This is a genomic window from Tsukamurella sp. 8F (assembly GCF_029167375.1).
GTDB lineage: Bacteria > Actinomycetota > Actinomycetes > Mycobacteriales > Mycobacteriaceae > Tsukamurella.
The window spans coordinates 56,804-97,337 of the sequence record NZ_JARFTP010000017.1; the positions used below are offsets into that span (position 1 = coordinate 56,804).

General features: G+C 68.5%; 41 protein-coding genes (1 of these 41 only partly in view). 12 read left to right on the forward strand and 29 right to left on the reverse strand.

The window, feature by feature from the left end; translation table 11 throughout:
- The 4 genes in view from P0W64_RS14240 to P0W64_RS14255 are tightly spaced (at most 23 nt apart) and all read right to left on the reverse strand, a layout consistent with a single transcriptional unit that may run on beyond the window.
- On the reverse strand, positions 1-845 hold the 5' portion of the coding sequence (locus P0W64_RS14240; protein WP_275480800.1) for an AMP-binding protein. The gene continues 721 nt to the left of window position 1, outside the view; the window shows 845 of its 1,566 coding nt (coding positions 1-845); it begins with the start codon at positions 843-845; its stop codon lies beyond the left edge, outside the window.
- Entirely contained in the window at positions 821-2,476 is a 1,656-nt protein-coding gene (locus P0W64_RS14245) for a GMC family oxidoreductase N-terminal domain-containing protein (RefSeq protein ID WP_275480801.1), read from the reverse strand. Before P0W64_RS14245 ends, P0W64_RS14240 begins: the two co-directional genes overlap by 25 nt.
- Before the next feature lie 23 nt (positions 2,477-2,499).
- A complete protein-coding gene (locus P0W64_RS14250; RefSeq protein ID WP_275480802.1) occupies positions 2,500-3,591 on the reverse strand; it encodes an acyl-CoA dehydrogenase family protein in 1,092 nt (363 codons plus the stop codon).
- A 10-nt stretch (positions 3,592-3,601) separates the two neighbouring features.
- On the reverse strand, positions 3,602-4,792 hold the full coding sequence (locus tag P0W64_RS14255) for an acyl-CoA dehydrogenase family protein (protein WP_275480803.1): 1,191 nt from the start codon (positions 4,790-4,792) through the stop codon (positions 3,602-3,604).
- A gap of 124 nt (positions 4,793-4,916) precedes the next feature.
- Between P0W64_RS14255 and P0W64_RS14260 the strand changes: the two genes are divergently transcribed.
- Complete coding sequence (locus tag P0W64_RS14260; RefSeq protein WP_275480804.1) at positions 4,917-5,786, forward strand: 3-oxoacyl-ACP reductase; 870 nt, start codon at positions 4,917-4,919, stop codon at positions 5,784-5,786.
- Positions 5,787-5,838: 52 nt separating this feature from the next.
- Here P0W64_RS14260 and P0W64_RS14265 read toward each other — a convergent pair whose 3' ends face one another.
- The 14 genes from P0W64_RS14265 to P0W64_RS14330 form a co-directional block, all read right to left on the reverse strand.
- Positions 5,839-6,024 carry a ferredoxin gene (locus tag P0W64_RS14265; RefSeq protein WP_275480805.1) on the reverse strand — a complete coding sequence of 62 codons (186 nt, stop codon included), beginning with the start codon at positions 6,022-6,024 and terminating at the stop codon, positions 5,839-5,841.
- A 49-nt stretch (positions 6,025-6,073) separates the two neighbouring features.
- Positions 6,074-8,158, reverse strand: coding sequence for an acyl-CoA dehydrogenase (locus tag P0W64_RS14270; RefSeq protein ID WP_275480806.1), 2,085 nt, complete (start codon positions 8,156-8,158; stop codon positions 6,074-6,076).
- Positions 8,159-8,172: 14 nt separating this feature from the next.
- Positions 8,173-9,213, reverse strand: coding sequence for an MlaD family protein (locus P0W64_RS14275; RefSeq protein WP_275480807.1), 1,041 nt, complete (start codon positions 9,211-9,213; stop codon positions 8,173-8,175).
- Positions 9,210-10,208 carry an MlaD family protein gene (locus P0W64_RS14280; protein WP_275480808.1) on the reverse strand — a complete coding sequence of 333 codons (999 nt, stop codon included), beginning with the start codon at positions 10,206-10,208 and terminating at the stop codon, positions 9,210-9,212. Before P0W64_RS14280 ends, P0W64_RS14275 begins: the two co-directional genes overlap by 4 nt.
- A complete protein-coding gene (locus P0W64_RS14285) occupies positions 10,205-11,290 on the reverse strand; it encodes an MlaD family protein (RefSeq protein WP_275480809.1) in 1,086 nt (361 codons plus the stop codon). Before P0W64_RS14285 ends, P0W64_RS14280 begins: the two co-directional genes overlap by 4 nt.
- Positions 11,290-12,276 carry an MlaD family protein gene (locus tag P0W64_RS14290; protein WP_275480840.1) on the reverse strand — a complete coding sequence of 329 codons (987 nt, stop codon included), beginning with the start codon at positions 12,274-12,276 and terminating at the stop codon, positions 11,290-11,292. Before P0W64_RS14290 ends, P0W64_RS14285 begins: the two co-directional genes overlap by 1 nt.
- On the reverse strand, positions 12,273-13,271 hold the full coding sequence (locus tag P0W64_RS14295) for an MlaD family protein (protein WP_275480810.1): 999 nt from the start codon (positions 13,269-13,271) through the stop codon (positions 12,273-12,275). Before P0W64_RS14295 ends, P0W64_RS14290 begins: the two co-directional genes overlap by 4 nt.
- Before the next feature lie 4 nt (positions 13,272-13,275).
- Entirely contained in the window at positions 13,276-14,304 is a 1,029-nt protein-coding gene (locus P0W64_RS14300; protein WP_275480811.1) for an MlaD family protein, read from the reverse strand.
- A gap of 6 nt (positions 14,305-14,310) precedes the next feature.
- A complete protein-coding gene (locus P0W64_RS14305) occupies positions 14,311-15,111 on the reverse strand; it encodes an ABC transporter permease (RefSeq protein WP_275480812.1) in 801 nt (266 codons plus the stop codon).
- A gap of 53 nt (positions 15,112-15,164) precedes the next feature.
- On the reverse strand, positions 15,165-15,965 hold the full coding sequence (locus tag P0W64_RS14310) for an ABC transporter permease (protein WP_275480841.1): 801 nt from the start codon (positions 15,963-15,965) through the stop codon (positions 15,165-15,167).
- Positions 15,966-16,088: 123 nt separating this feature from the next.
- A complete protein-coding gene (kstR, locus tag P0W64_RS14315; protein WP_275480813.1) occupies positions 16,089-16,700 on the reverse strand; it encodes a cholesterol catabolism transcriptional regulator KstR in 612 nt (203 codons plus the stop codon).
- Positions 16,701-16,818: 118 nt separating this feature from the next.
- Positions 16,819-18,492, reverse strand: coding sequence for an acyl-CoA dehydrogenase family protein (locus P0W64_RS14320; protein WP_275480814.1), 1,674 nt, complete (start codon positions 18,490-18,492; stop codon positions 16,819-16,821).
- Positions 18,489-19,136, reverse strand: coding sequence for a TetR/AcrR family transcriptional regulator C-terminal domain-containing protein (locus P0W64_RS14325; protein ID WP_275480815.1), 648 nt, complete (start codon positions 19,134-19,136; stop codon positions 18,489-18,491). Before P0W64_RS14325 ends, P0W64_RS14320 begins: the two co-directional genes overlap by 4 nt.
- Before the next feature lie 135 nt (positions 19,137-19,271).
- Positions 19,272-20,123 carry a hypothetical protein gene (locus tag P0W64_RS14330; RefSeq protein ID WP_275480816.1) on the reverse strand — a complete coding sequence of 284 codons (852 nt, stop codon included), beginning with the start codon at positions 20,121-20,123 and terminating at the stop codon, positions 19,272-19,274.
- 183 nt (positions 20,124-20,306) lie between these two features.
- On the opposite strand from P0W64_RS14330, the gene P0W64_RS14335 reads away from it, so the two are divergent.
- Positions 20,307-20,900, forward strand: a complete 594-nt coding sequence (locus P0W64_RS14335) for a flavin reductase family protein (protein WP_275480817.1) — start codon at positions 20,307-20,309, stop codon at positions 20,898-20,900.
- A gap of 36 nt (positions 20,901-20,936) precedes the next feature.
- Positions 20,937-21,545 carry an MBL fold metallo-hydrolase gene (locus P0W64_RS14340; protein ID WP_275480818.1) on the forward strand — a complete coding sequence of 203 codons (609 nt, stop codon included), beginning with the start codon at positions 20,937-20,939 and terminating at the stop codon, positions 21,543-21,545.
- 27 nt (positions 21,546-21,572) lie between these two features.
- On the opposite strand, the gene P0W64_RS14345 is transcribed toward P0W64_RS14340, so the two are convergent.
- Entirely contained in the window at positions 21,573-22,367 is a 795-nt protein-coding gene (locus P0W64_RS14345; protein ID WP_275480819.1) for an ABC transporter permease, read from the reverse strand.
- Positions 22,364-23,278 (reverse strand): ABC transporter ATP-binding protein, encoded by a 915-nt coding sequence (locus P0W64_RS14350; RefSeq protein ID WP_275480820.1) that lies wholly within the window; start codon positions 23,276-23,278, stop codon positions 22,364-22,366. Before P0W64_RS14350 ends, P0W64_RS14345 begins: the two co-directional genes overlap by 4 nt.
- 133 nt (positions 23,279-23,411) lie before the next feature.
- Between P0W64_RS14350 and P0W64_RS14355 the strand changes: the two genes are divergently transcribed.
- Together P0W64_RS14355 and P0W64_RS14360 are read left to right on the forward strand one after the other, a co-directional pair.
- Positions 23,412-24,566 (forward strand): histidine kinase, encoded by a 1,155-nt coding sequence (locus P0W64_RS14355; protein WP_275480842.1) that lies wholly within the window; start codon positions 23,412-23,414, stop codon positions 24,564-24,566.
- The gene (locus tag P0W64_RS14360; protein WP_275480821.1) at positions 24,563-25,231 is read left to right on the forward strand and encodes a response regulator transcription factor; all 669 of its coding nucleotides are present in this window, start codon (positions 24,563-24,565) and stop codon (positions 25,229-25,231) included. Before P0W64_RS14355 ends, P0W64_RS14360 begins: the two co-directional genes overlap by 4 nt.
- Positions 25,232-25,252: 21 nt before the next feature.
- Here the strand turns inward: P0W64_RS14360 and P0W64_RS14365 are convergent, their stop codons facing one another.
- Both P0W64_RS14365 and P0W64_RS14370 read right to left on the reverse strand, forming a co-directional pair.
- Complete coding sequence (locus P0W64_RS14365; protein ID WP_275480822.1) at positions 25,253-26,506, reverse strand: glycosyltransferase; 1,254 nt, start codon at positions 26,504-26,506, stop codon at positions 25,253-25,255.
- A 2-nt stretch (positions 26,507-26,508) separates the two neighbouring features.
- A complete protein-coding gene (locus tag P0W64_RS14370) occupies positions 26,509-27,123 on the reverse strand; it encodes a TetR/AcrR family transcriptional regulator (protein ID WP_275480823.1) in 615 nt (204 codons plus the stop codon).
- 122 nt (positions 27,124-27,245) lie between these two features.
- On the opposite strand from P0W64_RS14370, the gene P0W64_RS14375 reads away from it, so the two are divergent.
- Positions 27,246-27,833: a lysozyme gene (locus P0W64_RS14375; RefSeq protein WP_275480824.1), complete on the forward strand. Its 588-nt coding sequence runs from the start codon at positions 27,246-27,248 to the stop codon at positions 27,831-27,833.
- A 10-nt stretch (positions 27,834-27,843) separates the two neighbouring features.
- On the opposite strand, the gene P0W64_RS14380 is transcribed toward P0W64_RS14375, so the two are convergent.
- Positions 27,844-28,581: a sulfite exporter TauE/SafE family protein gene (locus P0W64_RS14380; RefSeq protein WP_275480825.1), complete on the reverse strand. Its 738-nt coding sequence runs from the start codon at positions 28,579-28,581 to the stop codon at positions 27,844-27,846.
- An 89-nt stretch (positions 28,582-28,670) separates the two neighbouring features.
- Between P0W64_RS14380 and P0W64_RS14385 the strand changes: the two genes are divergently transcribed.
- Positions 28,671-30,158, forward strand: coding sequence for a M20/M25/M40 family metallo-hydrolase (locus P0W64_RS14385; protein ID WP_275480826.1), 1,488 nt, complete (start codon positions 28,671-28,673; stop codon positions 30,156-30,158).
- A 15-nt stretch (positions 30,159-30,173) separates the two neighbouring features.
- On the opposite strand, the gene P0W64_RS14390 is transcribed toward P0W64_RS14385, so the two are convergent.
- Both P0W64_RS14390 and P0W64_RS14395 read right to left on the reverse strand, forming a co-directional pair.
- Positions 30,174-30,770 carry a DUF305 domain-containing protein gene (locus P0W64_RS14390; RefSeq protein ID WP_275480827.1) on the reverse strand — a complete coding sequence of 199 codons (597 nt, stop codon included), beginning with the start codon at positions 30,768-30,770 and terminating at the stop codon, positions 30,174-30,176.
- 75 nt (positions 30,771-30,845) lie between these two features.
- Positions 30,846-31,229 (reverse strand): DUF6153 family protein, encoded by a 384-nt coding sequence (locus tag P0W64_RS14395; RefSeq protein ID WP_275480828.1) that lies wholly within the window; start codon positions 31,227-31,229, stop codon positions 30,846-30,848.
- 88 nt (positions 31,230-31,317) lie between these two features.
- Here P0W64_RS14395 and P0W64_RS14400 point away from each other — a divergent pair, with 88 nt between their 5' ends.
- Positions 31,318-32,316: a cation diffusion facilitator family transporter gene (locus P0W64_RS14400; RefSeq protein ID WP_275480829.1), complete on the forward strand. Its 999-nt coding sequence runs from the start codon at positions 31,318-31,320 to the stop codon at positions 32,314-32,316.
- 264 nt (positions 32,317-32,580) lie between these two features.
- Here the strand turns inward: P0W64_RS14400 and P0W64_RS14405 are convergent, their stop codons facing one another.
- Complete coding sequence (locus tag P0W64_RS14405; RefSeq protein WP_275480830.1) at positions 32,581-32,778, reverse strand: sigma factor-like helix-turn-helix DNA-binding protein; 198 nt, start codon at positions 32,776-32,778, stop codon at positions 32,581-32,583.
- Positions 32,779-32,912: 134 nt separating this feature from the next.
- The gene (locus tag P0W64_RS14410; RefSeq protein ID WP_275480831.1) at positions 32,913-34,127 is read right to left on the reverse strand and encodes a histidine kinase; all 1,215 of its coding nucleotides are present in this window, start codon (positions 34,125-34,127) and stop codon (positions 32,913-32,915) included.
- Between the two features lie 168 nt (positions 34,128-34,295).
- Here P0W64_RS14410 and P0W64_RS14415 point away from each other — a divergent pair, with 168 nt between their 5' ends.
- Both P0W64_RS14415 and P0W64_RS14420 read left to right on the forward strand, forming a co-directional pair.
- On the forward strand, positions 34,296-34,961 hold the full coding sequence (locus tag P0W64_RS14415; protein ID WP_275480832.1) for a response regulator transcription factor: 666 nt from the start codon (positions 34,296-34,298) through the stop codon (positions 34,959-34,961).
- An 82-nt stretch (positions 34,962-35,043) separates the two neighbouring features.
- Positions 35,044-36,228 (forward strand): lipase family protein, encoded by a 1,185-nt coding sequence (locus tag P0W64_RS14420; RefSeq protein ID WP_275480833.1) that lies wholly within the window; start codon positions 35,044-35,046, stop codon positions 36,226-36,228.
- Here the strand turns inward: P0W64_RS14420 and P0W64_RS14425 are convergent.
- Positions 36,218-36,709 (reverse strand): CGNR zinc finger domain-containing protein, encoded by a 492-nt coding sequence (locus P0W64_RS14425; protein ID WP_275480834.1) that lies wholly within the window; start codon positions 36,707-36,709, stop codon positions 36,218-36,220. The two genes, P0W64_RS14420 and P0W64_RS14425, sit on opposite strands and share 11 nt — an antisense overlap.
- A 58-nt stretch (positions 36,710-36,767) precedes the next feature.
- On the opposite strand from P0W64_RS14425, the gene P0W64_RS14430 reads away from it, so the two are divergent.
- Positions 36,768-38,165 carry an MFS transporter gene (locus P0W64_RS14430; protein ID WP_275480835.1) on the forward strand — a complete coding sequence of 466 codons (1,398 nt, stop codon included), beginning with the start codon at positions 36,768-36,770 and terminating at the stop codon, positions 38,163-38,165.
- Between the two features lie 53 nt (positions 38,166-38,218).
- On the opposite strand, the gene P0W64_RS14435 is transcribed toward P0W64_RS14430, so the two are convergent.
- Complete coding sequence (locus P0W64_RS14435; RefSeq protein ID WP_275480836.1) at positions 38,219-39,625, reverse strand: DHA2 family efflux MFS transporter permease subunit; 1,407 nt, start codon at positions 39,623-39,625, stop codon at positions 38,219-38,221.
- 75 nt (positions 39,626-39,700) lie between these two features.
- Between P0W64_RS14435 and P0W64_RS14440 the strand changes: the two genes are divergently transcribed.
- Positions 39,701-40,162: a MarR family transcriptional regulator gene (locus tag P0W64_RS14440; RefSeq protein ID WP_275480837.1), complete on the forward strand. Its 462-nt coding sequence runs from the start codon at positions 39,701-39,703 to the stop codon at positions 40,160-40,162.
- Positions 40,163-40,534: the final 372 nt, after the last annotated feature.

Genomic DNA, 40,534 nt, shown 5'->3' on the forward strand with positions numbered 1-40,534 from the left:
CCCTCGTTGCCGTACACGATCCGCAGCGGGTTGTCTGCGTCGCCGGGACGCTCCTCGGTTGCCAGGATATATGCGAGGGGAGCGCCGACGTAGTTCGCGTAGGTGGCTCCGAAACGCCGGACGTCAGGAAGGAACCCACGCGCGGAGAACCGGCGCCGCAGTGCCAGCGCCGCACCTGCGGCGAGCGCGACACCCCAACCGGTGATGAGCGCGTTCGTGTGGAACAGGGGCATCGACACGTAGGCGACGTCGTCGGGAGTCAGCCCGCAGCGGTCCACCATGTAGCGCGCCGCGCCGGCGACCGCGGAGTGTGTGAGCCGCACCGCCTTGGGGTCGCCACTGGTTCCGGACGTGAACACCAGCATCAACAGGTCGCCGGGCGCCGCCTTTCTGTCGGGCACAGAAGCTCCGTGGAGGCGGCCGCGCCAGTCCTCGCCGTCGAGCTGTATGACCGGCACACCGATGTCGCGGACCTGCTCGAGGTGGGCTTGGTCGGCCAGGACGACCGCACAATCCGTATGTGCGACGTCACGCGCAAGCGCCCGACCGCTGCGTGTGTCGTTGAGCGCCACCAGGACCACGCCGGAGAGTGCGGCACCACCGATTGCGTCCGAGAACTCGGGGATGTTGTCCGCGAGGATGCCCACGTGCGGCACGGCAGCACCGGCTACCAGTTCCGCCAGCGCATCTGCGCACCTCGCCGCTGCGACGACGCATTCGGCCCAAGTCCGTGCGGTGTCCTCGAATTTCAGGCCGGCACCGTCGTCCGCCGCTCGTTCCCGCAACAGCGCGTCGACCGTGAGGACCATGGCCTCGGCGTTCACGCGCCCAGGAACTTCGCGCACATCTCGCCGATCATGTACGACGGCGCGTTGGTGTTCCCTCCGGTCACGGACGGCATGATCGACGCGTCCGCCACTCGTAGCCCGTCGATGCCGCGCACCCGCAGCTGCGGGTCGACGACTGCGCGCTCGTCGACGCCCATGCGGCATGTACCCACTGGGTGGTAGACCGAGTGTGCACGGTTAGGTAGCTCACGGCGCATCGCGTTCGGGTCCCGATACGCGTCACCGGGCGCGAACTCGCCCTCGACGTCGCGCGCGATGTCCTTGTGCGTCATGATCTCCCGGATCGTCGATATGCCCTCTAGCAGGAACTCGGTGTCCAGCGGGTCGGACAGGTACGCCGGGTCGATGAGTGGCTGCGCCAACGGGTCCGCGGAGGCGAGTCGCAGCTCGCCGCGGCTGTGTGGGTAGATCAGCGTCGGGAAGATGGTGAGTGCCGGACGCCGGTCCACCATGTGCAGCTTGTCCTCGTCCTGGTTCGGAACGGGGTAGCTCCAGGGCAGCGTGTGGATCTGCATGTCCGGGATGTCCTCAGCGAACGAGCTGCGCACGAACCCGCACGCCTCGAACACGGTGCGGCCGAACCACGAGCTGCCCGGACGTCGCCGCTCCTGCAGCAAGCCACTCGCGAAGTGCGCGGGCGTGCCCCTGTGAATCGCGCTCTTCATCAGGTAGGTCATGGGAACGAACAGGTGATCGTGCAGGTTCTGACCGACAGGCAGGTTGGCCGCCACGTCGATGCCGTGCTCGCGCAACTGCTCCGCAGGGCCGATACCGGAGAGCAGCAGCAGGTGCGCCGAGCCCATCGTCCCGCCGGAGACGACGACCTCTTGTTCCGCCCTGATCGTCTGCCGCCCTGTGCCCGTGAGGATCTCGACACCAGTCGCCCTACCGCTCTCGATCACGACACGGGCGACGTGCGCGCCGGCCACGACTGTGAGCCCCGCGCGTCGCTCGCGCAGGTACCCCTGGGCGGAGCTGTACCGGATGCCGCCCGCGACGCTCTGCTGGAAGATGCTGATGCCCTCCTGCGATGCCCCGTTGTAGTCGTCGATGACCGGAGCGCCCAGTGTGGCGGCGGCCGCCGCCATGAAACTCCGTGCGGCGCCGGTCAGGTCGCGCTGCCGGGTCACCCGGATCGGCCCCTCCTCGCCGCGCAGCTCGGTCGCACCTTCCTGCCAGCTCTCGAGGCGCTTGAATGCGGGAAGCACGCCGTCGTAGTCCCACCCCTCGCAGCCCTCGGCGGCCCAGCCGTCGTAGTTCGCGCGGTTGCCACGGACGAACAGCATCCCGTTGATCGAGCTGGACCCGCCTAACACCTTGCCGCGTGTCATGGGGATCCGCCGTTCGTTCGCGAACTTCTGCGGCGTCGAGTACTGCTTCCAGGCGACACGAGACTTCAACTGGGGCACCGTATGCACCATCGTGATCATGCCGGGTATGCGGGTCAGCCGCGTGTCATCGTTCCGTCCGGCTTCGAGCAGCACCACACGTGCACCCGTGTCTGCCAGACGCGAGGCGACGATCGCTCCCGCGCTGCCTGAGCCGACGACGACGTAGTCGGCCGACGCGGGCAGGGCGTTCGTGTCTGTGACGATCGTCTTCTTCGTGGTACGCCGGGGCTGGGTCACGATGTCTCCTGGGATCGGTGTTCTCATGCATCGGCGAGTCGACGGCCGATGCGGCGAAGCGCTGTGGTGGCGCCGCCGAGCGCGAACTCGGCCCGCTTGGCGGCCACGAACGACCGGTGAGTGGGATGGTCTGTGTCGATCCCGACGCCGCCGTGGATGTGGACCACCGTATGTGCCACGCGGTGTCCCGCCTCCGCAGCCCAGAACGCCGCCGTCGCGACGGCTTCGGTCGAGTCGAAGCCTTCATCCTCGCGCCACACCGCCTCGGCCAGCGCAAGCCGCACGGCGTCCACGTCGATGTAGGCGTCGGCGAGGCGCTGGCGCACCGCCTGGAACGATCCGATCGGTTTGCCGAACTGCTCGCGCGTACGCGCATAGTCGGCACCGGCAGCGAGCGCACGGTCCAGAACACCGAGTTGCCGCGCGCACCAGGCGATGTCCTGCCTCCGGTGCACCCACGCAGCGGCATCCGGCCCATCCAGCACCGCGTCAGCCGGGATACCGACGCCCTCGAACTCGAGCAGGGCCGCGTCGTCACCATCGACGAGTTCCTCACGGGAGACTCTGAGCCCCTTGCTTTCCCGGTCGACCAGTGCGAGCACCGCACCGTTCTCGAAGAGCGCCTCGACCAGGAATGCGTCTGCGTCTGCGGCCGCGGTCACGGCGGGGCACGTACCGTCGAACGCCAGGCCCTCAGGGCCGCGCCGCGCGATCACGACATCGGGCCCCGCTGCGCCCAGTGCGGTCGCGAGTGTGGCGGTGCCGGACACGACAGGAACCACCCACCGCTCGATCTGCGCGGGCGTCCCGAACTCCGCTATCGCAGTCGCTCCGACGGCTATGGACGCCAGATACGGTACCGCGGCGTCGAACCGCCCGCATGCGGTGAGGATCGCGCACTGCTCCTCGAGCCCGAATCCGCCACCGCCCACCGATCGCGGCAGCGCCGCATCGAGCACACCCGCGGACTCCAGCCGCGCCCACAGCTCGGCGTCGAACCCCTCTCGCACGCCGGATACGTTGTGCGGCACCGGGTGTGCCTCGTTCCATGTTTCGAACACGCGACTAGTGAGGGCGGCGAGATCGCGCGTCGCCTCGGATGCAGCGAAGTCCATCGGGTGCTCCTTACCGCGTAACGGGAAGCCGGAGCGCGGTCCCCGCGATGATGTCGCGCTGGATCTCATTGGTGCCGCCGCCGAAAGTGAGGATCAGCGACGAACGGTGCAGACGCTCGATACGCCCGGCCAGCACGGCGCCGGGGGAGCCGGTGCGGACCGTCGCGGCTGCGCCCAACACCTCCATGAGCAGTCGGTACCCCTCCGTGGCGTACTCGGTGCCGAACACCTTCGTCGCCGATGCCGCCGCTGCGCTGTAGGCGTCGGCGCCGTCCGCGTCGGCCGCCCACGCGATGCGCCAGTTGCGCAGCTTGAGGTACTCGGCGTGCACATGGACGCGGGCGAGATGGATCTGCACCCATTCGGCATCGATGACGCGCGCACCGCCGGGCACGCGCGTCTCCCTCGCCCACTCGGTGACCTGACGGAGCGAATCCCGTAGCGGCGCCGACGACGTGAGCGCGACGCGCTCGTGATTGAGCTGATCGGTCATGAGCTTCCAGCCCGCATGCAGCTCACCGACCACCGCGTCCGCCGGCACTCGGACGCCGTCGTAGTACGTCGCGCTCGTCCCCGGGCCCGCGACCGTGTGCACCTTGGTCCAAGAGAAGCCCTCGGCATCTGTGGGGACTACCAGGATCGAGAGGCCACGGTGCCGGGCGGCCTCTGGATCGGTACGGGCAGCGAGCCAGATGTAGTCCGCATATTCGATGAGGCTGGTCCACATCTTCTGGCCGGTGATCACGTATTCGTCGCCGTCGCGCACGGCGCGGGTACGCAGCGATGCCAGATCGGTGCCCGCCTCGGGTTCGGAGTAGCCGATCGAGAAGTGGGTCTCGCCTGCTGCGATGCCGGGCAGGAATCGGGCCTTCTGCTCTGCTGTGCCGCCGGCCATGATCGCGGGCGCCACCGTGTTCACCGTCAGGAACGGCACGGGCACACCGGCGATCGCGGCCTCGTCGGTGAAGATCAGCTGGTCGAGGACGGGACGGTGCTGCCCACCGAACTCCTCCGGCCAACCGATGGCCAGCCAACCGTCCTTGCCGAGGGTTCGGGTGATCTCCTTGTACACCTCGCCCTCGCCGTACTCGCCCTGTCCCGTTCGCAGCGCCTCGCGACGCTCGACCGTCATCAGGTGGGCGAAGTAGTCCCGTAGCTCGGCTCGCAGCCGCTCCTGCTCCTCGGTGAACGCGATCCGCATGACGTCACTGTAGAACACGTTCTAAGATTGCACTGCGGTTCCGCCCTGGAAGATCGCTACGACTAGGTCGAAATGTATACGGCGGTCCGGCATAGAACTGGTTACACGATGGAGGCGGTGCGCAGTGGTCGAGAACAGGGTCGCGGTCGTGACAGGCGCGGGCGCCGGACTCGGGCGGGCGGAAGCGCTCGCGCTCGCTGCGCGGGGCGCCGCCGTCGTGGTCTCGGACGTCTCCGCGTCCGCGCATGACGTCGCCGACGAGATCGCCGCCTCGGGGGGTACGGCAAGCGCCGTCGTCGCAGACGTGGCCGAGCGCGCCGGCGCCGACGCCATGCTCGCGGCCGCGCGGAAGCTCGGAGGACTCCACATCGTGGTCAACAACGCCGGCTTCTGTCGCGATCGCATGCTGTTCTCGATGACCGACGACGACTGGGACGACGTGATCCGCGTGCACCTGCGCGGGCACTTCCTGCTCTCGCAGGCCGCGACAGCGCATTGGCGCACCGAGTCCAAGCTGGCGGGCGAGCCCGTATACGGGCGCCTCATCAATACCGCGTCAGAAGCCTTCCTGTTCGGCTCCGTCGGGCAACCCAATTACGCCGCGGCCAAGGCCGGGATCGCCGCGCTCACCGTCGCCGCGGCGCGTGGGTGCGGGCGCTACGGGGTGACGGCCAACGCCATATGCCCGCGCGCCCGCACCGCGATGACGGAGGCCGTCTTCGGCCAGTTCGACGGTGGGGGTATCGATCCGCTGTCACCCGAGCACGTCGCGCGCTTCGTCGCGTTCCTCGCTTCGCCCGCGGCGGCGGACATCAACGGCCAGGTCTTCGTGGTGCACGGTTCGATGGTCGCACTGATGGCCCCGCCCACCGTGGAGCAGCGCTTCGACGCGGACGGCACCTGGACCGACGACTCACTCGCCACCTCCGTCGGCGCGTACTTCGCGGGCCGCGACCCCGCCCGCATGTTCGCGGCCCGAGAGATCCGCACGTAGCTGCGTACGAGATCGCATAGCGGTCGTCGGAGGCCGGCACGTGGGGGCGGCCTCAGTCGGTCAGGCCCAAAGCCTGCGTGGGACAACCGGCGACCGCAGCCTCGACGTCGTCTCGATCGACCTCTGTCGGCTCCGCGATCACGTGAGCGTATCCATCGTCGCCCACCTCGAAGATGTCGGGGCGGATCGACTCGCACACCCCGTGGCCTGTACACATGTCCCCGATCGTGACCTTCACTGCAAACTCTCCTTCGAACTCCGCTGGGCTGAGCGATCTTCCGGTGGATTCAGGAACGCGGCAGCCCGAGGAGCTGCTCGGCCGCAACATTCTTCAATATCTGCGATGTGCCGCCCGCGATAGACAGGCAACGTGTCAGCAGGAACTCGTACTGGGCGGGGCGCGTCGCGGGATCGGCCCCGGCGCCGTCGGGGCCGCACGCGATCAGCGACGCCTCTGCGACGGCCTGCCTGTGCCGAACCCCGACGAGTTTGCGTACCGACGACGACGCCCCCGGGCCGTGCCCGTCGAGCCGGGCGAGCGCCGACCGCGCGTCCAGCGCGGCGCAGGCGGCGGCCTCGGCGACAAGACGTCCGACGGTGTCCGTGTCCGCATCCGTGATCAGCAGCGCCTCGAGCGGTCCGCCCAGAGAAGATCCGCCACTCATCGCGACCCGCTCGTTGGAGAGGGTTGTCCGGGCGAGCCGCCAGCCTCCGTTCACGTCACCCACGACGCAGTCGTCCGGCACCTCGACTCCGTCCAGGAAGACCTCGTTGAAGCGCTCGTCGCCGGTGATCTCCCGTAGGGGCCGGATGCGCATGCCGGGGGATCTCATGTCGACGAGGAAGTACGTGATGCCCCTGTGCTTCGGGGCTTCGGAATCCGTACGCGCCAGACAGATCGCCCAGTCCGCCTCGTGCGCAAGCGATGTCCACACCTTCTGCCCCTGCAGGCGCCAACCGCCGTCGACGCGGGTGGCCGCCGTGCGCAGGGACGCCAGGTCCGACCCGGCCTCGGGCTCGCTGAACAACTGACACCAGGTGATCTCGCCGCGCAGCGTCGGCCACACGAAACGCTCCGCCTGAGCCGCCGTCCCGTGGGCGAGGATCGTGGGCGCCGCCCATGCGCCGATGACGAGGTCGGGGCGCTCGACGCCATGCTTCGCGAGCGCAGCATCGATCGCAAGCTGCTGTGCGGCGTCGGCGGCACGCCCGTAGGGCGGCGGCCAATGCGGGACCAGATAGCCCGACGCGGCCAGAGCTCTCCGCCGCTCCGCCACGGGCTGCGCAGCGAACTCCGCTGCGGCACGATCGATCTCATTCGCTTCGTCAGGATCGATACGCGCAGACACCGTCGCGTTCCGCCGCACGCCCGCGCGTGCGGACCGCGTCAACTCCGCGCGCCAGGCAGCGGAGCCGCCCAGCAGTTGCCGCGTGGCGACCGAACGCCGCAGATACAGGTGCGCGTCATGCTCCCACGTGAAGCCGATGCCACCGAGCACCTGGATGGCGTCCTTGGCATTGTCCACGGCGGCGTCCAATGCGAGTGCGGCGGCGGCAGCGGCAGCGAAGCGGTGTTCGCACGCGGAGCCCTCGTCGGCCGCCCGCCCCGCGTCCCAAGCGAGCGCCGCCGCCGACTCGGACCGGCAGAGCATTTCGGCGCAGATCCCCTTGATCGCCTGGAACGCACCGATCGGCCGCCCGAACTGCTCGCGCACCCGCGCGTACTCGGCCGCCATGCGCACGAGCGCCGCTGCGACCCCGGCGGATTCCGCGGCGGCGAACGTTCCAGCCCATGCACGCACGTCCAGATCGGTGACTCCCACGAGCTCGCATTCGTCGGCGTCGCCCCGCAGTGTGATCCGGGCCAGGGAGCGGGACGGATCGAGCGGCGCGACCGACTCGAGGACGGCTGCATCGTGTCCCGGGGGCAGTAGGAGCCACCGGTCGGTCTCGGCCGGAACCAGTAGCCACGCCGCGGCGTCCGCGCCCGGCGCGAGCCCACCGTCGAGTGCGATCGCGGCGTGTACCCCGGAGGCGATGGCTTCGAGCGCGCGGCCGCCGCCGGGTCGTCGGGTCAGCAGCGCAGCCACCGCGGCGGTCGAGGCCAGCGGACCGGGCGCGAGAACCTCCGCCGCAGCGGCGACCCCGGCTACCACATCGGCGACGAGTCCACCTGCGCCGCCGTAGCTCTCGGCCACGCATATGCCGGGAAGCCCGATCTCCGCCAGCGAGGCCCACGCTGCCGATGTCACGGGAAGCACCGGTGAGCCGTCGGCGGCGGCCCGAACCTCCGAGAGGGGCCGGGACCGCTGAGCCCAGTCGGCGATCGCCTCGGTGAGCATGCGCTGTGCGTCGGACACCGCGAGGGACACGGGAGACCACCTGCCTAACGGGGTGCTGAGGGGCGCGGCGATACGGAGACCGTGTTCGACGGCGGCGCGGCGCGGCCCGCCGACGTTGCCGCGGGGCCGGAACCGGCCGGGGCAGCAAGGTGCATGGTGACCGCGTTCTTCGACGTCATTCCCAGCGCGGTGTCGAGCAGGCTGCCCATGTTGATGGTCGCTATCGGGGCCGCAGCCGCCCGCACCGCCGGGAGGAACAGGTCACCGAGGTACTTGGCATCGGGACCGACGCGATCCTCGAACTGCTGGATCCACTTGAACAGCTCCAGCGGGCCCTTCTCGATGATGTCGGGGAACGTGTTGGTGTGCATGAGCGCGAGCGTGGACTCGGCCATCACCGAGTACGTGTGACCGGCGAGCCGCAGGGGAGCAGCCATGGCCTTCAGCTGCGGGCCGACCGAGTCCGCTTGCGGCGCGATGGTCTGCGTCGACGCGAGGATGTCCTTGATCTGAGGCATCTGCCGCAGCAGCGCGACCGACACGAGGTTCGCCCCGGACTCGATCGACGCCACGTCGGGCGCAGAGCCGGGCAGCGCGTCCCCGACACGATCGAGGATGCGGTTCACCGCATCCGGGTCGAGTCGACGCATCAGAGTGGACAGTGCCGTACTCAATGCACCGACCGTCGATCCCGAGGTGTCCAGGACCCCGTCGACCCGGGCGCCGTCCGCGAGGTATGGGCCCGAGCTGCTGGACGGCAGTACGGCGAGATACGCCTCGCCGAGCCCCGATAGGTTCTCGATCCGGATCGTGGCGTTCTGCGGGATCTGCGTCTGGCCGTCGTAGCTCAGCGCGAGATCGACCTTCTGCGCGTCGACGGAGATCGAGGCGACGTGCCCGATCTGCACGCCGCGATCGAGGACGCGCGACCCCACGATCAGCCCTGCCGCGTCGGTCACGGATACCGTCGCGGTCTTCTGCCCACGCGGCGAGAGCCATTGCACGCCCTGCTGTCCCAGCAACAGGAACGACACGACGGCGAGGGCCAGGAGGCCCAGCACCGAGAGCGCGTTGGTCGCCCTCATCGTCCACCGCCGATCATCCGCAGAATATCCGCCATACCGGGTGCGAGGTTGCGCCCGTCCGAGGTGGCGACCGAGCCGACGTCTATCTGCGGTTCCACGGCGATAGGCGCGATGTGGTCGTTCACCAGCGCCGAGCCGGAGTGGATCGCTCTGCCGAGTGTCACGCCGTCGACCGTTATCAGGTCGAGCAGGTCCGAGATCGAGTCCATCATCGGGATCATCCAGTAGCCGCCGGTGAAGAGGGACTGGACGGCGGGGAGCAGGCTGCCGACGTTGGACATCAGCAGGCCCTGATTGTGCCAGTACCGCATGTGGTAGGGCGTCAGCACCCACTGGAAGTCGGCGTTGTGGTTCCGCATGGTCTTCGACGTGTCGACGAGCGAGTCGAGCAGATCGTTCACCTCCGTCTGCGCTGCGGATACGCCGGATACGTCCTTGCCGATCTGGCTGGACAGCCGCGACAGCTTGCCTGGATCCGCCGGCAGCGACGAGTTGACCTTGGTGACCGTCTCACTGATCCGTTGCACCGAGCCGGTGCCGAAGTAGTCCGCGAGCACCGTCAGCGTGCCCTCGACGGAGCGCGGTGCGGTCGTCTGTGCGAGCGGCAGGACACTCCCGGCGTGCAGCTTCACCGCCCCGCTCGATCCGGTCGGCTGCTCGAGCCGTACATACGACTCGCCGAGCAGCGTGTCCTGCACGATCGAGGCGCGCACCGTCGTGGGAAGATCCGCCCCCTTCGAGATCTGTGCGGTCACCACAGCGGCGCCTGGGGCGAGGGCGACCTTGGCGACGCGGCCGACCCGTAGCCCCGTGTACGTGATCTGAGCTCCGACAGGAAGATTCAGTGCATCGGCGAAGCGCATGGCGACGCTGAAGTCGCCGCCTCCGGACAGCGGGTTCGAGAAGTCCATGGTCGCGGGACTCACGCTGCACCCGACAGTGGTCACGGCGGCCGTCGCGAGGGCCACCGCCGGCACCAGGCGTCTGAGCATCATCGCCCTCCCTCGTAGACGTACTGCAGGAGCGGGGTACCGGCGACCTGTGCCGCACCGTCGGACACGGAGCATCCGCCCGGTACCCGGGCGTTGATGCGCGCGCAGATCGCGGCAGGGTCCGCGGTCGGCACACGCACGCGAGGCATCGTGATCCGATAACCCCGAACGGCGCCCGCGCGACCGGCGAGCGCGGACACCGTGTTGCCGAACACGGGCAGCGTCTTGATCAGATCCTCGGTAGAGCGCGCACCGGAGGCGGCGAGGTGGATCGCAGCGGCGGCGGTGTCCAGTGTCGGCTTCAGCAGATCGCCGTAGCGCAACACCATGTCGGCAGCCATGTTGATCGCGCCCGGCAGTCCCGTGTAGATAGCGGTCACAGCGGGGAACACCGTCTGTCCGTATGCCTGCAGGACCGAGGGGCCGTGGTCGAGCGATGCGAGCAGTTGGCCCCACTGCGCTGTCGTACTGGCGAGCAGTGGACGCATATCGGACACGATCGACGACACGTCCGTGACGAATCCCGCAGGGTCGCTGAGCAGCGTCGAGGTGTCGCCCAGAATCGATTTCCCGTGCGATGCCACCGAGTCCGTCATCTCGCGGTCGAGGACCTCGACCAGCTGGGCGATGTCCGCGTCGGCACCGCCACGCGTGAGGGAGTCGACCAACTGCGTGGCGGCCTCGGTCGTCTGCGTGATGGACTTCGGGGTAGCGGTCTTGTCACGCGTTATGCAGCCCGTGCCCGTGAGCCTCGGGCCGGACGTGTAGTTCCCGACGAGCTCGAGAGCGCGATCGGCGAGGATGCTGGTCGAGCGGGTCACCGCGCGCACGGATGCCGGGAGCTCGCGGTTCCGGACCGAGAACGTGACTTTGACCGAGTCGCCCTGCGCTCGAACAGAACTCACGCGCCCGATCGCCACGCCCATCTGCGTGACGTCGTTGCCCGGGTAGAGCCCGATCGAGTCGGGCATGATCGCGCAGAGCGTGCTCTGCGCTGCGACCGCCTGCGGGGCGCCCGTCGCCACGGCTGCGACGGCGACGGCGGCCGCCACGCAGACGCGCAGCAGGCTCCGGGAGGCACCCATCAGCACGTCACCCCCGGCGAAGGGAAGCACATCTGCGTGGCCAGCAGTTGCTTGGCCCCGTCCGGCCGACCGGTCTTGTCGAGCATCTTCTGCAGCGTGTCGACGAGGCCGTGGAACTGAGCGATCAGGCCGGGGAAGGTGACGTTCATCTTCGCCACCGACGCCTCCAGCTCCTTGACCGCCGTGTAGATCTGCTCGCGGTGCTTGTCGTAGAACGACGTGATCGTGGAGATCCGGCCGAACAACTCGCCCAGCCCCCGGTACGCCGCGGCGAAACCGACGTGGGTCTCGTCGAGCACGGTCACCGCGATCGACGCCTTGCGGAGCATCTCGAACAGCTGGACCCGGCTACGCGCGAAGCTCTCCGAGTAGTCGGATGCGACCTGCGCGATGCGGCCCACGTCCTCACGTTGCTTGGTCAGCTGGTCGATCAGCGAGTCCACGCCTTTGGCGAGTGAGATCAGGCCGTCCGGGTTGGTGTCCAGGCCGGTGGTCACCTGCGACAGCGAGTCCGCGAGCTGCTTCTCGTCTAGCGGCTGCAGTTTGGTCGGAACCTGCTGCAGCATGTCGGAGATGGTGTACGGCAGGTTCACCCTGTCGGCGGGGATCGCGGCGCCGAGCGGCGCACCGCCCGCCGAACTGAGCGATACGTAGAACCCGCCCGCCACCGTCAGCATCCGGACCGCGGCGGTCGTGCGATCGCCGAGGTAGACGCCGTCGTCGATCTTGAGGGTGACCTTCACGTCCTGCGCCTCCAGGTCGACCTTGTGGACCGAGCCGATCTTGACGCCCGATGCCCGAACCTCGTTGCCTGGTTTGACCAGTGCCGCATCGGTGGTCAGGAATACGACGTCGCGCTGGCCGAGCGGTCGCAGGTAGAGGCCCGCGAGCACGAGACCGACGGCGAGGGCGATCGCGACTGCGACGAAGCCGATGAGGGTGGTCTTGTCGACCAGCGTCCGCCAGTGACCTCCGTGCGGGATCATCTGGCACACACCGTGACGCTGGCTCCACCGAAGAAGATCTTCACGGAGGAGGGGAGCGGCGCCTCACCGTGGCTACATACCTTGGGACCGGGGTCGCCGACGAGTGCCGATAGCGCCGAGAAGACCCCGGGTAGTCGCCGTAGCGCGGCGGCTGCGGACTGTGGGTCCTTGATCAGATCGGATAGGAACTGGTCGAGGTCCATGTCGGGGGCGAGGCCCAAGCCGGCGAGCAGCCGGTTGGTGGCGTCGACGAAGCCCGGACCGTACTGCGCTGTGAGCCGGAAGTTGTTGAGGCTGGCCAGGGTCTTGTCCAGCAGCAGGTCGAAGTTGGTGATGAACTCGACCACCTGTGGGTTGTAGTCGTTCATGTTCTTGGCGACACTGGCCACGTTGTCCACCAGCGTTGAGATGACCTGCTGCCGGTTTCCCAGATTCGCTGTGATGCGGTCGAGGTCGGAGAACATGTCCTCGGCTCCGACCCCGCCGCCCTCCAGCAGGGATACGAGGTTGCGGGTGAGCTGGTTCACGTCCTGCGGATTCAGTGTCCCCAGGACCGGCCCCAGCCCGTTGAACAACGAGGTGATGTCGAACGACGGAGTCGTCCGCGACATGGGGACATGCGAGACCGGGGCGCCGTCCGCGGAGTCCGGCGAGATCTCCACGAACCGCTCGCCCGTGAGGTTCTGATACTTGATCGAGAGCCTCGTCGTGGACGTGATCGGATGGTCCGTACCGACGGTGAACGTGACCTCGGCCTTATCACCATCGCCTTCGCGCTGCACCGACACCGACGAGACCTTGCCGACGAGGACGCCTCGCAGTCGCACGTCGCCCCCGTCGTGCAGGCCCGACGCATCGGAGAAGTCGGCCGTGTAGGTGCGCATCGGTCCCGACACGGGGTTGTGCAGCGCGGCGAGCACGCCGAACGTGATCAGCAGGGCGCATACGACCGCGACGGCGAGGACGATCAGGGGTTTGATGCCTATCCGGCCCATCGGTCTACCTCCCGTTCCCCGTGGTCGCCCCGAGGGCGGCCGCAGCGGCGGGCAGCCGGTCGACGATCATCTTCACGCTCAGCGCCTGCTTGCCGTTCCTGGTCACGAACGAGTGGTTCAGCCTGTCGATCAGCGGAATCACCTGTCGGGAGATGCTGACGGTGCCGAGCACCGTCGTCGCGGTGTCCGTCACACTGCGCAGGATCAGGGTTGCGGGGGTGAAGTCGTCCTTATGGGATCCCAGCATGGCGCCGAGCGGCCCGAAGAACCCGCTGCCGAGCAGCTGCGTGGTCTTGTCGATCGGCGTGAAGTTGTAGACCGTGTCGGCGGAGAGCGGAATGTGCAGTAACTCGACCATCGACCCGAAGGCCGCGTCGACGACGCCGGGCACGCCGTCGACGGTGCGGCGTAGCAACGCGATCTGGGGTCCGATCCGCATCTTCTGCGTCGCCGCGACCTGCTGCTCCAGCGTGAAGCCCAGCTCGAGCAGCGGTGTCAGCGCCTGGGTGTACGACGTAGCACGCCGCGTCACGTCCACGAGTCGGTCGGTGATGATGCTGTTGACCAGCACCGAGCTGTTGTTCAGCAGGTCCGAGATCGTGTCGGTACTCTGCTCCGGGCGCAGCACCTGTCCCGCGCGGACCGGCGAACCACCCTCGCCCGGCACGATCGCCAGCTCGGTGACGCCGAAGTAGTTTCCCGGTTGGTACCGCACGGTGAAGGTGTCCGTCAGGCCGGCGATGTCGGCACGGTCGAGACGCAGTGCCACCCTGACCCGGCCGGCACCGTCGGCGGCCACCGCAGAGACCGTGCCGACGGGCACGCCACGCATGGTGACGGTTGTTCCGGCCCGAACGCCCGCACCCACGTCCGGTGCGGACACCGTGAGCGGCATGCGATCGTCACCCCCTGCGATGCTTCTGACGCCCACGAAGACCAGTGCGACGACGGCGATCGCGACGATAGCGGCGATGCCGACGGTCATGTACACGCGGTGCTGGCGTTGCGGCGTCCCGATCAGGAGTTGGGCCACGTCACCTCACCCCACGAACCTGATGGTGGGCGTGATGCCCCACATCGCGACGGTCAGGATGAAGTCCAGCGAGAGCACCGTCACCAGGCTGGCCCGGACGGCCCGACCGCACGCGCGGCCCACGCCCTCGGGACCGCCCGACGCGTAGAAGCCGAAGTAGCAGTGGATGAGCGTGACCGCGGCGCAGAACACGATCACCTTGACAGTGGAGAGTGCGATGTCGGTGGGGTCGAGGAACTGGTCGAAGTAGTGGTTGTAGGTGCCGGGCGGCTGGGTGTGGAAGACCGTCACGATGAGCCTGCAGGTCGCGAAACTGACCAGGAGGGTCAACAAGTACGAGGGGACCACGCAGAGCATGCCGGCTATGAGACGCGTGCCCACGACATACGGCACAGACCTGATGCCGAGTGCCTCGATGGCGTCGATCTCCTCAGCGATGCGCATGGACCCGATCTGCGCCGTCATGCGGCAGCCCGCTTGAGCCGCGAATCCGATGCCGGCCGAGATGGGGATCATCTCGCGAATGTTGGCGAGGCCTCCCACCACACCTGTGAGCGGTCCGAAGCCGATCAGATCGAGGCCGGCGTACGCCTCGATGGCGACGGCCGCACCGCCCGCCGCGCCGAGCACCAGCATCATCACGACGACGCCGCCGTCGACGATGATCGACCGGCTGCCCCACGCCAGACCGTTGAGCACCCGCATGGTCTCGCCGCGGTACCTCCGCAGCGTGACGGGCATCAGGTAGAAGGCCTGCCACACGAATACCAGCGCCTCGCCGAGGTGCGCGACCCCGCGGGAGATCATCCCGGGCCCGCTCGGTCTCCTTCGCGGGCGGGTGTTCCCGACGACGACCGCCGTCATGCGACAGCGCTCGGGAAGAACATCGTCTCTACCTGGGTGAGCGCGAGCGTGGACAGGAAGATCAACATGATCGACAGCACGACCGACGAGTTGACCGCGTCGGCCACGCCCCGGGGGCCGCCGCGCGCCTCGATTCCGCGCAATCCGGCGACGAGGCCGACGACCACGGCCCCGCACTCGGCCTTGAGCACGGCGAACACCAGGTCCGCGGCATTCGAGAACGCACCGAACGACGACCAGAAGCCGCCCGCGCTGATCCCGAACTTGGCGAGCGCGACCGCGAGCGCGATGAGCATGGACACCGCGACGATCGCGATGAGCAGCATGGGCGCTATCAGGATCAGCGCCAGCAGGCGCGGGGCGATGAGCCGGGCGACCGGGTCCACACCCATGACGCGCATCGCATCGAGCTCCTCACGAATGGACCGGGCCCCCAGGTCCGCAGCGATCGCGGAGGCGCACACGCCGCCGATCAGCACGCCCGTGGCCAGCGGTGCGCCCTGCCGGATGATGCCCATGCCGCTGGCGGCGCCGACCAGGGAGTTCGCGCCGACCTGGTCGACGAGAGCGCCGACCTGTACCGACACGACGGCACCGAACGGGATCGCCACCAGGAATGCGGGCAGCGACGTCACGCGCAGCAGCGTCACCGCCTGCGTGACCACTTCGCCCAGCGCGAGATCACGCCGGACGACGCCTGTCACGATCGCCACGATGACGTCGCGAGTGAGCAACACGGATCGCCCGATGGTGGAGAGGCTCTTCGTGACGACCCGCGCGCCGCGGTACATCACCATGGAACTCACTGACTTCTCCTTCTCAGGGCTGCCGATCGGAGCCTAGCAAGTGTTTGGTTGGTAATGAGCGGTTCGCCCAGGTTCACCCGCACCGGTCACCCGGCACGTTCGGCGGGGCCGCTATCAGTCGTCTATGACCAGGTCGACCGTCACTTCGAGGCGCTTCTGCACGTCGGTCGCCGACGCCCTGTGCGTGACCCAGGCGACCAGGTTCGCCATCCACACGTCCGCGATGAGCCGGAACGCATCACGCTCGCGTGGCGTCGGATCGTCCTCACCCATGGCGCGGGCGAACATCGACTCGAGCAGCCTGCCGACCGTCTCCACCTCGGCCGCCGCTGTAGCGTCCGCGAACATGAACGCGCGCACCATCGCCTCCGTGAGCAGCGGCGCCCGCTGCAACATGCGGGTGTTGCGCTCGAGCACGAAAAGCACACGCTCCTTGGGCGTCTCACCCGGGATCGGCGACTTGTCGAGTTTCTCCTGGGCACTCTCGAATTCGCGCACGAGCCCGGCCACCAGCAGATGGATCTTGGACGGGAAATAGCGATAGAGCGTGCCGAGCGCCACGTCCGCCTTCTTGGCGACCGCTCGCATCTGCACCGCTTCGTACCCGCCCTTCCGGGCCAGGGACAGCGTCGCGTCCACGATCCGCTTCCGCCGCTCGCGCTGAGCCGCCGAGTCGAGATCCTCCCGACTCGGCGCGCCAGCGACCGCCTGCTCGGTGGGTGCCATCATCACCTCCGCTCGACTACTGCCAAACGAGAACCTGTTCCAGTCTCGGCGAAGACGATAACCGGTGACCTGCCCTCTCCGCAGCCTCGATGCTATTCGCCTTGTTTCAGTCTGTGGGTCAGACACGCCTCAGAATCGCAGCCAGGTCCGTACCGGCAGGCAGGGTGCCGTACTCGAGCCCGCGGTCCGCGCCCAGCCGCGCGGCCACGAAAGCCTCGGCGACCGGTGCGGGGGAGAAGCGGACCAGCAGCGACGCTTCGAGCGCGAGCGCCATCGACTCGACGATCGTGCGGGCTCGGAGCTGGGCAGTATCCGCGTCGGCGGCCGCGACCTCAGCCAACTGCCGGCGTACGCGGTCGAGGTGCGCATCGAGCAGCGGGTGGCCGCCCCGTGCGAGGCCGACCTCGGCGTCGAATGCCGCGACCGATTCGGGCTCGCGGGTCATCGCGCGCAGAACGTCGAGGGCGATGACGTTGCCCGACCCCTCCCACACGGCCATCACCGGCTGCTCGCGGTAGCGCCGCGCGAGGGGGAAGCCCTCCGTGTAGCCGTTGCCGCCCAGGCACTCCAGCGCCTCGTACGCGTGATGCGGGCCACGCTTACAGATCCAGTACTTGGCCACCGCCGTTGCGAGACGCCGGAATGCGCGCTCGCCGACGTCGGCGTCCTCGTCGTGGGCGCGGGCGAGGCGCATCGCGGTGACGGTTGCCGCCTCCGACTCCAGGGCGAGATCCGCGAGGACCGAGGACATCGCGGGCTGGTCCGCGAGTGTGCGCCCGAACGCCGCGCGGTGCCGCGCGTGCCACACCGCCTCGGCTACGGCCTGCCGCATTCCCGCAGCCGAACCCAGGACGCAGTCGAGCCGGGTGCGGGCGACCATCTCGATGATCGTGCGTACGCCGCGACCGGGCTCGCCCACCATCACGCCGACGGTGCCGTCCAGCTCGATCTCCGACGACGCATTGGACTTGTTTCCCAGCTTGTCCTTGAGCCGCTGGATGCGGAAGACGTTGCGCTCGCCGTCGGGCAGAATGCGAGGAACCAGGAAGCACGACAGGCCTTCCGATGCCTGAGCCAGCATCAGGAATGCGTCGGACATCGGCGCCGAGCAGAACCACTTATGGCCGGTGAGCAGGTACTCGCCTCCCGGTCCGCCACGGCCGGCCGCCAGGGCCACGGTCGTATTCGCCCGCACATCCGATCCGCCCTGCTTCTCCGTCATGGACATGCCGAAGAGCGCCGACGACTTCCCTTGGCCGCCCAGGTCGGGGGAGTAACTACGGGAGAGGGCACGCGGGCGCCAGATCGCGCTCACGTCGGGTTGCAGATCCAAGGAGGGGATGACGGCGTTGGTCATCGAGACGGGGCAGGCGTGGCCGGGCTCGATCTGGCCGAACAGCATGAAGGTCGCGGCCCGCGCGACGTTGGCACCGGGTCGCGGATTCGCCCACGCCGACGTGTGCGCCCCATGGGCGATCGCTGCGGACATGATGCGGTGGTACCCGGGGTGGTACTCGACCTCGTCGATCCGTCGGCCCCATCTGTCGTGCGTCTGCAGGACGGGGGTCACGGTATTCGCAAGCTCGGCGTCGTGCTGGAACCGCCGGGTGCCGACGAGCGCACCGACTTCGGCGAGTTCGGCTGTGGCCCAATCGGCGTCGTGACGACGCACCGCCTCATCGAGCACGACGTTAGTGGTGTACTCGTTGACGTCTTCGCGGGGGACGGCCTGGTTCAGTACCTCATGCGTACTGTGCGGCGCAGGATGGACGGCGTTCTCTGTGCTGGTCACTGTCGACTCCGATCGGGTTGAGGCACGGGGGAGTCCAGTACGGACTCGGGAATCTGGAGACTGGTGAAGACGACGGTGACCGCGTCCTCGAGCGATCGGGCACTCACTCCGGCGTGCTTCTGGACGGCGATGCCGAAGACCGCGGACCAGAACGCCCTCGCCTCGACACCCGGCGCGGCGCGCAATTCCCAACCGGTGCGCACCAGCGTGTCCATCAGCGCGCGCTCGCCGGCCTCGTACAGCTGAGCAAGAGCCGAGTCGACAGCGGGCCGATGCTCGGGGCGGCGACCCGCCAAGAGCATGGCCTCGACGAACAGGCGAACCCTTGCCGCCTCGGCACCGAGCAACGTCTCGACGAGCGCCTGGGTGTAGGCGCGAACGGTCGTGGTGCGCGCCGCATCGTCCTCCGCTCTACGGCCGGCACGCAGCACGGCACCGCACGCGACCTCCACGAACAGGGCCTCCTTGGAACCGAAGTAGTACGTCACCTGGTTCGGATGCGCGCCCGCGGCAGCGCAGATCTGCGACAGCGGCACGTCATCGCCGTCGGACTCGAACAGGTCCGCAGCCGCCCGCAGCAGCGCCGCTCGCGTCTGCTGACCCGCAGCCCTCGTCGCGCGTCGCGCGGGAACGGACGTCGCCACCGATCCTCCTCGTTTATTGTATGTCAAACAATAAACGGCGAGTGCGTTCTGCGCAACGCCGGTCGGATGCACATGTCCATCGCATCGGCCGAGTAGCCGCGTGGAGATGTGCACCGGGGATGTGGACCGGTGAACCTACGCCGCGGGTTCGGTCCAGCCGCGCCGGGTGAGCGCGGCGTGCACCCGGGCGAGTAGCGTCTCCCGGCGACGATCCAGATCGCCCGCGACGACGAGCACGACGTGCCAGTCGAGTTCGGTCTGCAGGCGGTTGAGTCGCTCCATGTCGGCGGCGAACTGCCGCGCGTCGCGGTGGTGCACGCCCTGATACTCGACTGCAACGCAGAGTTCCGGCTCCGCCAGGTCGAGCCGGTAGGTTCCGTCGAGCACCTCCCACTGCGGGACGAAGCCGCTGAAACCGTTGCGGTGCAACAGCAGCCGCGTATACGTCTCCTCCGGCGACTCCGCGCGGCCGTTCGCCTCCGCCAAGACGGCACGGACCCGGTCCGCCCTCCATCGGCGTCGACCGAGCCGCTCCTCGACCCCCTCCACGGTCGTGATCGGCCCCCTGTAGCGGTATGTGCGCAGGCACTGGTCCATCGCCGCGATCGCGCGGTCGCCGCTGACGTAGCGCGCGAGATCGATGGCCGTCCGCGCGCCGTCCGTGTGGCGGATACCAGCGCTGACGACGATCTCGTCGGCATCGATCACGCTGCGGCGCGCGATCACATCCTTACGGCGGATCGGTCGCGGGGTCCAGAGCTCCACGGGGCGCTCGTACCCACGCGCCATGAAATGTCCGTAGAGTCGCGCCGCCGACCAACCACAGAACGCGGCATCGGGGTACAGCTCCGCGATGGCCGACGCGAATTCGGCGAGGCCTATCGGTCCGCTCGCCCTGACTCCGTGCGTGACCGCGTTGCGGTGCCGCTCCGCCTCCGATCGGCCGACCAGCTTCACCAGGTCCGAATACCGGTGTACGTCTCCCATACCCATTAGACGCGCCGGCGTGCAGTTCGGATCCCGGACGACCCCTGACGTGCACATATCCACAGTCCGGGTGCACGACTCCACACGGCCATTCGGGCGATGCGGTGGAGATGTGCGCCCGACTCGCGGCGGGATGCGATTCGACGACAGCGAGAGCGTCGCTCGTTCGGCTACGGTGGCCCCGTGCCGAGCGACGCCACCTCATTCGACCCCGACGAGCTGGATCCGGGCGCGTTCTACCGCCTGCTCACCGCGTCGATCGTGCCGCGACCGATCGCCTGGGTCTCCACGCGCGCGGCGGACGGGGTACTGAATCTAGCGCCGTACAGCTTCTTCACAGTCGCATCGACAGCGCCGCCGATCGTGCAGTTCACCTCTGTGGGGCATAAGGATTCGTGGCGCAACATCCTCGAAACAGGGGAGTTCGTCGTGAACATCGGCACGGAATCACTCATCGAGCAGATGAACCGGACCTCGGAGCACGTCGAGCACGGCGTCGACGAGTTCGCACTGGCCGGCTTGACGCCGGAACGCAGTGCCACCGTCGCACCGCCGCGGGTGGCAGAGGCACCCGTGTCGATCGAGTGCACCAAGCACCTGATCCTGGACGTCGGCAACTGCGCGGTGATCCTCGGCGCGGTCCGGCACGTCGCGGTCGCGCGCTCGATCCTCGCCGACGACGGCCTGCCCGACTTCGCTCGGCTCGCGCCTCCGAGCCGGCTGGGCCGCAGTGAATGGGGCCTGACGCCCGCCACCGTCGAGCACGAGCGGCCGTAGCCGCCGCACGACAGGAGATGGCAGGATCTGCAGGATATGAGCGCACGCATCGACCACGCCGTCACGAGCGGTACGTTCTCCCTCGACGGGCAGACCTTCGACGTCGACAACAACGTCTGGGTGATCGGCGACGACACCGAGGTGATCGTGCTGGACGCCCCGCACTCGGTGGACGACATCCTGGCCCTTGTAGGCGACCGCACTGTGAGAGCGATCGTCCTCACGCACGCACACGACGACCACTGCCGCTGCGCGCCGGCCCTGCGTGAGGCGACCGGTGCACCCATCCTGCTGCATCCCGACGACCGACCGCTCTGGGAGCTCACGCATCCCGGTGATACGTGGGACGACGACCTCGCGGACGGGCAGGAGATCGCCATCGCGGGTACGACCCTGAGAGTGCTGCACACGCCCGGACACGCGCCCGGCGCGGTGTGTCTGTACGCGCCCGACCTGGCAGCAGTGTTCTCCGGCGACACCCTGTTCCACGGGGGGCCGGGCGCTACCGGACGCTCGTTCAGCGACCGACCGACTATCGAGAGTTCCATCCGCGCCAGGCTGTTCGCCCTCCCACCCGAAACGGTCGTGCACACGGGGCACGGAGACGACACCACCATCGCCGCGGAGCAGGCGACGCTGGGCTGACACCGCCCCGACGTCGCCTGCTCAGGGCTACTTGATCTCCGACCGAAGGATCCGGATTATTCCGAGCGCCAACGGTATGCCGATCCAGATCATGGCGGACACGGCGAGCCGCGCCCATTCGATGCCCGACGCCCAGTCACCCGTCTGGAAGGGCTGGTTCGTCGATGTGGTGTCGATCCAGCGGCCGAGGTGGTCCCGGAACCAGGGCACCACTCCAGCGACGATGCCCATCGCCGACGGCAGCGCGAAGTAGGCCACGACCGCGCCGGGTGTATTGAGGATCAGGGCCGCGAAGCCGAATCCGACGAGCAGCCCGAACACCTGAATGGTGAGCGAGTTCACGAGATCCGCGCCTGAGAAGTTCCACGCGCCCGCAGGAGCTCCGTAGACGACGCCGGCAAGGACGTTCGCGAGTGCCCCGATCACAAGGGCGAACACGACCGCACCGATCGCGGCGATCAGGGAGGCGCCGAGTTTGGCCAGTACGACCCGCTCGCGTCGCGGTTCCATCGTGAACGTCGCGAGCGCGGTGCGCTGGCTCCATTCGGCCGTCACCAGCATGATCGCGAGGATCGGGAGGATGACCGACGTAGGCATGTTCATCACGGTGACGAACCCGCTGAGGTCGAGCTTCTCCGGGCTGTTCCTGCGCGCGATCAGCATGACGACCGCGACGACCAGCGAGATCACGCCCATCGACGCTACGAGCCAGAACCCGGCGCGGGTATCGACCAGCTTGCGTAATTCGACGCGGACCAGTCGGCTGAGCGGAATCGGCGCCGACCGGCGCTCGACGGTGTTCTGGGGCGTGAGGGTGGTCATGCGGGAACTCCTAGGTGTGCGGGCTGCTCGCGCTGTGTCTGTTGGGTCAGCTGAAGGAAGATCTCCTCGAGGCGGGCACCGTCGCCGGCGCGGAGCTCGACGAGCTGGATGCGCGCCTCGAAGGCGATCCTGCCCACGTCGGCAGGCGATGCGTCGACGGTGAAGCCACCGCCGGCGACCTTCTCGGCACGTAGGCCGGCGGCGTGCAGAGCACGCCACAGAGCCGTGTCGTCGGTGGCCGCCACGCGAGCGCCGGTGCCGGCCAACAGTTCCTGCTTGGTGCCCTGGGCGACGATCCGTCCGTGCCCGATCACGACGATGTCGTCGGCGACGATCTCGATCTCGTGCAGTAGGTGCGAGGAGAGCAGTACCGTGCCACCGCGGTCGGCGTAGTCGCGTAACAGGGTACGCATCCAGTGGATGCCGGCGGGATCGAGACCGTTGGCCGGCTCGTCCAGAATGAGGATCTCGGGGTCACCGAGCAACGCGTTGGCGATGCCGAGCCGCTGCCGCATGCCGAGCGAATAGTTGCGGACGCGGCGACGCGCCTCTTCGGCGTTCAAGCTCACCATCTCGAGCACCTCGTCGACGCGCGAGCGAGGCATACCGAGCGTCATCGCCGTCAGGGTCAGGACCTCAGCGCCGGTACGACCGGCATGTTGCGCGGAGGCGTCGAGCAGGACGCCCACCCGGGTGGCAGGATTCGGAATGCCCGAGTACGCCCGGCCACCCACTGTGGCCGACCCCGACGTGGCCGGGGTGAGGCCCGCGATGATCCGCATCGTGGTGGACTTCCCGGCGCCGTTCGGCCCGAGGAACCCCGTGACCTGGCCAGGTTTACATACGAACGAGACATCGTCGACGGCGGTGTAGTCGCCGTAGCGTTTGGTGAGATTCTCGACTGCGATCATGCATTCCATGCTGGACGTGTCGAACGGCGCGCACATCGGCCGCTCGCACATTCCGACCCCCGCCGAAAGTAGGGGATCCGAGTAGCCGCCGGACGGACGCATTCGAAGCGTCGGCGTGACTAACGTGGTCGGAGTGCGCCCCGAGGACTACCAGCCGGCCCTGACGAGATGGGGGCACCTGTGGCGCTTCGGTCTGGCTCTGGTCCTGTCGGTGCTCTCATCGGCCCCCGCCACGGCCGAACGCTTGGCCCACGCGCGCTGGTGGCTGGCCGGCGACATCGCCATCGGCTGCGTCTGCTTCGTCGTCGTGCGATGGCGACGGCGATACCCCGTCGCCGTCGCGACCTTCACGACTCTCGCGGGGCTCGTGTCGGCGGCTGCATCCGGCGCGTCGGCGCTCGCGATGGTGTCACTCGCGACGCGGAGACGCTGGCGGGAGATCGTGCCGCAGGCCCTGCTGGCGTTCGTGTGCGGCGCGGTCGCGCAGACGTACTTCCCCGGCGCCGACTCCTCGCATGCCCTCATCAACACCGGTGCGATGGCGGCGATCGTGGGTCTCATGATCGCGTGGGGCATGTATATCGGGTCCCGCCGCGAGTTGCTCGCCAGTTGGCAGGCGCGCGCGCAGTCGGCCGAGGACGAGCAGGCGGCCAAGGTGCAGCAGGCCCGAACCGCCGAGCGGGCCAGGATCGCGCGGGAGATGCACGACGTTCTCGCACATAGGATCTCGACAGTGCACATGTATGCCGGCGCGCTCGCATACCGGGAGGATCTACCTACCGCGCAGGTTCGCGAGACCGCCACCGTCATCCAGGAGACCTCGCATCTCGCGCTCACCGAGTTGCGCGAGGTACTCGGTGTGCTGCGGGAAGGGCCGGGCGACGCAACGCCCGAACGGCCACAGGCGTCGCCCGCCGACATCGACGGGCTCGTCGACGACAACCGCGCGACCGGGATGCATATCGAATACGCGTGCTCTGCCGATCTGTCTCACGCGCCCGCAGCCCTCGCCCGCACCACCTACAGATGCCTACAGGAGGCACTGACCAACGCCCGGAAGCATGCACCGTCGGCGACGGTGCATGTGCGGATCCGCGGAGCCCAGGCGTCAGGCATGGAACTGGAGGTGGTCAACGCGCTACCGCTGGCGCCGACACCGGTTCCGGGCTCGGGCCTGGGGCTGGTCGGGTTGGCCGAGCGCGTCGAGCTGGCGGGTGGTAGGCAGACGACGCGCATCACCTCTGACGATCGCTTCGTCCTGACGGTGTGGCTACCGTGGCAGGCATGACAGCCCGCCTGATGCTCGTCGACGACGACCCGCTGGTGCGGTCGGGTCTGCGGCTCCTGCTCGGTGGGAGTTCGGCTTTCGACGTCGTGGCCGAGGCCGGCAACGGCCGCGAGGCGGTAGACCTCCACCGTGCGGATCCGGTCGACGTGGTCCTCATGGACCTGCGAATGCCGGTGATGGACGGCATCGAGGCCACGGCGCTGCTGAAGCGGGAGCCGCCGGCGCCCGCCGTGCTCGTGCTGACCACGTTCGATGCCGACGACTACGTGGTACGCGCCCTCGCCGTCGGCGCCGACGGTTTCCTGCTCAAGGACACGCCTCCCGGGGGGATCGTCGCCGCGATCGAGCGCGTGCTGGCGGGCGACCCCGCGCTCAGTCCGTCGGTCACCGCTGCGCTGATCAAGCAGGTGGTGCACGGGCACTCGGACGGCCCGGGCGCGGACGGCCGTGCCGCGCCCGCACAGCAGGCTGTCGAGACGCTCACCCCGCGGGAGCGGGACGTCGCTATCAGTCTCGCGCGAGGGGCGTCGAACGCCGAGATCGCTGCCGAGCTGTACCTGAGCGTGCCGACGGTCAAGGCGCATATCTCGCGCATCTTCACCAAACTGGACGCCACTAACCGCGTACAGGTCGCGATCGCTATGCACGATGCAGGCCTGGTCTGACCTGCAACGGTTTTCGCCGCATCAGCCGCGCTCCGCCAAACACTCCTCGATCCTTGCCACCGCAACACCCGCACCGTCCTCGTCCGCGAGCCTCTCGGCGACCGTGGCTGCGGCCGAGCGGTATGTGGATTGCGAGACGCCGCGTTCGATGGCGTCCGCCAGCGAGCGTGCTGTTGCTCGGCGCCGGGAGAGCGTCGCCGAGGAGGCACCGAGCGCCTCCAGACGCGCCGCCCAGAACGGCTGGTCACCACCGGGTTCGGGGATCGCCACCGTCGGGATCCCGGCCCGCAGGGCCGACGCTGCCGTCCCCGCCCCGCACGCGTGCACCACTGCCGACAGTCGCGGGAACAGCCAATCGTAGGGCGTGTCGCCGATCGTCATGACATCTGCCGAACCTGCTTGCAGCCCTGCCCATCCCGACTGGACGAGCCCGCGCACACCGGCTAGGGACACGGCCTCCGACACGAGCTCGGAAACGCGCCGCTTCTCGGCATCAGGCATCATCAGGCTGCCGAACGAGACGAGGACGGGCGGCTCGCCGGCCTCGAGGAATCGCGTCAGCCTGTCGGCGGGCTCCCATCCTTCGGGGCGCGGCGTCCACCAATACCCCGTGACGTCCAGGCCGGAACGCCAGTCGTCCGGGCGCGGCGACACCGACGCCGAATAGCCGTGCAGCACAGGCCACTGCGACTCGGTCCGGATGCGCCGGGCCCGGCGCGCGGACACAGGCGACAGCCCCAGATCGCGCCGCATCGATGTGACGACGCCGCGGTACAACGCGTCCACCGCGCCGCTGCCGAGGTGTCCCGCCGCCCGGTTGAGCATTGCGCCGTGGTCTCGCCCGCCCATCAGCGCCGGAGTGTGCGCTGCTGTCGCCGACATCGGTTGCAGCCGGACGCCGATCGTCGGGATTCCGCGACTCTCCGCGAACGCGTGCCCGGCGAGCTCCGCGAACGGGGACAACAGGACCAGGTCGGCGGGCTCGCCCGCGAGCGCGGCGAGGAATGACCGGCCCAGGGCGCGCATTCCGCCGGGGGACACCAGCTCCCGCAGCGCGGCCAGAGGCTTGACATCGACGCTCGACAGGTCGTCGTCGGTAGGCTCGACGTGGTCCACGCCCAGCGCCCGGATACCACGCTCGGCGAGCATCGGGGTGAGCGGCGTCGGCGCCGTCATCACCACCTCGTGCCCGGCACGCTGTAGCCGTTGTGCAAGCCCACACAGCGGGGTGATGTCTCCACGCGATCCCCAACTCGCGATCACTATGTACGCCATCGTCACTCGCCTCCGCGGACCAGCATCGCCGCCATGTCCGCAACCAGCACGCCATATGCGTCGACGTCGAAGTCCGGGTCACGCAGCACCTCTGTGAGAACTCCGTTCAGCGCGCTGGACAGGAGAGTCGCCACCATGCGCGTGTCGATACCCGCGAACTCCCCGCGCTCGATCCCCAGCCGCAGGATCGGTTCGAAATCGAGTCGGGCGAAGCGCTCCGCGACGTCGGGGGAGAGCTCGATGGTCTCGACTCCGCCGCCGGTGGACCGGTAATTCGTGCCGATGTCGATGATGACACCGAACCGTTTCGCATCGGCGCGCAGATACGTGGCATTCGCCAGGATACGAATGCGCAGCTTGCCCGCGGCGGTCTGCTCGGCGTCCACCGCTGGAAGCACGGCCTCGGCGGCCCCATCGATCGCCGCCTCGAGGACGCCCCGGACGATCTCGTCCTTGTTGGTGAAGTGGTACAGCACCACGCTCATCGCTACGCCGACGCGCTCGGCGATCTTGCGGACCGAGGTATTGCCGTAGCCGACCTCAGCCATCAGATCCGTAGCGGCGACGATGATCTGATCGCGGCGCGCGCGCTCCGTGAAGGTCCGTTTCGATCGCATGAACTATTTATAGATCAGTCGATCTATTCAGTCCAGTTTGCGCAGGGCGGCACACCTCGTTAACGTGCGACACAAGTGACGGAAGAGGTGTGGGTATGACTACGAGGCGAAACATAGTTCGTGTGGCTGCCGTGACCCTGGTGACGGCAGTGACCGGCACCTCGCTAGCGGTCGGCGACGCGGGCGCCGACCGCCGGGTCGGTGGCTACTTCGTCAAGGGCAGCATCGAGCGCGCGTACATCGCGACCGGCGGCCAGCGGAAGTGGGGGAATCCCACGTCACCCGAGCTGGCAGCACAGAAGGGCGGGCGATTCCAGCGGTTCGGCTCGTCGTCGTTCTACTGGCACCCGTGGGCCGACAACGGTACGGCACACCAGGTCGGCGGAGCCATCCGCGACAAGTGGGGCAAGGCAGGGTGGGAGGGCGGCCCGCTCGGCTACCCGGTCGCGAACGAGCGCGCCATCGACGTGCCGCCCGTGGCCGGCTGGTTCTCGGGCCTCGGCGCAGGCGCGTTCAACGATTTCCAGGGCGGTTCGATCTACTGGTCGCCAGGGACGGGCGCGCACATCGTGTGGGGCCAGATCCGCAACAAGTGGGTCATGGCGGGCGGCTACGCGGGCGCCGGGTACGGCTATCCCATCACCGACGAGTACAGGGTCGGCAAGGGTTTCGCGCAGGACTTCCAGCGCGGCTCGATCTCCTGGCCGTGATCGACCGGTATCAGCGCAGCGCGAGCCACGCGGCGAGGCCGAAGCCACATACCGCGACACCGATCCGCAGGACGCGCGGATGGACGCGCGCGACGACGGGTGGTCCGCAGTAGCCGCCCGCGTACGCGCCGATCGACATGGCGATAGCGGCGGGCCAGTGGACCGGCCCCCACAGGGCGAAACCGATCGCCGCCACCAGGTTGGCCACAGCCAGCAAGAAACTTCTGAGCACGCTTGCACGCCAGACGGATTGATCCGTTGCGACGAGCATCAGCGCGAGCATCATGACACCGGCGCCCGCCCCGAAGTACCCGCCGTAGATCGACACGATGAAGAGGCCTATCGGATAGGCGACAGGAAAGGTGCGATCGCCCGCACGGGCCCGAAGCGACGGCTGGAGCAGCAGCGCGAGCGCAGCGATCGCGATGAGAGCCGGCACCGCGGCCTCGAAGCTGCTCGCGGGCGCGAGCAGCAGCACCGCGGCGCCCACCACGCCGCCCAGGGCGCACAGCACCACCTGCTGCGCGAGACCACGGCGCTCCTTCGCAACCTGCGAGGCCGCCTGCGTCGTCGATCCCACCCCGATCGCGACCATCGCGACGGTGTTGGTGACGTTCGCTGCGACGGGCGGGATTCCCACGGCCAGCAACGCGGGGTACGACACTATCGATGCGAGGCCGGTCACGAAGCCGACCAACCCCGCCCCGAATCCCGCAACCGCCACCAACAGCAGGTCGACGATGCTCACCGATCGACCCTATCGGGCGCAGGTCCGGCGCCCCTGTCCGGTACGCGTTCGTGCACCGGCGCCGCTGTGTATGCGCTCTAATGATCGGCATGGCTCACCGGAATCTCCACCGACCGTCCGCCCGCCTCATCGCCACGGTCGCATCTGCGGCCACCGCCCTATCCGCCCTGGTCGCATGCAGCACATCGGATACCGACCGTGCCACACAGTCGAGCGGACGTACATCGGCCTCGGTGCCGACCGCGCCGTCATCACGGCCCGCCCCGCCCGGGAACGCGCACTCGGCAGAAGCAACATCGGCGGCGCGCGCGCTCGCGGGAAAGCTGACCCTGGACGGTGCCGTCAAGCACTTGCAAGCCCTCGAGGACATCGCGCGCCGCAACGGCGGTAACCGCGCCCTCGGAACGCCCGGCTATCAGCAGAGCCTGGACTACGTCGAAGACGCGCTCGAGAGTGCGGGGTACGCAGTCGAACGGCACGAATTCACCACCGCCAGTTGGTCGGTAGGCAAGCAGGAGGCGACCGTCGAAGGCCGGGCGCTGACGATCAACGCTCTGTCCGGCTCCGGCGCATCACGCGGCACGATCACGGCCGAAGCCGCCGTCGTCCCCGGGGTGGGGTGCGCAGACTCCGACTACGGCAGGACACGGGGCGCGGTCGCCGTCGTCCAGCGTGGCATGTGCCCGTTCGGCGACAAGTATCGGCACGCAGCGGCCGCGGGGGCACAGGCGCTCGTCGTCGTGAACAACGCCGACGGCGAGCTCGATGGCACCCTCGGGCTGCAGGAGGCGAGCAGCATCCCCGTCGTCTCGGTGACAAAAGCCGAGGGCGCCGGCCTCATCGACGGCGCCGAGATGGTGATCACCGTCGACGCCCAGACGAAGAAGGCGCAGTCCTGGGACCTGCTCGCCGAGACCCGCGAGGGCGACCCGACCGCCGTGCAGATGGTGGGCGCACACCTCGACAGCGTCCCCGATGGGCCGGGCATCAACGACAACGGCACCGGCGCCGCCGCGGTCCTCGAGACCGCGACGGCACTCGGTGCGAACGCTCCTGTGAAGAACAAGGTGCGCTTCGCCTTCTGGGGTGCGGAGGAGGAGGGCCTCATCGGCTCGACCAGATACGTCGAGTCACTCGCCCCTGCCGACCGCTCGAAGATCGCGCGCTACTTGAACTTCGACATGCTCGGCTCGCACAACGGCGGGTACTTCACGTACGACGGCGACGGCTCGTCGAAGCTCGAGGGTGGCCCCGGCCCTACCGGGTCGGGCGTCATCGAGCAGGTCTTCCGCAACTACTTCGCCGACCGGAAGGTCCCCGTCGACGCGAGTGCATTCGACGGGCGGTCCGATTACGGTCCGTTCGTCGAGCAGGGCATCCCGTCCGGCGGCGTCGACACCGGTGCCGAGAAGAAGAAGACCACGGCGCAGGCTCAGAAGTGGGGCGGCGCCGCCGGCGAGGCCTACGACATCGACTACCACACAGCGCGCGACACGCTCGCGGCCGTCAACCGCGAGGTGTACGGAACCGCCCTTGGTGCGGTCGGGTGGTCCACGGGCTACTTCGGCGCGCTGTAGCCGCGCAGACCGCGATCAGCCGAGCAACTTCTGCATCCGGTCGATCTCGGCCTGCTGGGAGGCCTTGATGTCCTGCGCGATCGTCCGCGCCTCCGGGTCGACGCCGCTTTTCAGTTCGGCGTCCGCCATGGTGATCGCGCCCCTGTGATGCGCGATCATCATCTGAAGCCAGGCCTTGTCGAAGGCGCTGCCGCGCAGCGTGCCCAGGTGCTGCATCTGCTCGTCTGTCATCATCCCGTCCATATGGTGTCCCATCGAGGCCGATGGCGCGGGCTTGCCCCACTGCCTCAGCAGGCGAGCGAACGCATCCATCTCAGGCTGCTGTGCGCCCTCGATCTGCTTCGCGAGGGCGACGACGTCCGGCCCTGCGTCCTTGCCGGCGACCATCTTCGACATCTCGACGGCCTGCGCATGGTGCGGGTACATCATCTCGGCGAAGTCGACGTCGGCCGGCGCGAAGCGCGCGCCCGACGCTGCGGCACTCGACGACACCGCGCTGGTGACGGCCGTGCTCGGCGAGCCCGTGTCGGTTGCAGCGGTGGTACAACCCCCGAGCGCGAGGGAGCTTGCGAGCAGACCGGTGGCGATGCGGGCTGTGGTATTGCGAATCATGTTGTGTTCCTCCGGATGTTCAGTGGTTGATCGGGCTGGGGGGCGCCGCGGGCTGGGGCCGCGCGCGTCCGCCGGTCAGATCCGGAGGAGGCAGAGCTCTTCGAGGGTGGGCGCCGCTCGGGCCGGGGGACCGCGTGCCACCGCCGCGGTCGTCACCACCGCGCCGGCTCGCGCCAGTTGGTCCGTCCGGGTGACGACCGTGACCAGAGGCGCCGGCGAGAGCGGGCTCTGGTATGCAGCGGTCCCAGCGCATAGATGCCCGCAGCCCGGGTGATCGCAGTCGACGACGGCCTTTTCGGCCTTTGTGTGTTGGTGATCCACGGCGTGCATGCGGGGGACACCCGCGGTAGCGACGGCGTGCATGCGAGGGGGTGACGCGATCGACCCGTGCATGAGGAGGACGGCCAGAGCGGCGGTGATCACGACTGCCACCCTGGCTGCACAGCGATTCCGGGTCACGGCGGCCACACTACAACAGGTACCCCCTGGGGGTGTCGGCTCCGGCTCTGCGCGATACCCGGCAACAACCGCCCGTAGGGTGACCGGCATGGCGGACCAGAAGGACAGCTCCGGTGACAGCCTCGTCACCGTCCTCGTCGCGTTCGCGGCGAACATCGTGATCGCGGCCGCGAAGACGGCCGCGGCCGCGATCACGGGATCGGCGTCGATGCTCGCCGAGGCCGCGCACTCGTGGGCGGATACCGGCAACGAGATCTTCCTGCTGGTGGGGACGCGCACGGCGGCGCGGCCCGCCGACGACCAACACCCGCTGGGCTACGGCCGCGCCGGGTACATCTGGTCGATGTTCGCGGCGTTCGGGCTGTTCACCGTGGGGTCCGCGGTATCGGTGTGGCACGGCATCACCTCGCTCCACACCCCCGAGGAGGGTGGCGACTACCTGTGGGGTTACAGCGTGCTCGCGCTCGCCTTCGTGCTCGAGGGCACGTCCTTCCTCCAAGCGCTGCGGCAGGCCCGGACGGGCGCGTTCAAGCGTCGTCTGCACCCCCTCCGCTATCTCGCGCTCACCTCTAATCCCGTGCTGCGCGCGGTTTTCCTGGAGGACTCGTCAGCGCTGGTGGGTGTGGTCGTCGCGGCCGCCGCGATGGCCATGCATCAGGTGACCGGGAATCCCGTATGGGATGCTGCCGGCTCGATCGTCGTCGGCGTGCTGCTCGGATTCGTCGCCCTCTTCCTGATCCGCCGCAACATGGACTTCCTCACCGGCGAATCGGTGACGCCGCTGGCACGCAACACGGCATTGCGGGCGCTCCTCGCGGTCGACGACATCGAGCGGGTCAGCTTCCTGACCATGGAGTGGGTCGGCGCAGACCGCATCTATCTCGTGGCGGCGGTGGACATAGTGGGCAACCGACCCGAATCCGAGGTCGCTGAGCGCCTCGCCGCAATCGAGGACCGGCTGCACGATCGGCCCGACATCGCCCGGGCCGTTCTCACCCTGACCCGGCCGGACGATACGACCGACCTGCGCCCGCAGCGCCTGCCGGGCTGGTACGAACCCGTCCGCGGCGAGGCCGGGACCCGCTGAGCCGAGCGGTGACCGGCCTGTAGGCGTGTGGCCCCTGGAGTCGACCGCTCCCACGGGCTCCCGCAGCTTCACCTCCGATCGCTGCGAGAGCCCGGGGAGCGGCTCCGCCATCATCTCCGTGCCGTCGTCCGGCACCCTCCTCCTACGTCGTCCCTCCCACGTCGCGCTATGACGTTAAGGGCCCGCACAGTCTGGGCGCATCAGTCTTTCGGACCATTTAATCGGTCTATGGCTATCGGAGCCCACGCGAATCGGACCGCCTACTCACGACGCCAGGGCGGCGCGCAATTCGGTGAGCGCACGGTGCTGCATCATCAGGACCGCTTCTCGTTCAACGCCCAGGGTGCGCGCGGTCTCATCGGTGCTGAGCCGGTCGACGACGCGCAGGTGCAGCACATGCTGCAGGTCGAGCGGAAGCCGCGGCAGCAACTGTGCCATCGTCTGCGCCGCCAGTTCCGGCATCGTCACCTCCTCGCGTCGTATATGACGCTAGGGGGATACACAGGCTCCACACATCCGACTTTCGGATGATTTCGCAGCACCGCGGGCGCCCGAAGGTGCCCCGGATATGCCGCGCGGCCTAGTCGGCGAAGCGATCAGCCATGCCGCAGCGGCAGGGTGGCGGCCAGCCGCCACTGCTGACCGGCCGTCGGCCCGAACGTCAGTGTGCCGTCGAGCGCCTCGACTCGCTGGGCAAGCGACGGCAGGCCGTGGCCGCCGTTGGGGCGTCTCAGGCGCGCGTCTCCGCGCTCGCTGATCTGGTTGGTGACCGCGAGTTCCAAGCCGCGAGGTTGCGCGAGGTCGCCCGTCCCCACATAGCGGATGGTTATGTCCACGTACGGGGTCTTCGGCGCGTGGCGACGGATGTTGGTGAGACTCTCGACGACGATGCGGTATGCGGTATCCGCGACATCCCGGGAGACCATGGGCATCGCCTCTATGGTGATGCGGGTATCAGCAGGCGATGAGTCGTCGAAACGGGTCACCACGTCGCGTATGTCGTCGAGTGTGTGAGGGGACGCGAGTAGGTCGGGGTTGTCGGCGGCGTCGCGATGCATCATCGCCACCGTACGATCGAGGGAGGCGAGCGCACGCTGGCCCGCGTCCTCGATCCGCCGGAACACCGCAGCGAGCCGCTCGTCGCTACCGGCCAGGATCTGTCCGGCCTGGCTCTGCGCGACCACCTCGCTGACGTCATGCGCGACGAAATCGTGTAGATCGCGAGCCACCTCGAGGCGGTGTCCGCGCTGGCGCGCGTCGCTCGTCTCCCGTCTACGCAGGTCGATGATGCACAGCAGCGCGCCGATCACCGCACCGCCGGCCGCCGCGGCCGCCCAGAACGCGACGCTCGCCCACGAGAAGGACCTCGTGTCGTAGAACCGGAACGTGGTCACGGGGACGGCGATGACGATGAGCCCGCCCGCCAGCTGCCCCGGCCGAGTATCGGCGATCGCACGCAGCGTGATGAACAGCAGCAGCATCAGGAAGCCGATGTCGAACGGCGTCCACCGAGTCTCCTGGACGACCCCGGGCGACGGCCCCGCGGTGACTACGAACAGCGTGACCGCCATCGAGACCGTTCCCGCGATCGCCGCCAGTAACGCGAGGAAACCCGCCGAGAGCTCGGGTCCCGACGATCCCGACCGCGATCCGGGTGCACCGAAGAGACACGCCAGGCTCGCGACGGCGACCGAACCTGCGAGTGGCGACCCCGCCATCGATGTGGCGACCACGGCGCAGAGCAGGAGGACCGCCAGGATCCGCCAGCCGTTCAGCGGCCATGCGGGCACCCAGCGCCAATCGTTGACCACACCGCCCCCTGTCCAACAGCCCCGCACCGACCGACACGTGCCGATCGATCCGACGTAACCTACTCGACCTGTGCGCTAATAGGGTGACAGGCTCACCGCCACCGACGAAGGAGCTCGAGAAACAATGCCCTTGGCAGTGCTGTGCCCGGACGCGGACGGAGCCCGAAGTTGACGACGCGCATCCTGCTCGTCGACGACCAGGCGAGCATCCGGGACGCCTACCGGATCATCCTCGACGCGCACCCGGACATGAACGTCGTGGGGGACGCGCCCGACGGCGCCGCCGCGTTCGAGCTCGCGCGCGCACTGCGACCCGATGTCGTGCTGGCCGACATCCGGATGCCACGCATGGACGGTCTGGAGTTGACGCGCCGACTGGTGGCACTCGACATCACCGTCGTCGTGGTCACCACCTTCGACCTGGACGAGTACGTGCAGCAGGCGATCCAGGCTGGCGCGTCCGGGTTCATCCTCAAGCGCTCCAACCCGACGTTGCTCACCGAGGCGATCCGCGCGGCGGTCGCCGGTGATGCCCTGATCAGCCCCGAGATCACCGTCCGCCTCCTCCGCACCATGTCCGTCGAGTCCAAACCGCACGAGGCCGACACCGACGAAGACCTCACGGCGCGTGAGATGGACGTCCTGCAGCTGATCGCCACAGGCCACACCAACGCAGACATCGGTCGCGAACTCTTCATCGCACCGGGGACCGTCAAGAATCACGTCGCGAACGTGCAGCGCAAGGTGGGGGCTCGGAACCGCGTCGCGATCGCGGCATGGGCGTGGGAGAACGACATGGTCCGAAAGCGGGACCGGACACCGGACCAGTCATAGCGTGCGCCCCGTCGATCCACCGCCGGGCGAGGACACCCCGCACCGGGCTGCGGGGCAGCCGGCGCGCTGTTACGTTGCAAACGTGTCGCTAGCTTCGCTCCGGCAGGAACTGACCGACCGCGTCACCACCGTCGTACGCGGTCTCTCGACGCCCGACCCGATCGAGCCGGTCGGCCCGCCGGACTGGTCGGGTCTCGACGCGCGCGAGTACGACGGCGAAGTGCCCGCGCCCGGCTCCCTGCTCACGGAAGTACCGCTGGGAGAGAGCCTGTGGATACGCAACGCCGCCGATGCGCGCCGGTTCCTCTACGCGACGTCGAACCAGCACGGTCCCGCGGTGAGCACTGCGGCCCTCTTCCTCCCGCAGTCCAGACCACCCGAGGGCGGGTGGCCCGTGATCGCGTGGGCGCACGGCACCGTCGGGCTCGGCGATGAGGCGACTCCGTCCGCCCAACCGCAGTCGGACCGTCAGCAGTTCTACCTCGGGCATTGGTTGGACCACGGATACGCCGTGGTCGCGAGCGACTACGCAGGCCTCGGCACCCCCGGCCTGATGAGCTACCTCAACGGAAAGGTGGAGGCGCACAACCTGATCGACTCCGTTCAGGCTGCGCGGCGGATCGGCGTGCCGCTCTCCTCGCGATGGGCCCTGGTCGGCCAGTCGCAGGGCGCCGGCGCCGCGATGAACGGCGCCCGGTACGCGACCGAGTTCGGCGCCGGCTACGACCTCGACCTACGCGGCGTGGTCGCGACCGGGACGCCTGCGAACATCGAGCGCATCGTCCAGTTCCTCGGGCCGTCGTTCCCACCGGTGCCGCTACCGCCCGCGACGATGACGTACACGGCCTACATCCTTGCGGCACTCCGGGATGCGCGCCCGGACCTGACCGTCGACGAGGCGCTCAGCGACGAGGGGCGCCGCATCGTCGGGCTGGCCGAGCGACTGAGCATGTACGACCTGCGCGAGGAGGTGCGCGGCGCCGACGTGCGGGCGTGGGTCGATCGTCCGCTGCGCAGCATCGAGGGCATATTCGAGGCGTTGAAGGAGCACATGGCCACTCCGGTCGCGGGCTACGGCAGCCCGATCTTCCTGGGACACGGCCTCACCGACATCGACGTTCCCGTCGCCTCCGGTCTCTCGCTCGCGGCGTCGCTGATACTGCACCGCCAGCCGGTGACCGTGCGCATCTATCCGACCGACCACTTCGGCGCCGTCTATGCGGCCGCCGGCGACGCCGCCGGATTCCTCGAGCGCGCTATGCGCTGATCCTTCGCGCGCGGTGCCGGCGAACCGCATCGCGGTTCGCACAGGCGCGACTGCAGTAGCGCTGCGTACCCGGGCGACTGAAGTCGATGAAGGCCTGCTCACACTCGGCCAGGTGACACCGGCCGAGCCGGTGTATGCCGCGCGCGGTGAGGAACTGCGCCGCGGCGGCGGTCGTGGCTCCCGCGAGTGTGAGCCCGAAGCCTGCTTCCGGGTCGCGGAAGTGCAGATGCCACCCGCTGCCGTCGTGGTCGGTGATCGACGGTGCCGCCGTGTACTCACCCAGCATCCGATTGAGGTGCTGAACCCGCTCGGTCTCGGTCCCGGCATCGACCACGGCGCGCCAGAGGCCGAGGTAGCCGGCCACGACGTCGAGGTCCTCCTCGGTTGCTGGTCGTTGCGACGGCATCCCATGCCCATTCCACCGACTCTCGAGTTCGGCAGGGTTCGGGGCCGGATCGTTCAGCAGCTCGACCGTGTTCATAAGCAGCGGCTCAATGTAAGGGTTTACCCGCATAAGACCATTAGATCAGTCTGGTGTCATGACCTTCAAGCGTTGGCTGCCCCTCATCGCATGCAGCATCGGCACTTTCCTACTGCTCATGCACACCACCGCCGCAACCGTGAGCGTCACCGTCATCCAACGCGATCTGCACGCAGGCTTCGCGCAGGGGCAGTGGGTCATCAATGGCTTCAGCCTCGCCGTAGGCGCGCTCGTGCTCGCGGCCGGCGCCGGCGGTGATGCGGTGGGTCACCGGCGCGTATTCGTCTGCGGCATGGCGCTGTTCGGGGCTGCGACAGCAGTGTGTGCGGTCGCACCCGACGCCGGTGTGCTGATCGCCGCGCGGATCGCGCAGGGCACTGGGGGAGCAGCGCTTCTGGCGTCGATGATCCCGCTCCTGGTCCATAGCTATTCCGGGCGGCGTCGACAGACGGCACTGGCGACCTGGAGCGTCTGTTCAGCCCTCGGCGGCACCGTGGGGACCTTAGGCAGCGGGGTGTTCGCGCATCCCGGTATGTGGCGTCTGCTGTTCGCCGGAAGCGTGCCGCTTGCCATCGCCGCCGTACTCGTCGCGTTCTTCGTGTCCGCAGGAGGCGAGCCAGGATCCGGTGAGCGGTCTCGGCTGGACTTCGCGGGCACGGCATTGACGGTCGCATTGATGGGCTCCGCCACGTTCACCCTCACCGCCGCAGGCGAATTCGGCATCGCCTCGGCGCCGACGGTAGCCGCGACCGTCGCGACCGTGGCCGCGTGCGCGGGACTCGTCGCCACGGAACGACGTGTCGCGAATCCAGCACTGCCGCCGGCTCTTTTTCGTCGGCGGGGATTCGTGGGCACCATCACCACGTCCTTCGCCTACTACTTCGCAGCGTTCGGGCCGTTGCCGGCCATAGCGGCGTGGCTCGTCCACACCGGCGAGGGAGCCGCGACCGCCGCAGTGTTCCTTGCAACGCAGCAGGTCTCGTTCATCTTGGCAGCGGCGTTCGTGCGCGTGCCGGAGCGCCGGCACACGGCCGCACTCGCGCTGAGTCTCGGCGCGATCGCACTCGGTGTATCAGCGGGCGCCCTGATCGTCGACGCCGGGCTGCCTGCACCGCTGATCGTCGGGCCGCTCTTGATGTCCGGGGCGGGAGCGGGGCTCGCCACGCCTATCCTGCCGCACCGAGCGACGGAAGCTGCTGCACCGGCCCTTTCGGGCGCGGCCGCCGGAACCATGAACGCCGCCCGGCAGTTCGGGCTCGCCGCGGGCGTCGCAGGATGCGGCGCAGTCGCCCAGGCACTCACAGGCGGAACAGGGACCAGTGGTGCTCTCGTGCTCGCAGCAGTCGTCGGCATAGCCGGCTTGGCTTTGCTGCGGGTGCTTCGTGACGTACCTTCGAAGCCGCACCCCGAGGCATATGTGCAAGCGACCGTCACACGGACCTCCGAACGGGAGTGATTCGGAAGACGCCGACGGCCAGGTTCCCAGGATATCGCTCGCGTGACCGTTGGTCAGCTCGCCGTGTGCGGAGACGTCATGGTTGTCGAGGCGTCTTGGTCTCGAACGGCGAGTGCGACCGCGATGGCGAGGGTGGCCGCCGCCGCGGCGGCGAGAAATGCCGCGTGATAGCCGGTCAGGTCGTTGCCCGTCGCGCCGGTCTGGTTCCCGGCGGCGAGGACGGTGCTCAGCAGTGCCACTCCGACAGCGCCGCCCAGCTGCTTGCCCGCGTTGAAGATCGACGACGCGTGACCGGTCTGGGTCTTGGCGACGGTTGCCATCGACGCGGCCTGGCTCGGGATGAAGACGAATGAGACGCCGATTCCGAGGCCGAACATGAAGAGGCACAACACCCATAGCGGTGTGCCCGGGCCCACCTGCGCCATCGACGCTAGGGCCACCGCCATGGTGAGCAGACCCGTTGCGGTGATCCGGCGGGGGCCGAAGCGCCAGTACAGCGCGCGCGTCACGAACTGACCGCCCGACATGACACCGACGGCCGAGGGGAGCGTGACCAAGCCCGATGCGATCGCGGACAGGCCCATCACGTTCTGGAAGAGCAGAGCGGCCAGGAACAGTGCGCCGAAGTAGGCGAGTGACGCGAGCCCGTAGAGGGCGGTCGCGTACGCGAACATGCGATTGCGCAACAGGCGGATGTCGATCAGAGGGTGCGCGATACCTAGCTCGACCGGGATCAGCGCGAGCAATAGGACCGCGCCGACCGCGGTCGCCGCTATCACCGTGGGTGAGGCCCATCCGCGCGCGGGCCCCTCCGAGATCCCGTACATGAGTGCTCCCAGGCCGATTCCGGAGAACAGCAGGCCCCGTACGTCCAGCCGGCCGGGGCGGGCGGGCGTGTGGTCCGCGAGCGCGAGAGCGCCGAACAGCAGCGTCGCGACGCCGATCGGCACGTTCACGAGGAACACCAGCTGCCACGACAGGTACGTGGTGAGCACACCGCCGAGCACGGGCCCGAGAGCCGGTGCCAACGCGGTGATCATCGCGACGACACTGGAGATGCGCACCCGCTCGGCCGGCGGGTACACGCGGAACAGCATCGCCAGTCCGACGGGTGTCATGACCGCCCCGCCGATACCTTGCAGGATGCGGAATGTGACCAGTTCGCCCAGGGTTGCGGACGAGCCGCACAGTGCCGAAGCGAGCGTGAAGACGCCGATGGCTCCGAGTAGAGCGCGTCTGCCGCCCAAGCGGTCCCCGAGCCAACCCGACGCCGGAATGAACACGGCCAGGCTCACGAGGTAGGCGATCGACACCTGCCCGAGGCGGTCGCTACCGACGTGGAAGCTCCGCCCCAGCGAGGGGAGGGCGACGTTGACGATCGTCGTGTCCATGACCGCCATGAACATCGCCGCGACGTAGACGGTCGCCACCGCCGGCTTCTGGTTCGAGAGTGGGTGCATGAGAACAAGCTAAATATATTCACTGACAGTGTCAATCATTGGTAGTCTCAATCACTGAGCGGTTAACATGATCCAGTGAGCACCAAACGAAGCCGTCTCGCCCTCGGTCGTGCCGACAATGTAGCTGCCGACGTGTGGCAGCGGATCCGCGCCATCAGCCACAATCCGACTGCCATGGCAGCCTTCCATCAGATCGCCCAGGACACCGGGCTCCCGCTGGCTCCGCTGCGGGCGTTGCTCGTGGTTCCGCTCGACGAACCGATCCGCATGCGCGAGCTGGCGAAGCGGCTGGGTTGCGACAACTCGTACGTGACGTCCCTGGTCGACGCCCTCGAGCGCCGCGGCCTGGCCGTCCGTGAGCAGCACCCGACCGATCGCCGGATCAAGGTCGTAGTGTTGACAGACGAGGGGCGCGACCTGACGAGACGGGCGCAGCTCGCCGACACCACACCGCCCGAGTCGTTCGCCGCACTCACCGCCACCGAGCTCGCGACGCTCCGGGATCTGCTGCGCAAGCTCGCTCTCGACGAGGACTGAAGCCTCGCGCGACGCCGCCGAGGGCGATAGCGCGGACACCGCGAACAGATGTCTCATCGAATTGCGAGAACCCCTTGATCCACCAATACGTCACTGTGACATAAATCGCTCACCCCGCGGGGGCGGAACGCGGGGGCCACGGGGGTTGTCGACGAGCGCGCCGGCGCGGACACCGGGCGCGGACACCAGGCGCGGCGGCGCGCGCCATTGAAATGACGAATGCGTCCGTGGTGCGACGGTTGCGTTTGAATCGGGACCGGTCCGCGCGGCAAGGGCGTCGTCGTGGGCAGCCGCCGACACGACGGTGTGGCTGTAATAGCGGCCAGATAGCCCGTGAGAACGAAAAGTGGGAGATATGGGAGCTACCCAGGA

What these genes read in the sequence shown, in the direction of transcription:
- P0W64_RS14310 (WP_275480841.1), bottom strand. Translation starts at nt 15,965, where the DNA reads ATGGTGATGTACCGCGGCGCGCGGGTCGTCACGAAGAGCCTCTCCACC.
- P0W64_RS14250 (WP_275480802.1), bottom strand. Translation starts at nt 3,591, where the DNA reads ATGGACTTCGCTGCATCCGAGGCGACGCGCGATCTCGCCGCCCTCACT.
- kstR (WP_275480813.1), bottom strand. Translation starts at nt 16,700, where the DNA reads ATGGCACCCACCGAGCAGGCGGTCGCTGGCGCGCCGAGTCGGGAGGAT.
- P0W64_RS14365 (WP_275480822.1), bottom strand. Translation starts at nt 26,506, where the DNA reads ATGGCGTACATAGTGATCGCGAGTTGGGGATCGCGTGGAGACATCACC.
- P0W64_RS14280 (WP_275480808.1), bottom strand. Translation starts at nt 10,208, where the DNA reads ATGATGCTCAGACGCCTGGTGCCGGCGGTGGCCCTCGCGACGGCCGCC.
- P0W64_RS14345 (WP_275480819.1), bottom strand. Translation starts at nt 22,367, where the DNA reads ATGACCACCCTCACGCCCCAGAACACCGTCGAGCGCCGGTCGGCGCCG.
- P0W64_RS14350 (WP_275480820.1), bottom strand. Translation starts at nt 23,278, where the DNA reads ATGATCGCAGTCGAGAATCTCACCAAACGCTACGGCGACTACACCGCC.
- P0W64_RS14390 (WP_275480827.1), bottom strand. Translation starts at nt 30,770, where the DNA reads ATGATTCGCAATACCACAGCCCGCATCGCCACCGGTCTGCTCGCAAGC.
- P0W64_RS14255 (WP_275480803.1), bottom strand. Translation starts at nt 4,792, where the DNA reads ATGCGGATCGCGTTCACCGAGGAGCAGGAGCGGCTGCGAGCCGAGCTA.
- P0W64_RS14400 (WP_275480829.1), top strand. Translation starts at nt 31,318, where the DNA reads ATGGCGGACCAGAAGGACAGCTCCGGTGACAGCCTCGTCACCGTCCTC.
- P0W64_RS14435 (WP_275480836.1), bottom strand. Translation starts at nt 39,625, where the DNA reads ATGCACCCACTCTCGAACCAGAAGCCGGCGGTGGCGACCGTCTACGTC.
- P0W64_RS14360 (WP_275480821.1), top strand. Translation starts at nt 24,563, where the DNA reads ATGACAGCCCGCCTGATGCTCGTCGACGACGACCCGCTGGTGCGGTCG.
- P0W64_RS14295 (WP_275480810.1), bottom strand. Translation starts at nt 13,271, where the DNA reads ATGGGCCGGATAGGCATCAAACCCCTGATCGTCCTCGCCGTCGCGGTC.
- P0W64_RS14405 (WP_275480830.1), bottom strand. Translation starts at nt 32,778, where the DNA reads ATGCCGGAACTGGCGGCGCAGACGATGGCACAGTTGCTGCCGCGGCTT.
- P0W64_RS14340 (WP_275480818.1), top strand. Translation starts at nt 20,937, where the DNA reads ATGAGCGCACGCATCGACCACGCCGTCACGAGCGGTACGTTCTCCCTC.
- P0W64_RS14370 (WP_275480823.1), bottom strand. Translation starts at nt 27,123, where the DNA reads ATGCGATCGAAACGGACCTTCACGGAGCGCGCGCGCCGCGATCAGATC.
- P0W64_RS14330 (WP_275480816.1), bottom strand. Translation starts at nt 20,123, where the DNA reads ATGGGAGACGTACACCGGTATTCGGACCTGGTGAAGCTGGTCGGCCGA.
- P0W64_RS14385 (WP_275480826.1), top strand. Translation starts at nt 28,671, where the DNA reads ATGGCTCACCGGAATCTCCACCGACCGTCCGCCCGCCTCATCGCCACG.
- P0W64_RS14290 (WP_275480840.1), bottom strand. Translation starts at nt 12,276, where the DNA reads ATGATCCCGCACGGAGGTCACTGGCGGACGCTGGTCGACAAGACCACC.
- P0W64_RS14425 (WP_275480834.1), bottom strand. Translation starts at nt 36,709, where the DNA reads ATGAACACGGTCGAGCTGCTGAACGATCCGGCCCCGAACCCTGCCGAA.
- P0W64_RS14305 (WP_275480812.1), bottom strand. Translation starts at nt 15,111, where the DNA reads ATGATCTCCCGCGGGGTCGCGCACCTCGGCGAGGCGCTGGTATTCGTG.
- P0W64_RS14430 (WP_275480835.1), top strand. Translation starts at nt 36,768, where the DNA reads ATGACCTTCAAGCGTTGGCTGCCCCTCATCGCATGCAGCATCGGCACT.
- P0W64_RS14275 (WP_275480807.1), bottom strand. Translation starts at nt 9,213, where the DNA reads ATGAGGGCGACCAACGCGCTCTCGGTGCTGGGCCTCCTGGCCCTCGCC.
- P0W64_RS14285 (WP_275480809.1), bottom strand. Translation starts at nt 11,290, where the DNA reads ATGGGTGCCTCCCGGAGCCTGCTGCGCGTCTGCGTGGCGGCCGCCGTC.